The 57,081-nt window shown below is 66.7% G+C and carries 51 protein-coding genes and 3 pseudogenes (2 of these 54 cut by a window edge); 9 read left to right on the top strand and 45 right to left on the bottom strand.

Going from position 1 to position 57,081, the window contains the following annotated elements:
- A protein-coding gene (locus tag QM779_RS15680) for a MarR family transcriptional regulator (RefSeq protein WP_428537007.1) crosses the window boundary here: on the bottom strand, positions 1–369 show its 5' portion. The gene continues 51 nt to the left of window position 1, outside the view; 369 of the gene's 420 nt are visible here — the first part of the coding sequence; the start codon lies at positions 367–369; its stop codon lies off the left edge, out of view.
- A gap of 138 nt (positions 370–507) precedes the next feature.
- On the opposite strand from QM779_RS15680, the gene QM779_RS15675 reads away from it, so the two are divergent.
- A complete protein-coding gene (locus QM779_RS15675) occupies positions 508–1,080 on the top strand; it encodes a pyridoxamine 5'-phosphate oxidase family protein (RefSeq protein ID WP_428537004.1) in 573 nt (190 codons plus the stop codon).
- A 103-nt stretch (positions 1,081–1,183) separates the two neighbouring features.
- Here QM779_RS15675 and QM779_RS15670 read toward each other — a convergent pair whose 3' ends face one another.
- From QM779_RS15670 to QM779_RS15620, 11 genes are all read right to left on the bottom strand, one after another.
- The gene (locus tag QM779_RS15670; protein ID WP_428537001.1) at positions 1,184–2,167 is read right to left on the bottom strand and encodes a S66 family peptidase; all 984 of its coding nucleotides are present in this window, start codon (positions 2,165–2,167) and stop codon (positions 1,184–1,186) included.
- Between the two features lie 71 nt (positions 2,168–2,238).
- Positions 2,239–2,802: a relaxase domain-containing protein gene (locus tag QM779_RS15665; protein ID WP_428538471.1), complete on the bottom strand. Its 564-nt coding sequence runs from the start codon at positions 2,800–2,802 to the stop codon at positions 2,239–2,241.
- Between the two features lie 5 nt (positions 2,803–2,807).
- Positions 2,808–3,518, bottom strand: coding sequence for a DUF2695 domain-containing protein (locus QM779_RS15660; protein ID WP_428536998.1), 711 nt, complete (start codon positions 3,516–3,518; stop codon positions 2,808–2,810).
- On the bottom strand, positions 3,499–3,678 hold the full coding sequence (locus tag QM779_RS15655; RefSeq protein ID WP_428536995.1) for a hypothetical protein: 180 nt from the start codon (positions 3,676–3,678) through the stop codon (positions 3,499–3,501). The genes QM779_RS15660 and QM779_RS15655 overlap by 20 nt, the downstream gene beginning before the upstream one ends.
- 311 nt (positions 3,679–3,989) lie before the next feature.
- Positions 3,990–4,244 carry a hypothetical protein gene (locus QM779_RS15650; RefSeq protein ID WP_428536992.1) on the bottom strand — a complete coding sequence of 85 codons (255 nt, stop codon included), beginning with the start codon at positions 4,242–4,244 and terminating at the stop codon, positions 3,990–3,992.
- Positions 4,245–4,457: 213 nt separating this feature from the next.
- The gene (locus QM779_RS15645; RefSeq protein WP_428536989.1) at positions 4,458–5,864 is read right to left on the bottom strand and encodes a glycoside hydrolase family 1 protein; all 1,407 of its coding nucleotides are present in this window, start codon (positions 5,862–5,864) and stop codon (positions 4,458–4,460) included.
- 90 nt (positions 5,865–5,954) lie between these two features.
- The gene (gene surE, locus QM779_RS15640) at positions 5,955–6,980 is read right to left on the bottom strand and encodes a 5'/3'-nucleotidase SurE (RefSeq protein ID WP_428536986.1); all 1,026 of its coding nucleotides are present in this window, start codon (positions 6,978–6,980) and stop codon (positions 5,955–5,957) included.
- A 193-nt stretch (positions 6,981–7,173) separates the two neighbouring features.
- Entirely contained in the window at positions 7,174–8,619 is a 1,446-nt protein-coding gene (locus QM779_RS15635) for a glycoside hydrolase family 1 protein (protein WP_428536983.1), read from the bottom strand.
- A complete protein-coding gene (locus QM779_RS15630; protein ID WP_428536980.1) occupies positions 8,616–8,966 on the bottom strand; it encodes a PTS lactose/cellobiose transporter subunit IIA in 351 nt (116 codons plus the stop codon). Before QM779_RS15630 ends, QM779_RS15635 begins: the two co-directional genes overlap by 4 nt.
- Before the next feature lie 17 nt (positions 8,967–8,983).
- Entirely contained in the window at positions 8,984–10,288 is a 1,305-nt protein-coding gene (locus tag QM779_RS15625) for a PTS sugar transporter subunit IIC (RefSeq protein WP_428536977.1), read from the bottom strand.
- A complete protein-coding gene (locus tag QM779_RS15620) occupies positions 10,285–10,608 on the bottom strand; it encodes a PTS sugar transporter subunit IIB (protein ID WP_428536974.1) in 324 nt (107 codons plus the stop codon). Before QM779_RS15620 ends, QM779_RS15625 begins: the two co-directional genes overlap by 4 nt.
- A gap of 467 nt (positions 10,609–11,075) precedes the next feature.
- Between QM779_RS15620 and QM779_RS15615 the strand changes: the two genes are divergently transcribed.
- Positions 11,076–12,713, top strand: a complete 1,638-nt coding sequence (locus QM779_RS15615) for a BglG family transcription antiterminator (protein WP_428536971.1) — start codon at positions 11,076–11,078, stop codon at positions 12,711–12,713.
- A 145-nt stretch (positions 12,714–12,858) separates the two neighbouring features.
- Here the strand turns inward: QM779_RS15615 and QM779_RS15610 are convergent, their stop codons facing one another.
- The 11 genes and pseudogenes from QM779_RS15610 to QM779_RS15560 all read right to left on the bottom strand — a co-directional run bounded on the left by QM779_RS15610 (position 12,859) and on the right by QM779_RS15560 (position 26,060).
- Positions 12,859–13,617 carry an SDR family NAD(P)-dependent oxidoreductase gene (locus QM779_RS15610; RefSeq protein WP_428536968.1) on the bottom strand — a complete coding sequence of 253 codons (759 nt, stop codon included), beginning with the start codon at positions 13,615–13,617 and terminating at the stop codon, positions 12,859–12,861.
- A 23-nt stretch (positions 13,618–13,640) separates the two neighbouring features.
- Positions 13,641–14,738, bottom strand: coding sequence for an ATP-NAD kinase family protein (locus QM779_RS15605; RefSeq protein WP_428536965.1), 1,098 nt, complete (start codon positions 14,736–14,738; stop codon positions 13,641–13,643).
- A gap of 17 nt (positions 14,739–14,755) precedes the next feature.
- Positions 14,756–16,330: an aminomethyl-transferring glycine dehydrogenase subunit GcvPB gene (gcvPB, locus tag QM779_RS15600; protein WP_428536962.1), complete on the bottom strand. Its 1,575-nt coding sequence runs from the start codon at positions 16,328–16,330 to the stop codon at positions 14,756–14,758.
- Entirely contained in the window at positions 16,327–17,715 is a 1,389-nt protein-coding gene (gene gcvPA / locus QM779_RS15595; protein ID WP_428536959.1) for an aminomethyl-transferring glycine dehydrogenase subunit GcvPA, read from the bottom strand. The genes gcvPB and gcvPA overlap by 4 nt, the downstream gene beginning before the upstream one ends.
- Positions 17,716–17,772: 57 nt before the next feature.
- Positions 17,773–19,401 (bottom strand): MGH1-like glycoside hydrolase domain-containing protein, encoded by a 1,629-nt coding sequence (locus QM779_RS15590; RefSeq protein WP_428536956.1) that lies wholly within the window; start codon positions 19,399–19,401, stop codon positions 17,773–17,775.
- Entirely contained in the window at positions 19,398–20,273 is an 876-nt protein-coding gene (locus QM779_RS15585; RefSeq protein WP_428538468.1) for a carbohydrate ABC transporter permease, read from the bottom strand. The genes QM779_RS15590 and QM779_RS15585 overlap by 4 nt, the downstream gene beginning before the upstream one ends.
- A 2-nt stretch (positions 20,274–20,275) precedes the next feature.
- A complete protein-coding gene (locus tag QM779_RS15580; protein WP_428536953.1) occupies positions 20,276–21,205 on the bottom strand; it encodes a carbohydrate ABC transporter permease in 930 nt (309 codons plus the stop codon).
- Complete coding sequence (locus QM779_RS15575) at positions 21,202–22,122, bottom strand: hypothetical protein (protein WP_428536950.1); 921 nt, start codon at positions 22,120–22,122, stop codon at positions 21,202–21,204. The genes QM779_RS15580 and QM779_RS15575 overlap by 4 nt, the downstream gene beginning before the upstream one ends.
- A gap of 13 nt (positions 22,123–22,135) precedes the next feature.
- Positions 22,136–22,525, bottom strand: a pseudogene (locus QM779_RS15570) (extracellular solute-binding protein); the annotation flags it as partial.
- A gap of 95 nt (positions 22,526–22,620) precedes the next feature.
- On the bottom strand, positions 22,621–23,049 hold the full coding sequence (locus QM779_RS15565; RefSeq protein WP_428536947.1) for a hypothetical protein: 429 nt from the start codon (positions 23,047–23,049) through the stop codon (positions 22,621–22,623).
- Positions 23,043–26,060, bottom strand: coding sequence for a glycoside hydrolase family 2 TIM barrel-domain containing protein (locus QM779_RS15560; protein ID WP_428536944.1), 3,018 nt, complete (start codon positions 26,058–26,060; stop codon positions 23,043–23,045). The genes QM779_RS15565 and QM779_RS15560 overlap by 7 nt, the downstream gene beginning before the upstream one ends.
- A 143-nt stretch (positions 26,061–26,203) precedes the next feature.
- On the opposite strand from QM779_RS15560, the gene QM779_RS15555 reads away from it, so the two are divergent.
- The 4 genes from QM779_RS15555 to QM779_RS15540 all read left to right on the top strand — a co-directional run bounded on the left by QM779_RS15555 (position 26,204) and on the right by QM779_RS15540 (position 30,003).
- Positions 26,204–26,860 carry a GntR family transcriptional regulator gene (locus QM779_RS15555; protein ID WP_428536941.1) on the top strand — a complete coding sequence of 219 codons (657 nt, stop codon included), beginning with the start codon at positions 26,204–26,206 and terminating at the stop codon, positions 26,858–26,860.
- A gap of 79 nt (positions 26,861–26,939) precedes the next feature.
- Positions 26,940–28,250, top strand: a complete 1,311-nt coding sequence (locus QM779_RS15550; RefSeq protein WP_428536938.1) for an ABC transporter substrate-binding protein — start codon at positions 26,940–26,942, stop codon at positions 28,248–28,250.
- Complete coding sequence (locus QM779_RS15545; protein ID WP_428536935.1) at positions 28,250–29,185, top strand: carbohydrate ABC transporter permease; 936 nt, start codon at positions 28,250–28,252, stop codon at positions 29,183–29,185. The genes QM779_RS15550 and QM779_RS15545 overlap by 1 nt, the downstream gene beginning before the upstream one ends.
- The gene (locus QM779_RS15540; RefSeq protein WP_428536932.1) at positions 29,182–30,003 is read left to right on the top strand and encodes a carbohydrate ABC transporter permease; all 822 of its coding nucleotides are present in this window, start codon (positions 29,182–29,184) and stop codon (positions 30,001–30,003) included. Before QM779_RS15545 ends, QM779_RS15540 begins: the two co-directional genes overlap by 4 nt.
- A 112-nt stretch (positions 30,004–30,115) precedes the next feature.
- Here QM779_RS15540 and QM779_RS15535 read toward each other — a convergent pair whose 3' ends face one another.
- The 7 genes and pseudogenes from QM779_RS15535 to QM779_RS15505 form a co-directional block, all read right to left on the bottom strand.
- Positions 30,116–31,237, bottom strand: a complete 1,122-nt coding sequence (locus QM779_RS15535; RefSeq protein ID WP_428538519.1) for a hypothetical protein — start codon at positions 31,235–31,237, stop codon at positions 30,116–30,118.
- A gap of 343 nt (positions 31,238–31,580) precedes the next feature.
- Positions 31,581–32,081: pseudogene (locus tag QM779_RS15530) on the bottom strand (BglG family transcription antiterminator); the annotation flags it as partial.
- 49 nt (positions 32,082–32,130) lie between these two features.
- Positions 32,131–32,931, bottom strand: a complete 801-nt coding sequence (locus QM779_RS15525) for a ChbG/HpnK family deacetylase (protein ID WP_428536929.1) — start codon at positions 32,929–32,931, stop codon at positions 32,131–32,133.
- Position 32,932: 1 nt separating this feature from the next.
- Positions 32,933–33,763, bottom strand: coding sequence for a PTS system mannose/fructose/sorbose family transporter subunit IID (locus QM779_RS15520; RefSeq protein ID WP_428536926.1), 831 nt, complete (start codon positions 33,761–33,763; stop codon positions 32,933–32,935).
- Positions 33,763–34,557 carry a PTS mannose/fructose/sorbose/N-acetylgalactosamine transporter subunit IIC gene (locus QM779_RS15515; protein ID WP_428536923.1) on the bottom strand — a complete coding sequence of 265 codons (795 nt, stop codon included), beginning with the start codon at positions 34,555–34,557 and terminating at the stop codon, positions 33,763–33,765. The genes QM779_RS15520 and QM779_RS15515 overlap by 1 nt, the downstream gene beginning before the upstream one ends.
- 18 nt (positions 34,558–34,575) lie before the next feature.
- The gene (locus QM779_RS15510; RefSeq protein WP_428536920.1) at positions 34,576–35,076 is read right to left on the bottom strand and encodes a PTS system mannose/fructose/N-acetylgalactosamine-transporter subunit IIB; all 501 of its coding nucleotides are present in this window, start codon (positions 35,074–35,076) and stop codon (positions 34,576–34,578) included.
- An 8-nt stretch (positions 35,077–35,084) separates the two neighbouring features.
- Complete coding sequence (locus tag QM779_RS15505) at positions 35,085–35,504, bottom strand: PTS sugar transporter subunit IIA (protein WP_428536917.1); 420 nt, start codon at positions 35,502–35,504, stop codon at positions 35,085–35,087.
- Between the two features lie 633 nt (positions 35,505–36,137).
- Between QM779_RS15505 and QM779_RS15500 the strand changes: the two genes are divergently transcribed.
- From QM779_RS15500 to QM779_RS15490, 3 genes are all read left to right on the top strand, one after another.
- Positions 36,138–37,496, top strand: a complete 1,359-nt coding sequence (locus QM779_RS15500; protein WP_428536914.1) for a tyrosine-type recombinase/integrase — start codon at positions 36,138–36,140, stop codon at positions 37,494–37,496.
- 515 nt (positions 37,497–38,011) lie between these two features.
- Positions 38,012–38,836 carry an abortive infection family protein gene (locus QM779_RS15495; RefSeq protein WP_428536911.1) on the top strand — a complete coding sequence of 275 codons (825 nt, stop codon included), beginning with the start codon at positions 38,012–38,014 and terminating at the stop codon, positions 38,834–38,836.
- 248 nt (positions 38,837–39,084) lie between these two features.
- Complete coding sequence (locus QM779_RS15490) at positions 39,085–40,428, top strand: hypothetical protein (RefSeq protein ID WP_428536908.1); 1,344 nt, start codon at positions 39,085–39,087, stop codon at positions 40,426–40,428.
- Here the strand turns inward: QM779_RS15490 and QM779_RS15485 are convergent.
- The 15 genes and pseudogenes from QM779_RS15485 to QM779_RS15415 all read right to left on the bottom strand — a co-directional run.
- The gene (locus QM779_RS15485) at positions 40,425–42,341 is read right to left on the bottom strand and encodes a hypothetical protein (protein WP_428536905.1); all 1,917 of its coding nucleotides are present in this window, start codon (positions 42,339–42,341) and stop codon (positions 40,425–40,427) included. The genes QM779_RS15490 and QM779_RS15485 overlap by 4 nt on opposite strands.
- Complete coding sequence (locus tag QM779_RS15480; protein ID WP_428536902.1) at positions 42,322–44,829, bottom strand: ATP-binding protein; 2,508 nt, start codon at positions 44,827–44,829, stop codon at positions 42,322–42,324. Before QM779_RS15480 ends, QM779_RS15485 begins: the two co-directional genes overlap by 20 nt.
- Positions 44,830–45,012: 183 nt before the next feature.
- The gene (locus tag QM779_RS15475) at positions 45,013–48,042 is read right to left on the bottom strand and encodes a type I restriction endonuclease subunit R (RefSeq protein ID WP_428536898.1); all 3,030 of its coding nucleotides are present in this window, start codon (positions 48,040–48,042) and stop codon (positions 45,013–45,015) included.
- 5 nt (positions 48,043–48,047) lie between these two features.
- Complete coding sequence (locus QM779_RS15470; protein ID WP_428536895.1) at positions 48,048–49,094, bottom strand: restriction endonuclease; 1,047 nt, start codon at positions 49,092–49,094, stop codon at positions 48,048–48,050.
- Positions 49,091–50,293: a restriction endonuclease subunit S gene (locus tag QM779_RS15465; protein ID WP_428536892.1), complete on the bottom strand. Its 1,203-nt coding sequence runs from the start codon at positions 50,291–50,293 to the stop codon at positions 49,091–49,093. Before QM779_RS15465 ends, QM779_RS15470 begins: the two co-directional genes overlap by 4 nt.
- Entirely contained in the window at positions 50,286–50,951 is a 666-nt protein-coding gene (locus QM779_RS15460) for an N-6 DNA methylase (protein WP_428538465.1), read from the bottom strand. Before QM779_RS15460 ends, QM779_RS15465 begins: the two co-directional genes overlap by 8 nt.
- A gap of 31 nt (positions 50,952–50,982) precedes the next feature.
- Positions 50,983–51,831 (bottom strand): annotated as a pseudogene (locus QM779_RS15455) (type I restriction-modification system subunit M); the annotation flags it as partial.
- Positions 51,832–51,945: 114 nt separating this feature from the next.
- Entirely contained in the window at positions 51,946–52,971 is a 1,026-nt protein-coding gene (locus tag QM779_RS15450; RefSeq protein ID WP_428536889.1) for a PDDEXK nuclease domain-containing protein, read from the bottom strand.
- 73 nt (positions 52,972–53,044) lie between these two features.
- Positions 53,045–54,031: a hypothetical protein gene (locus tag QM779_RS15445; protein ID WP_428536886.1), complete on the bottom strand. Its 987-nt coding sequence runs from the start codon at positions 54,029–54,031 to the stop codon at positions 53,045–53,047.
- A complete protein-coding gene (locus tag QM779_RS15440; RefSeq protein WP_428536883.1) occupies positions 54,015–54,308 on the bottom strand; it encodes a hypothetical protein in 294 nt (97 codons plus the stop codon). The genes QM779_RS15445 and QM779_RS15440 overlap by 17 nt, the downstream gene beginning before the upstream one ends.
- 3 nt (positions 54,309–54,311) lie before the next feature.
- Entirely contained in the window at positions 54,312–54,587 is a 276-nt protein-coding gene (locus QM779_RS15435) for a hypothetical protein (RefSeq protein WP_428536880.1), read from the bottom strand.
- Complete coding sequence (locus QM779_RS15430; RefSeq protein WP_428536877.1) at positions 54,584–55,657, bottom strand: ArdC family protein; 1,074 nt, start codon at positions 55,655–55,657, stop codon at positions 54,584–54,586. The genes QM779_RS15435 and QM779_RS15430 overlap by 4 nt, the downstream gene beginning before the upstream one ends.
- Positions 55,658–55,708: 51 nt before the next feature.
- The gene (locus QM779_RS15425) at positions 55,709–56,266 is read right to left on the bottom strand and encodes a hypothetical protein (RefSeq protein WP_428536874.1); all 558 of its coding nucleotides are present in this window, start codon (positions 56,264–56,266) and stop codon (positions 55,709–55,711) included.
- Positions 56,263–57,069, bottom strand: a complete 807-nt coding sequence (locus tag QM779_RS15420; RefSeq protein ID WP_428536871.1) for a hypothetical protein — start codon at positions 57,067–57,069, stop codon at positions 56,263–56,265. The genes QM779_RS15425 and QM779_RS15420 overlap by 4 nt, the downstream gene beginning before the upstream one ends.
- On the bottom strand, positions 57,066–57,081 hold the 3' end of the coding sequence (locus tag QM779_RS15415; RefSeq protein WP_428536868.1) for a hypothetical protein. Its footprint extends 317 nt past the window's final position; the window shows 16 of its 333 coding nt (coding positions 318–333); the start codon falls outside the window, past its right edge — the gene reads right to left on this strand; the stop codon is at positions 57,066–57,068. The genes QM779_RS15420 and QM779_RS15415 overlap by 4 nt, the downstream gene beginning before the upstream one ends.

The raw sequence follows: 57,081 nt of genomic DNA, 5'->3' as shown, positions 1-57,081 counted from the left end.
GCGTTCGTCGGGGGTGAGCTCGGCGACCCGACCGTTCAGCCAGTCGCGGCGGTGCCGCCGCGACGCGGTGACGGCGAGCCTGCCCTCGTCCGTCAGTGCGAACAGGACGCGTCGACGGTCCGCGGTGTCGCGAGCCTTGGCGACGTACTCCTGCTCCTCGAGACGGCGCGCCGTCTGGCTGATCGAGCCCAGCGTGACGTGCGCGGCCTCGGCGAGCGCGGTGAGGCTCATGCGGTCGTGCCTGTCGAGCGCCAGCAGGACGAGGAGTGCGGCATCGGGCACCTCGCCCTCGAGCCGCTCCGACCGGAACCGGCTGTAGAGCCGCGTCACGCCGAGCCGCAGCTGTGTCGCGACCTCCTCGACCTCCATCGGGCCGCTCCTTTCCGTCACCCGGAACTGGTCCAGATTATCTTAGTGATACTAAGCATCTACCACGAGGGCCCCCGATCGACCGGCGGTGGACAGTCGGGCGGCACCGCTGGCTCCAGCGGGACCGGTGGACGTGGGATGAGCGTGCCCCTGAGCCGTGTTGCGAGAGCTTCCGGTACGTTCGGCCCTTCCGACGTGAAGGATGATGGTCGGGTGTTGGATTCCGAGTCGATCAAGCTGCTCTCTGGTGCGGTCCTGTGCTGGCTCGCAACGGCCGACGTGAGCGGGAACCCTTCGGTGTCACCGAAGGAGATCTTCTTTGTCAGATCACCGGATGAGATCCTCATCGCGGACATCGCTTCGCCCCGATCGACGCGCAACGTCATTCAGAACGCACAGGCCTGCGTCGCCGTGATCGATGTCTTCGAGCAGCGCGGCCTTCAGGTATACGGCGTGGCCGACGTGATCCGAGCCGGAGAACCCGAGTGGGACGTGCTGTCGGCTCCCCTCATCGAACTCGCAGGCGACGCCTTCCCCGTCCGCTCGGTGATTCGGCTGTCCGTGGAGCGAGTGAGATCGTCGCCCCGAGTATCTGGATGTATCCCGACCGGGACTCGACGGAGCGGCGGGCTGCGGTCCTCCAGCGCTATGGCGTGCGCGATCTGTGACCTTGGCCAGTGCATTGTGGCGGCGAGGCAGCGACCGGCGTGACAGTTCCGGGTGAGCCTGACCGAGCGGGTCGCGATCCCACCGGGCTTGTTCCGTCGATCCGGGACTCACCGAACAGCCCATCGGAAGCGTTCAGCAACACGCCCTAATGCGTGATCGTCAGGGTGGTGGGACCTCCCACCGCGAGCCGGGCCCGGCCCCCGATCGGGAAGGTGATCTGGGGGTTGGTGTGCCCGAAGTCGGCATTGGCCAGCACGGGCTTGCCGTGCAGCGCGGGCACGGCGGCGACCAGGTCGGCGAGGTCCTCGCGGGTGACGTTGCTGGCGCGCTGGAAGCGTCCGATCACCAGGCCGGTCACGCCGGGCGCGTCCGGGAGTTGCAGGAGCGAGAACAGGTCGCGGCGGAACTCGACCGGGTCGGTCAGCTCGTCGTCCTCGACGAACAGCAGCGCGCCGTCGAGCGAGGGCATGAACGGCGTGCCCTGGAGCAGGTTCAGCGTGCACAGGTTGCCGCCGACGATGCGTCCCTCGGCGACGCCCGGCTGGAGCTCCCACCAGCCGCCGGTCGGGTAGCGGGTGCGATCGTCCTGGTCGAGGAACCAGAGGTCGTCGGTGAACCAGTCGGACGCGCGCAGCTCGATCGGTGCCGAGTCCATGACGGCGGCCGTGAACCGGGCCAGGGTGTCGTCGAAGAAGTCACGCATGCCGAACGATGACCAGTGCGGTCCCGAGTAGCTCACCAGGCCAGAGCGGGCGAGCAGGGCGTTCTGCAGCGCGGTGATGTCGGAGTAGCCGCACAGCACCTTCGGGTTCGCCGCGATCAGGTCGTAGTCGATCCCGGGCAGGAGTTCGTTGCTGTTGAAGCCACCGATCACGGTCAGCACGCCGTCCACGTCGGGGTCGGCGAAAGCGGCATGCAGATCGGCGAGGCGGGACGCGACGGACGAGGAGTCGTGACGGTCGCGCTCGTCGACGTGCGCGCCATAGGACACCGTGAACCCGAGGTCACCGAGCCTGCGCTCGATCAGGGCGGAGTGGTCGTGCTCGAGCACCATCGCGCGGGAGCGGGCGGGCGCGATCACCCGGATGTGCGAGCCGGGATGGAGCCGGGGCGGAAGAGTCGGGTCCATGCGGAAACCATAGGCCGGGCCCGGGTACTGTTGGGGCCGTCGACGGCGGCGTCCGGCCCCGCCGATTCTCGCTAGTGTGCCGCCGGACCCATCGTGCGCTGCTCAATTCCTCGGTGGCATCGCGCGGGCAGCCACATCCCCCGCAGCCTTTCGTCGGTACCGACGACGTCCCTTTCACCTCCCCGATCCTCGAAGTCCACCGAAAGGCTCTCGCGCGCGTTCGCCTCCAGCACCGTGAGATAGGTCGAATGAGCAGCCTCCCAGGCATCGTCGAGCAGACGCAGATCGACCGGAACGAGCCGGCCATCGAGAGCCTCCACGAGTGAGAAAACGAACACGTGGCTGTGGAGATACGGGTGCCCTTCCACGCCTGCGATGTGCCACTCGGCGGCGGTGCGGAGTCCGCGCGAGTCCATGTATCTCGGCCCCACGTGCGCGAACGAAGCCTCGGAGTCGAGCAGCGCAAGCGCGCGGCCCACAGCTTCGCCATGGCACGCGATCACCCGTTGCATCACCTTCTCGTCCGCAACGGCCATCAGGACCGACAGTCCGAAATGCGCGCCGAAAGTGAGATCCCTGACCCAGCACTCGGTCGGTCCCGGTGGATCCGGGAGCCGGGCTGCCCCCGTCATCATGATGCTCACCACCTTCGCTGCTGACGCCACCAGAGGGAGCAGGGCTGCGTGGACCCCGCACGGACGCCGGCACAGTCCGGCAGAGGGTCCGGCCAGGTGAAGTCCGACTCCTCGTCCTCGTCGAGCTCGGCTCCAGCCACAGGCACCCAGTACTGCGGGCGGGGTTCGTAACCGTTCAGGAAGATCTCGCAGTCGCAGTAGCCGCCCACCCGGCCCAGACGCCGTTCCAGACCGGTGGCGCGTGGCGCGCGCACGTCACGGTAGTGCGTGGCGAATCTCAACCGGCAGTCGCAGCCGAACTCCGTGATCATGCGGTGGACGTAGCAGAGCACGCACTCAGCGACCCGAGGGCCGAGAAGGGCGGACGAGATCTGGGCGACGAGACCCTCCGCCTCCTCGAGGATCGAGTTCGACGCCGCGAGACTGAGGACGGGCGGGAGCGCCGGATCGGTACCCGACAACTGCCCGTAGAGGCTCGCCCAGCCGTGTGGTGTGACGGCGTACACCTCGCTCTCGAACGCGGAGGTGAGGTGATTGCTGTAGCGCCACCCCCAGTGGAACTGGACCTCGGTCGCCGTGATCGCGGCCTCGCCCTCGCGGCACACGACGGTGACCAGGTCACCCGTGATCGGGCTCCATCGGTTCCCGCTCCAGGCCCGGGCGGGGGCGCACGACTGGGCGATCGCGCACAACGCGTCACTCGTCCAGCGTGGCATCGGGGGTGACGAGGCTTCGCACCGACAGCACCTCGAGCGTGGTGCGATCGACGTAGCCGACGAGGGTGGTACCGGAGGTGGCTCCGCCCTGCCGGAGGATCTCAGTGAGGACGCGCGCGCGGTCCTCGTCCGTGTGGAACGGCTCAATGGATGTCGTCATGCCAACCAGAATGAGGACCGGCGCTGACAGTTCCCTCTGCCGCAGAAGAATCTGTGGATAACTTCGTGCCTGTGCACAGCCTTCGACGGGCGCCCGATTCCTCGGCCAGGGACGGAGCAGGCAGGAGACGACCGCGGGCGACGCTGGCGAGGGCGGAACCGAGGCGAGAGGTCCGTGATCCGGGTGACCTCGACCTCAGTGCGGCGGGCGTCGAATCAAGCGGCTACCGCCTTCTACCTTCCGGATGGTGACGGGCCGGCGTCGGACTCGACCCTCCGTACAACCGAGGCCAGCGAGGACAGCCAGGTCGATCACTGCTGGCAGTCGCCTCGCCACGAGCGAGCGACCCGAAACGGATCACTGGAGCCAGCCCCCGCAGCCACGTCACGCAACGCGGCCAGCGGATCCAGCAGAACCCTCAGCCGCCCGATCGCGAAGGGCTTCTCGTTGATCGTGTACAGGTCGCCCCACCGACCGGCTGCTCTCGACAGCCCGAGCGCGGCTAATTCGGCCAGCACCTGCTGAACCGACCACAGACTGTGATCGTCCCGAACCAGGCCATTCACCTTGCCCCGGTCAGCGGAGCTCCGGTCCGCAACAGGACCGTCAGCACGGCGCTACCTGCTCCAGTGAACTACCCGCCGAAGGGCTCACCAGACACCACGTGACGAGGATGCCAGCGGATCGGCTGGTATTCCGGTCATGCGACTGGCCAGCCAGTCACTTGGGTTGTCCCGGTGCCGTCCTGTGCGAGTTCAGGCCGCGACGGGCCCCAAAGCTCAGGCGAGATCTCCGCCGTTGCTGGCGATGAGCCGTTGGTACCAGTAGAACGAGTCCTTTCGGTGGCGGGTGAGGTCCTTGAGGTCGAACTCGTCGCGGTCGACGTAGACGAACCCGTAGCGCTTGGCGACGCCCTGGTGGGTGGAGACCAGGTCGATGGCCGACCACGGGCAGTAGCCGAGGGCGTCGACACCGTCACCGATCGCAAGCCGGATCTGCGCGACGTGGTCGCGCAGATAGTCGATGCGGTACTGGTCGTGGACGTGGCCGTCCTCGAGCCGGTCGAACGCGCCGAGCCCGTTCTCCGTGACCAGCAGCGGAAGCCGGTAGCGGTTCCAGAGCGCACGAAAGCTCGCCCGGAGCCCGATCGGGTCCACCTCCCAGCCGAACTCGGTCTTGGCCAGGTACGGATTGTCGGCACTGTCATAGACACCGGCCTCTCCCGGCGACATCTGCTGGTCGGCCACCTTCGACTGCCGCTGCGTGTCGTCCTCGCTGGGGCGGGCGACTGTCTGGGTGTTGTAGTAGTTGAAGCCGAGGAAGTCCGGACGACCAGCGGAGAGGGTCTCCAGGTCGCCGGGGAGGATGTCGGGAGTCGCGCCCTTCTCCTCAAGGTAGGACCAGGCGATCGAGTTGTACACGCCGTCCACTGCCAGGTCGAAGTAGAGCCAGTGCCGGATCACGTTCAGGTCGTCGGCGGCCAGAACGTCCAGGGGGTGGCAGGTCTCGGGGTAGACCAGTGCGAAGTTCGGTGCCGGGCCGATCTTCCCTCCGGGGACCAGCGCGTGGCACAGCTGGAACGCCCGGGCCTGGGCGAGTGCCAGGTGGTGGTTGGTCTGATAGAGCTCCCGCTTGGAGGTGCCGGGCTTGGAGGTGCCGATCACGTCCCCGTACAGGATCATGTTGTTCTGCTCGTTGATTGTGAGCCAGTACTTGACCTTTTCCCCGTACTCGCGGAACAGGATCTCCGCGTACTTCGCGAACGCCTCGATGGTCGCCCGGTTGCTCCAGGCGCCCTGCTGGTCGAGGGCGAGGGGCAGGTCGAAGTGGTACATCGTGACGATAGGCTCGATCCCGTGTTCGACCAGCGCATCGATCAGGCGGTGGTAGAACGCGATCCCAGCCGGGTTCACCTCGCCCGTGCCGTCGGGGATGATCCGGGGCCAGGAGATCGAGAACCTGTAGGCCTTCAGGCCGAGTTCGGCCAGCAGAGCCACATCCTCGCCGTAGCGGTGGTAGTGATCGGACGCGACCGTGAAGTCGGAGGTGCCTTCTGGCGGCGTCCACGTGTCGATGATGGACGGCCCCTTGCCGTCAGCATCCCAGGCGCCCTCGATCTGGTAGGCCGCAGTGGCGGCGCTCCACAGGAAGCCCTCGGGGAAAGGCTTGGGTTCTCGGTACTGCATTCCTTCGCTCCTTGTCGTGGTCAGGCTCTCGGTAGGCGATGGTGACGCTGTTCCGGCACGCGCCAATGGCCCGTGCCGGAACAGCGATCACTAGGCGGTGGCTTTGTAGTGCTCGACGAAGGACTTCACACGCTGGTACGTCCGCCCGCCCTCGGTGACCCCGTAGGTGCGGTCCCAGCTCAGCGGCACGACCGTGATGTGGCCCTTGTTGAGGAGCAGCCAGTCGGAGTCCTTGCGGTGTTCGGTGCAGATCTTCATGCCGGTGCACAGCTCGAACTCGATCGCGTAGCTGCCGTCGGACTGCGGGACGTAGGTGTGGGCCCACGCCGTGGAATCGCCGACCCTGGCCCACTTCGCCCGGCGCGCAGGGGCACCCGCGGACACGTCCGGGTAGTTGACGTTGAGGACGAACTTGTTCTGGAGCAGCAGGCCCTTGTTGTTCAGCGCGGCGAGGAAGTCCGCGCCCCACTTGGCGGTCGCCTGGTAGTTCGCGACAGGCATCGACCAGTCGCTGGCGTTGGACGAGCTGAACGCGACGGCCGGGATCCGCACAGTATTCGCGGTGATTGCCGCGCCCACCGTCCCGGAATCGTTCACCGAGTTGGCGTAGTTGGACCCCGCGTTGGTTCCGGACACGATCAGGTCAGGGCTGCTCCAGCCCACAGTGGCGGCGAGGCCGCCACGAGTGGCGAACATCACGGTGTCGGCCGGTGTTGCGCTCCCACTGGTGGAGGAGCACGCGTCCGTGCCGGTGCACACGCCGTACACCGCGCCCTTCGCAGGGGCAGAGGCGCAGTCGGACTCGTAGCCCGCAGGCAGAGCCGTCTGGCCGAGCCGGAAGCTGCCGCTGTTGGTGACCGCCGACCCCTTTCCGCTCTGGACCGACCACGGGGCAATCACAACCACATCGGCGCCCCGCGCACACAACTGCTTGCGGAGCTCGTAGAGACCCAGGCCGTCGCTGTTGCTCGCTTTCGCCGCCTGCATGGAGTCGTCGTTGGTGAGCAGGATCCTCAGGCCACTGATGCCCGGCGCGACCTTCGCCGCCTGCGCCGGAGCGGTCGCGCCGACAAGGCCGAGGGTGAGCGCTGCAGTCAGCGCGGCAGCCGCAGCCATCGCCCATCTGGCTCGGCTCCGCGGCGGAGTGTGAGTTCGTTCCATGGTGATTCCTCTCTGAATCTGACGATGCGGCGGAGCCCGCCGCCAAGGGGATGGGGTGTTCGCCGGCCCAGCTCAGGAGCGCGCCGGGTCGGCCGGCCGGCGGCGAAACGCCGTCGACCGGTCTGGGGGCCAGCCAGAACGGCTGGGGCTAGGACATGCGCCCGTTCGATGTGGCGACCTGGCGGAAGTAGTCGTAGCTGTCCTTGGGGATACGGCGGGCGGTGCCGTTGCCCTGGTCGTCCAGGTCGACGTAGACGAAGCCGTAGCGTTTTGTGCGTTCGTTGGAGGATGCGCTCACGATGTCGATGCCTGACCAGACGAGGTAGCCGGCGACGTTGACGCCCTGCGCCACTGCGCGGCGCATCGCGGCCACGTGGTCCCGGATGTATTCGGTGCGGTAGTCGTCGTGAATCCTGCCGTCGGCGTCGAGGACGTCGATGTTGCCCAGGCCGTTCTCGGCGATCAGGATCGGCACTCCGGGGTAGCGGTCCGCGAGTTTGAGCAGGGCGAGTTCGAACCCGGTGGGGTCGATCTGCCAGCCCCAGCGGGTGCTGGGCAGGTGCGGGTTCGGCAGGTCCCCGAGTACGTTCCAGCCGGTGCTGTCGAGGATGGAAGCGCGGTTGGCGCCGATGACCCGGGTCACGTAGTAGCTGATCGCCAGGTAGTCGGAGACGTTCTCGGCCAGGAGTGCGGCGTCGGCATCGCTGATCTGTAGTTCGATGCCGTGCTCGGCGCAGTACGGCGCGAACCAGCCGGGGTACTCGCCGCGCACCAGGACGTCGGCGGCGTAAAACACCTCCTGGTCCGCCTTCTGTACGGCGAGGACGTCCTCGGGACGGGTGGAGGCCGGGTAGGCGGTCATGTCCAGGATCATCGAACCGGCCCTGGCTTGAGGATCGACCCGGTGTACGGTCGCCACGAGGTGGGCGTTGGCGAGCAGCTGATGGTGGGTCGCCTGCAGCTTCGCCTGCGTGATGCTCCCGACCTCGTCCTCCAGGAGGCCGAGCGCCAGATAGGGATCCATCAGTCCGGTGTTGATCTGGTTGAAGCCCATCCAGTACGCCACTTTGCCGGAGTACCGGTCGACCACGAGATCGGCGTAGCGGTTGAAGAAGTCCAGCACCTGGCGGTTGGCCCAGCCGCCGTACTCGGTGATCAGGGCGAGCGGCATCTCGTAGTGGGAAAGGGTGATCACTGGCTTGAGCCCCACGGCGTTGAGCTTGTCGATCAGCGCGTCGTAGAACGCGAGTCCTTCCGGGTTGGGCTCGGGCTCGTCGCCGCGGGGGAAGATCCGGGCCCAGTTGATGGAGGTGCGGAAAGCGTTTGCGCCCATGCCGGCCAGCAGGTCGAGGTCGGCCGGGTAGGTGTGGAAGAAGTCGATCCCGTCCCTCTTGGGGTAGACCCCTTCAGTGTCAGCGAGTGCCGCCTCGAGCTGCTCCCTTGAGGTGATCATGGCGATGTCATGGGGGTCGACGGACGGGTCCCACTTCATCACGTCGGCCTGGCAGGGCCCCTTGCCGCCGGCTTGCCAGGCTCCTTCGGCCTGGTTCGCCGCGATGGCGAAACCCCACAGGAATCCGTCCGGGAAGCTCACGCCGTCGCCCCCGCCGCTTCCAGTGCTGCCAGTCGCCGCTCGAACGCCCCGAAGACCGCGAACAGGTTGTTGGCCGTGATGACCTCGCTGTTGATGGTCATCAGGGTGTCCTGCGCGTGGCTGAACAGCAGGGTCAGGGCACGCCCGGCCCCGGCGGCCTCGGCCTGGATGACCTCGGTCTGGGCCTGGTGAGCCTGCTTGATCTCGTCGCGGGCGACCGCGAGAGCCGCGGTGGCGGCCTCCTGGTCGCCGGCGGCGAGCGCCTCGTAGGCCTTGCGGACGGACGAGCGCGCGTCGCCCGCGTGCAGGATGATCGTCATCGCTGTGGTGGTCAGGTCGTCGTCCATGATGACTCCTTCGGTGGTCATGCCGCCGCGCCCGCCGTGTCAGCCGCGTTGAGTTCTTCGGCTTCCTCGGCCTCGTCCTCGGCCACAGCCTGCCGGTCGTAGGCCCGGAAGAAGGGCAACCAGGTGAGCGTGACCAGTGCGGTGATCACAGCCAGGAGCACCATGCTCGCCAGACCGGGAGAGACGATCCAGGTGGCGAACGGGAAGGGCGTGTACCACATCTGGAACAGCTGGGACGGGATCGGCACCAGGCCCGAGGAGAGCGCCCAATAGGTGAGGACCGGCGGAACGATGGAGTTGATCCAGAACGGGACCATCAGGATCGGGTTGAACGCGATCGGTGCGCCGAAGACGATCGGCTCGTTGATGTTGAAGATGCTCGGAGCCAGGGACGCGCGTCCGATTGCCTTCAATCTCGCCGAGCGGGCCCAGAAGGCCATCATGATCACCAGCGGCAGGGTGGCGCCGATCCCACCGATTCCGACCCATCCGGAGTACAGGACTTCGTAGGTGTTGATGTTGGTCGCGGGATGCCCGGCGGCGACGGCGGCCATGTTGTCCTGGATGCCCTGCAGCTGAAGTGGGTAGACGATCGGGAACAGGATCCAGGCACTCATCCCGAACGAGTACAGGAACGCGCCGATGAAGTAGAGGATCACGAAGCCCCAGAAGCTCTGGACGATCGCGGTGAGCGGGGAGAAGATCGCGAGCAGCCCGGCGTAGATGTCCAGGTGCGCGACGTCCACCAGCAGCCACGTGACGAGCAGGCTGAGCAGGATCGGCAGCATCGAGTCGAACCAGACGATGATGAAGTCGGGCAGGGCGGTGGAGTTCTTGAACATCTTGAGCTTCGCGAACAGGTTGAAAACCGCCGCAACGGCGAGGCCGGCGAGGATGCTGGTGAACATGCCGGTCGCGCCGAACCGCTCGAACGTGAAGGTGATCGACCCACCGTCCTCGCTGAAGGTCGGCCCGATCAGCATCAGGAAGACCGCGACGCCGGCCATGCCTGCAACGAGCCTGCGATCGCGGAAGTCCTTGTGCTGCATGACGTGGTAGGGGATCAGGAAGGCCACGAACAGGCCCATCAGTCCGAACGAGAACTGGTTGATCGGGGTCAGGTTCGGCATCCAGGAGAAGAAGTTGTTCAGGATGGAGACCAGGGTGATCAGGGAGCCGACCAGGATCATCGGCACGACCGCCATGATCGCTTCCTGGAGGGCCTTGACCCACAGGTTGCCGGTCACCTTGTTCGCCCGGGGCGCGAACTCGTCGGTCATCCAGTCGGTGAGGGATTCCATCCAAGTGCCCAGCTTCTTCATGCCTGGGCCTCCTGCCCGACCAGGTCCTGCACCAGCTTGAACGCGCCCGCACCGTCGAGGCGGCCGTAGATCTTGTGCGGCAGCATCGCCACCTTGATCCCGTGGGGCTCCGCCTTCGCGCGCAGCTTGTCCTCCATGTAGGCCAAGTGGGGGCCGATCAGCAGCACCTCGATGCGGTCGACGTACTCGTCGATCTCGGTCTCGCTGCGGGCGTCCACAACGATCTCTGTGGCGGCCTGCTTGGCGGCCTTGCGGATGCTCTGGGCGAGAAAGCCGCTGGAGGCTCCTCCTCCACAGACCACGAGCACTCGTGTCGTCATCGTCACATCTCCTAGTCTCGGCGTCCCGTCGGCGAACAGCCCGGAACGAGTGTGTCCCCAGACTGCAGCCGGACGCTGCACCCCGACCAGTAGGCGGCTTTCCGGAGAGCGGAAAGGCTGCTGGTCGATCCGGGACATGGAGGGGCCGAGAATGATCGTGGTGGAGAACGACGAGGAGGTCGCAGATGGCGGACGATCCGCAACGGCGGCTCGTGGCATGGCTGTCCGCGCACCCGGGGGCGTGGAGCTCCGCCGAGCTCGCTACCGCGCTGGGAGTGACCGATCGCAGCATTCGCAACTATGTGCAGCGAGTCAACGGCGGGCCTGGAGGTGAGTTGGTCGAGCGCACCACGAAGGGCTACCGACTCGCGCGCAGTCCGGCCAACGCCACAGCCCAACCCCCATCGGGCCGATCGTCCACCCGAACCCACGCGATGCTCCGAACGATCCTGACCTCAGCCATCCCCATGAGCGTGTACGACCTCGCGAACAGTCTCGACGTCAGCGAGTCCACGATCGAGAACGACCTTCGCCACCTTTCCCGGCTGGCAGCACCTCACCAGGTCAAGATCACCCGCACCGGCACTGTCATCGAGGTTCGAGGGCGTGAGGAGGACCAGCGCCAGCTCATGCGCCGATCGATCATGGACGCCGAGAACCCCGCCACCATCCTCGCGACCGATCAGCTCGAGGCGGCCTATCCCTCCTACGACGTCCGCGACATCAAACGCCACGTCGTCCAGGCACTCACCGCCAACGGGCTGAACTGCAACGACTACACCCTCAATCCGCTCATCCTGGATCTGGTCATCGCGACGGACCGGATCACCGACGACCACGTCCTCGACCCGCCGGCGACCGACCACGCCGCACAACAAGATCCCCGGCTCCGGCGAGCCGCGCGCGCCGTGACGGCCTACCTCGCACGCGCGTACGGGGTCAGCTTCGGCCCGGCCGAGACCGATGCCGTGGCCCTCCTCCTCGCCAGCAAGACAACCCTCCTGCGGGGAGCCACCGACCACGACGTGGTCGCCGACCACGTCGGCCCGGAACTGGTGAACCTCGTTCGGGAGGTCCTGTCGCGACTCGATGACACCTACCTCGTCGACCTCACCGACGACGCGTTCGTGACCAGCCTCGCGCTCCACGTCCACAACATGCTCCTGCGAGCACGGGCCGGGCGTCCACAGCCCAACCCCCTTGCCGCGGTGATCCGGAGCAGCCACCCGCTGGTTCACGAACTCGCCGTGTTCTTCACCAGTGAACTCGAGCGCGAGACAGGCACGCAGATCCATCCCGACGAAACCGGGTTCATCGCTTTCCACCTGGGATCGGCACTGGACCGCCGCCGGCGCAGCGGCAGTGCTGTCAGCATCAGCGTGGTCTCGCCCGGTTACCACGACCTCGCTCAGCTCGTGGCCGACCGAATCACCACTCAGGTCGGCGAACGGGCCACGGTGCAGCAGGTTGTAGAGACCGTCGAACCTCGCGCGGCGACGCTCACCGGGGAACTTGTGATCACCCCGATACCGATCCCCGACCTCCACCCCGCGCGACAAGTGCTGATCAGTCCGCTGCTCAGCCAGGCCGACCTCGACCTGATCGACGCCCAGGTGCGCGCCCAGCAACGACGGAACAGCTGGATGCGCCTGACCGGACAGCTGCACGAACTGTTCCACGACGGCCTCTTCTTCACCTCACCCAACGCGGCGAACCGCGATCAGGTGCTCGAACTCCTCTGCCAGGCGCTCGAGAGCCACGGCGCCGTGCCACCCGGGTTCCTCGCCCAAGTCCAGCAGCGTGAAGAACTCTCGGGTACCGCCTTCAACGACATCGTCGCGATACCCCACACCCTCGGCATGCCCGCCGAACGGACCAGCATCGCGGTGGCCACCTTCCACGCGCCCGTCGACTGGGGCGGCAGTCCCGTCCGCCTCGTTCTGCTCGTCGCGTTCAGCGCCCGGGACAGAAACCTCTTCCGCGACACGTTCGACCAACTCGTGATCGCCCTCACCGAACCCGGCAACGTCCGGCGCCTCATCGAGCGCGGCCACCGACTGTCGGAGTTCCTCACCGAGCTCAGCCAACTCATGCAAGCAGAGTGAGAGCGCCGCCGATGGCCCGCCCGCTCCGGGCTGGCGTGCCTCTCGTCACCACCACAAGGGAAGATCTGGACAGGGCACCTGGAGTCATCCTCCGGCGTCCGCCGCGAGCGTGCGAGTGCCCAGCTCCCCCGCCACTCCCCGAACCCTAGGCGTTTCCTCCGCCGTCGACGCTGAGCGCAGAGCCCGTGACGTAGCTGGCCTCATTGCTGGCCAGCCATACGACCGCAGCAGCGATCTCGGACGCCTCGCCCATCCGCCCGAGCGGTCGATCGGCGGCCTCGGCGAGGAAGCTCTGGGCGTCCTGGTGCAGCTGGCTGGCCTCGTTGCGGAGCATGTCGGTGTTCACGTCGCCGGGATTGACCGAGTTCACCCGAATGCCCTGCGGGCCGTGATCGATCGCCAGGGCCCTGGTCAGGTTCACCACCGCCCCCTTGGACGCGCAGTACGACACGGCCCGTCCACCGCCCTTGAGTCCCCAACCCGAACCGGTGTTGATGATCGAACCACCGCCGGCCGCGGCCATGATCGGCACCACCTCGCGGCACATCAGGTAGATCGAACGGACGTTCACCGCGAACACCCGGTCCCACTCGTCCACGGAGATGTCTTCGACAGTGGTGCGGCGGATAATGCCGGCGTTGTTGAACACGACGTTGACCGTCCCCCAACTGTCCACCACCAGAGCCACCACCGCCTTGATGTCCGCCTCGCTCGAGACGTCCGCCGGCGCGGCCAGCGCGGTGCCACCGGCCGCCTCGATCCGAGCGACGGTCTCGGCTGCAGCCGCCGGGTTGATGTCCACCACCGCGACCTTCGCACCCTCCGCGGCGAAGGCGAGTGCGGTCGCCCGTCCAATGCCGCCGCCCCCGCCGGTGACGATGGCGACCCTGCCGTCCAGTCTCATCTCTTCTCCTGTATCTCGACTTCTCATTCTGGCGAAGCAATCGGGTAGACGGCCACGGTGCCGGGACCAGTGACGACCCGCACATGACCGGACAACGCGGCATCCAGCCCACGGTCGCCGGTGTCCACCAGCAGCGGCCGTCCGGCGAGTTCGATGAGCTTCTGCTCCGTGGCGACCACCAGCAGCGGGTCGGTCCCCAGCGCACCGATCACACGCGGCGAGAGCTGCTGGTTTCCTCGGCCGAGCACGAACCCCTGCCCACCGATCACCGTCACGAGCGCGCGGGCGGGACCTGCAGCGACCTGCGCGAACAGTTCGGCCTCGGACGCGTCGCGAACCACCAGCCGGCCGTCCAGGACGACATCCACGCCCAGCGGCGACAGGTCGAGTCCGAGCTGGCGACCGAGTTCGGCGATGGTGCCCCCGGGTCCGAGCAGGTAACGGACGCCCGGCTCGAGCCGGCGCGCCATGCCCCGCGCCGCCGCGGCCACCGCCGCGGCCTCGGATCCGGGGGTCGCCGCCTTACGGGCCTGCGTGCGTCCGGGCACTTCCGGAATCTCGACCAAGGCGTGCAGCCGGGGTTGCACCACGCCCTCGCGCAGGGCGTCCTCGTCCACGTCGAGCACCTCGGCCGTCCGCACCGGGAGCTCACCGGCCAGCCAGCGGGCAGCGATCGCCCCCGCCGTCTCGGGGCCGGTGGCGAAGCAGGACGAGTACATCTTCACCCCGGCGGGAACTCCGAGTATCGGCACGCCCCGGGGTAGGTCGGCCGCCACGTCCCGTGCCGTCCCGTCCCCGCCGACGAAGAGCACCAGGCCGGCGCCGGCGTCGACCAGGTCGACCACCGCCGACCTCGTGTCGCGAGCATCGGTGTGCGGCGGCGGGTCGAACGTGACCACTGCCCGCAGTTCGGCAGCCGACACGGCCGTCGCGCCCATCGGGCCGCCCGCGGTCACGATCGCGGCGTCCGGGACGGCGGCCGCCACCACCTGCAGCATCCGTTCGGCCCGTTCCTGGGCGCGCGACCGCGACCCCCGTTGCAGGGCCAGCGCCTGGATCGCCGCACCGTCGCTCCCCTTCAGCCCGGCCGGGCCGCCAAGGCCGGCGACGGGATTCACCACGAGCCCGAGCCTGCGACTCACTGCCCCTCGGCGAAGTACTTGCGTCGATAGGCGCGCCAGCTCGTCACCCAGCGTTCCGGGTCGTCCAGGTCGTCGTGGTGGGTGTGGTGGACGGTCTGGCGGTGCGGCGCCGTGCGCACCACGTCCGGCTCCTCCCTCGCCTGGCGGGCGACCTCTGCCAGAACGGCGACGTACTCGTCGAGTTCGGCCATCGAGTACGACTCTGTCGGCTCCAGCGTGAACGGCTGGGGCACGACGTACGGGTGGTGGCTCGTCCAGTAGTGCATTCCGTAGTCGGACGCCCGAACGCCGATCTCCTCCGAACTGATCCCGGTTTGCTCGGACAACTCCTGCCATGAGTAGCGCACCTGCTCGATCCGGCGCCGCCCGGTGGCGTACGGCGCGGACGCGCCAGGGATCTGCAGCACACGGTGGAGGAGGTAGTTGTTGTTCAGTACGGCTGTCTCGGCGACCGCGCGCAGGCCGTCCGCCCCGAGCGCACGGATCCAGGCGTAGGCGCGGGCGATGTTCGGCACCACGCCGTAGAAGGGGGCCACCTTGCCGATCGACAGCGGCCGGTCGTCGTCGAGCCGGAAGCTGCCGTCCTCCCTCTGCACGACGATCGGCCGCGGCAGGAACGGCACCAGGTGCTCGGCCACCCCGTTCGCGCCCGCGCCGGGCCCACCACAGCCGTGCGGCGTGCCGAAGGTCTTGTGCAGGTTGAAGTGGCAGACATCGAAGCCGGCGTCGCGAGCGCGAGTGATCCCCAGGATGCCGTTGGCATTGGCCTGGTCGTAGGACGCCAGCGCCCCCACCGAGTGCGCCAGGTCGACCCATTCGGCGATCCGTGGGTTGTAGATGCCGGTGTCCTCGGGATTGGTAACCATGATCGCCGCCGTGCGTGGAGACAGCGCCCGCCGCAGCGCCTCGATGTCGGGGTAGCCGTCCGGGTCCGGGTAGATCGTGATCACGTCGTAGCCGGCCGCCTTCGCCGCCGCCGCATTGGACGGGTGGCTGAAGATGGTCGTGATCACCTCGGTGCGCTGCGCGGCCTCCCCGCGGTGCTCGAAGTACGCGCGGATCATCGCGATGTTCGCCCAGATCGCCGCCGAGCCACCCTGCGTGTGCAGGCCGACCTCGGCCATGCCCGAGATCTCGGCCAGCATCCGCTGGGTGCGCCAGAAGATCTCCAGCACGCCCTGGGCGTCGGCCGGATCCTGCAGCGGGTGCAACTCGGTGAGGCCGAGGTGGGCCGCGAGCCGGTCGTTCACCTTGGGCGAGTACTTCATCGTGCAGGTGCCCTGGCCGATGTCGACGTTCAGGTCGGCACCGAGGTTCTCCTGCGAGAGCCGCAGGTAGTGTTTGAGCACCCGCATCTGGCCGATCTCGGGCAGGCCCGGCGCCTCGGCTCGGCGCAGCCCGTCCGGAAGCCCCGTGAGCACGTCCCCGACCACGGCGCGCACTTCGGGCTCAACCTGACCGGGCACCACCCCCCGCTCGCCGGAGGCGTGGAGTTCGAAAACGATCGGTTCGTCCCAGCGGGCCTGGTGGAACCGTCGCAGGGGCGGCTTCGGGGTAACCGGAAGGCTCATCGCCGCTCCTCCTCGATAACGTCGGTGATCGCCGCGGCCAGTGCGTCGATGTCGGCGGCGGTGTTCAGTTCGGTGACGCACACCAGCAGTCGGTCGGCATCCAGCGGGACGCCAGGGGCGAAGCCGAGCGGACGCAACCGCTCGACCACCGCGGACGGCTGGATTGCGGTGTCCGACAGGTCGATCGTGAACTCACGGAAGTGGACGGCGTCGTCGCCCAGCCGGACACCCGGTACCGCCTGCAACCGCTGCTGCGCGTAGCGCGTCCTGGCCAGGATCGTCTCGCCCAGTTCCGCCATGCCTCGGGGGCCGTGCAGGGCGAGGAAGACACCCGCGGCGATGCCCCACAGGGCGGCTGCGGTGCCCACCCACTCCTTGCCCTCCTCGCGCTGGGCGAAAGAGGTGCGCTCGTAGGCGACGTCGCCGAAGCCGTACTCGCCGGGCACGTCCGTGGTCGCCAACCCGAACAGCCGCGACGGCAGCTCCATCACGAAGCGGGGGTCGTCGTGCACGGCCAGGAAGCCGGCGTGGGTGCCGCCGTAGTACGGGTGCAGACCGAGCGACTGGAGGTCGCCGCACACGATGTCGGCACCCTGGGCGGACGGCGGGGTGAGCACCCCGTAGCAGAGCGGCTCGGTGCCCACCACCAGGATGGCGCCCACGGCGTGCGCGGCCTCGGCGAGCGCGGCCAGTCCGGTCTCGATCGCTCCGGTGAGGCCGGGTGTCTCGACCCAGACCGCGGCCACCGACGCGTCGAGTCGGGTCGACACCGCGGCGAGGTCGGCGACCGCGTCCCGGGTCGGCACGTCGACGAGGTCGAGGTGCGGACGGACGAAGTCGTGCACCCGCGACCGACGGTCCGGCAGGACGTCGCTGGCCACCAGGACGGTGCGTCGGCCGGTGATCCGCCCCGCCATCGCCAGAGCGGTCGAGGCGGCCTGGAAACTGTCGTACGTGGGCACCGTGACCACGTCCATCGCCAGCAGTTCGGCCATCAGCGACTCGTACTCGAACAGGGCCTGGAAACGTCCGTGGTCCTCGTACGGCTCACCGGCGTAGGCGGTGAGGAACTCGCTGCGTCCGATCACCTCGTCGACGACGGCGGGCACGTGGTGGTGGTACGTCCCTGCGCCGAGGAAGCTGCGGCCCGGTGCGAGCGGACGGTTGCGGTCGAGCAGCCCGGTGACGTGACGGGTCAGGTCCTGCTCGGCCACCAGCGCGGGCGGCAGGTCGAGCGGACGGTGCAGGCGGAGCGCGTCCGGCACGTCGGCGTAGAACTCCTCGACGGACTCCGCGCCGACCGCGGCCAGCATCGCCGCCCTCGCCTCGGGCGCCGTGTTCGGGATGTAGGGGTGGGTGTACGGGGAGCCCATCGGCTTCACCATCCCTTCCAGCTGCGCGGGTTGTATGTTGTATTCAGAATACTGTGGATCTCATCCGGGTCAAGAGGGTGCGAACCGTACGGCGAGGTCGAGGAACAGTGCCGCCGTCCACGCGAAGGCCGGGGCCGCCGCGGGAGCCGGGCGTCCGGTGCGAGGGTCGTAGTACTCGAACGCACCCCCGGCGTCGACCACCAACGCCAGGGTGAGGTTGGCCAGGCAGGCCGCCCGCTCCGGCTCGCCGCTGCGCAGCAGGCCCTCGATGAGCAGCCAGTTCGTGTTCACCCAGGTCGGCCCTCGCCACATCCGCCGGGCCGAGAACGCGGGTTCGTTCATCGCCACCGTGGGGACGGGGTGAGGCGCGGCGAAGGATGCCGGGTCCGCGAGGTCCGCGACCAGGGCACGGACGACCTCCGCAGGCAGGGTTCCCGTCAGCAGGGGGAGCAGGTCGAGCACCGTGTGCGACCGCAGCGGACCAGAGCCGCCACGGGGACCGAACCTCTGCTCCTCCGTACGCCACAGCCGCAGGAGCCGCTCCGCGCTCGCCCGCGCCCGGGCGCGGTGGCGTGCCGCCGCCTCGGTGCGCCGGAGTGCGTCCAGGAGGTCGGCCAGCAACAGGTCCTGGAGTTCCAGGTAGGCGGCGAGATCGGGAGTTGCCACCGGCAGATCGGTGTCGAAGACGGGGCTGTCGTCCAGCCCCGACGAGTACGGGTGCGCGTACTCGGGCAGGCCGTCCGAGGCGAGGCAGGACTCGAGCCACCAACGCTGGGACGCGACCACCGGGGCCAGCAGGGCCTCGACCTGCGGCCGGTCGAGCCCGGAGTCGGCCAGGAGCGCCAGCGCGAGCGCGGCGAGCGGCGGCTTGGTCAGCGGCACCGGCACCGTCGGGTCGGCGGCCGGCGAACCGAGCTCGCGCAGCCGGGCGAGGTCGGCCGGGGGCAGGTCGTCGCTGCTCGACAGGACGCCGGTGTCATGCACCACGTCGGGCAGTTGGCCGTCGAGGGTGGCGAAGCGGAGGGCGAGTTCCAGCTGCTCGGCGGCCAGCACGAGATCGCCGTGGCGCAGCCCGATCGCGATGAAATAGGCGTCCCACTGCCACAGCGCGACGTACCCGAGTTTCGAGGGCACCACGGCGCGGGAACCGGGAACGAGACCCAGTTCCACCTGGTTGGCGCCGAGCACCCACCAGCAGTGGGCGGCAGTGGCTGCCAAGTCGGGACGAACGTCCGGGCACCGTGCGAACCAGTCCAGCCACAACTCTTGCGTGCCCGCGAGGCGGCGGGCGTGGCCATGGTCCCGCTGCGCGTCAACCCGCCGGTCGTCACCGACGACGAGCAGCACGTCCGACTCGCTGAGGTCGTACAGCGGCGACCCGTCGCCGAGGTCGACCATCGAGGAGCCGCCGAGACTGAGTTCCATCGGCCCGCCGAAGGTGAGCGTTGCCGCCCCGTCGCCGAAGCCGATCCGGTCGACCTGCACCGACGTCACCGGCAGCGGGCTGCCGTCCGGATCCCGAAGAGTCAGGGACGCCACCACGATCGCGTCGTCGGCGTCCACCTCGTACTCGGCGCGGCTCACCGAGAGCCCTTCGTCCGCGCGGCGAACAAGGAGCCTCGAGCCGGGCAGGGTGAACGGCACCCGACGCAGGTCGAGGAAGGTGCCCGCCTCGGCGAATCGCTCGGCGGCGGTCACTGTCCGCCCAGCCCCGAGGACGCCAGCGAACTGATGATCCGGCGCTGGCCGAGCACGAACGCGATCAGCATGGGCACGGTGGCGATCGCGCTGGCCGCCATCACCAACCCGTAGTTGATCGTCCCGAACTGGCCACGGAAGCTGGTCAGCAGCAGCGGCACCGTGAACAGGTCGGGCGTGTTCAGCAGTACCAGCGGGAACAGGAAGCTGTTCCACACGTCCAGCGCCACGATGATCGCCAGCGCGGCCAGGCCCGGGCGCAGGTTGGGCAGGACGATCCGCCAGAACATCCGCCAGCGCCCGCAGCCGTCCACCCGCGCGGCCTCCTCCAGTTCCTTGGGCAGGGTGAGCACGAACTGGCGCATCAGGAACACGGCGAAAGGGTTGACCAGCATAGCCGGCACGATCAGGGAAAGGTGCGAGTCGACCCAGCCGAACTTCGTCATGAGCAGGTAGAACGGGATCAGCGTGACCTGCTTGGGGATCATCTGGGTGGCCAGGAAGATCCAGAACAGCGCCTTCGACCCACGGAACTCGATCCGGGCGAACGCGTAGCCTGCCATGGACGCGGTGAGCAGCGTGCCGGCGACCGAGAGCAGACAGATGTAGATGCTGTTCAGGTAGGCCTGGCCGAACGGCACCGCCGTCCACGCCTGCACGTAGTTGGCGATCGTCCAGGGATCGGGAAGGAGGCTGAGCGGGTCGTCGAGCAGCTGCGGCAGCGTCTTGAACGAGGTCAGAAGCATCCACACGAACGGGAACACCATGGCGAGACCCCCGGCCAGGAGCACCAGATGGAGCAGGACCTGGCGCGCGCTGCGCGCTGCGCGCCCCTGCGAAGCGGCGGGGGCGGTGGTGTCGAGGGTGGCCATATTCACTCGCTCTCGTAGTGCACGAAGCGCTTCTGGGCTCCGAACTGCAGAGCGGTGATCACCAGCGTCAGGAACAGCAGGATCACTGACGCCGCGCTGGACGGGCCGAACTCGAAGCGGCCGAAGCCGAGGTCATAGATGTGGTAAACGATCGTGCGGGTCGCGTTGTCCGGGCCCGCGTCAGAGGTGAGCACGAAGACGGTGTCGAACGTCTGCAGCGAGGAGATGAACGCCACGATCGTGGAGAAGAAAATGATCGGGGAAATCAGCGGCATCCGGATCCTCGTGAGCAGCGACCACGCGCCGGCCCCGTCGATCCGCGCCGCTTCGATCACCGAGGGGGAGATGCCCTGGAGCCCCGCGAGGAAGATCACCGAGTTCAGGCCGACGGAACTCCAGATGGTGACGATGCACACAGAGATCAGCGCCAGGTGGGGGTCGCCCAGCCAGTCCGGGGGATCGACGTGGAAGGTGGACGCGATGAAGCTGCTCAGCACACCGTCGGAGCGGAACAGCTGCTGCCAGATCATCGCCACGGCCACCGTACTCGTGACCACGGGCGCGAAGAACAGGACCAGGTAGAGGGATCGGGTCCGGAGATTCTGCAGGGCCACGGCGATCAGCAGCGCCAGCGCCAGACCGACCGGCACCGTGATCACCGCAATCAGCAGGGTGTTCACGATGGACTTCAGCAGGAGTTCGTCGCCGAGTTGGTCGATGAAGTTCTGCCACCCCACCCACTTCAGTTCTGTGAGGCCGTCCCAGGAAGCGAAGGCGAGCACGAGACTGGCTGCGAACGGCCCCAGGATGAACAGCAGCATCCCGATCAGCTGTGGCCCGACGAAGACCCAGCCCCAACGCCGGTCGCGTCGGCGCCATGCCGCGGTGCGGCGGGGGGCCGGGGCGGCCGGCGCGGGGCTGGGCGCGCTCACTTGCCGATCTTCTCCGTAGCGAGAGCGGCCACGGCGTCGAGGGTGCCCTGTGCGTCCGCCTTGCCCTCGTAGAGCTTCAGGAACAGGTCACTGATGTCGGAGGACAGTCCCGGGACCTTGGCCTCGGCCGCGTAGTTCACGAAGCCGATGTCCCGTGCATCGAGGATGGACTGCGCGTGGGCCGGGTAGCCCTCGAGCACCACGGAGTCGGCACCCTTCACCGAGGGGACCGCGTTGCCGCCACCCTGCAGCCGGAACTTCTGTCCTTCGGCGTTCAGGAACTCGCTCCAGAACAGGTAGGCCGCGTCCGCGTTCTTCGTGTTCTTGTTGATCGCGAGGTAGGAGGCCGCGACACCGGTCGAGGCCGCCTTGCCGTCCACGGTGGGCCACCGGACCACGTCGTAGTCGTCCTGCACTCCGGCGGACTTGAGCGTGCCGATCGTGTACCGGCCCTGGACGAAGAAGCCGGCCTTGTGGCGCACGAACAGGCTGTCGGCACCGGCGCCCTCGGGCAGGCTGTCCGCGACGACGAACGTCTTGCTCTGGAAGTACTGGCCGAGCGTGGTCACGGCAGACACGGTCGTGGCATCGGTGGCGCCGACGAAGCTGTCGCCGTCGTAGGCCTTGCCACCCTGCGCGGAGATCCAGCTGTAGTGGGTGGCCCAGTAGTTCCAGAACATCGCTCCGGTGAGGCCCGCGGCCTTGAGCTTGTCGCACATCTGGAGGAACGTCGCAGTGGTCCACTGGTCGCTCGCGGCAAGGGTGGCCGGGTCCTCGGTGATGCCAGCAGCGGCCAGCGCCTTCTTGTCGTACCAGAACATGTCGGGATTGACGTCGTTGGGGGCGGCGTAGGTCTCTCCGCCGCTCTCCGCGGCGCCGAACAGGCCGGGGTAGAAGTCGTCCTTCGAGAATCTCACTGCCGGCCGCGGCCATGCGGTCGTTCAGCGGCATCAGCACGTTGGCGCTGACGAACTGCCCGAGCTTGTCGTCGCCGATGTAGAAGACGTCGGGAGCGGTGTTGCTGGTCAGCTGGGCCAGCAGCTTGGAGTGGTAGTCGGAGTAGGACGCGACCGGGTTCAGCGTGACCTTGATCTGCGGGTACTTCTTCATGAACTGGGTGTCGAAGTCCTTGTACCGGGTCAGTTCCTCGGGCGTGCCCCAGGTCGACCACACCACCGTGCCGGAAGGGGTGCCGGCAGCACCGCTCGCCCCGGACGCAGGAGCGGACGCCGCACCGCCGCCGCCGCTGCAGCCGGCCAGCCCGAGGGCCAGGGTCGCCGCGGCGAAGCCGGCGAGAAGTTTCAGGGTTCGTGAGCGCATCGTGATGGGCCTCTCTACTGGACGACGCTCGATATCTGTATTTTGCATACAGTGTTCTGCCTCGTCAATGGGTTCGGCGGTTCCTTACCGGATCGTTACCTGCACTCGACGGTGACCCGGAGGACGACCATCCTCCCCTCGACCAGAACGTCCCGGATCGCTTCCTCCGCTGCCACGACGAGAACTTCGTCTGCACCGAGTTCCCACTGCGCTCCACGGCCGGTGAAGTGCTGCCGGTCGCTCAGGTCGTCGTAGTCGTCGCTCGACGAGAGGTCCTCAAGCGGCGCGACCTCGAAGACCGCGCGCCCGTCCACCACGGCCCGCACCTCCAGATAGCGGCGATGGCCGGTGAGGACGGGACAGTCCGGGCGCGTGGTCGACCGGTACGTCAGCGAGTCGCCCAGGGAGAAGGTCACCTCGGGCAGGACGAGGTCGGAGCGTTGGATCGCCTCCACCACGCGGCGCCCTTTCACGCCACCGCCGAACGCGTCCGCGACAGCCTCGACGCCGGAGAGCTTCAGCATGACCCGCTCCCCTCGCCGAGCCCGCGCCACAGGTCTCCCGGATCCACCCCGCCGACCAACGGTGCCAGCAGGAACGAGTACCGGAACGGCTCCAGGCGTACCCGGTGCGCCTCGAGCACCTCCTGGCCCCACGAGTTCGAGCCGAGCCCGAGGACCGCGTGGTCGACGTTGAGCGTGATGCTGCGCGGGTCCTCCACGAGATCGGGGCGGTGCCGGGCGTGGTCGAGGACGGACGCCGGCCACGGCCAGGCGCTCACGTTCACCGGGGAGGCCGCGCTCACCACGAGACCGCGCCCCTGCCGGTCGCGCAGCGCGAACCAGCGCACGTCACCGCGGTTCCCGGTGTCCTGCGGCATCACGTACGGGACGTTCAGGTCGGCCACGTCGGCCTCCCAGCGTCCCAGCAGGGCCGCCTGGCGGGAGTCGGGGTAGTTCTCCCCCGGCCCACGGCCGTACCAAATGGCCCGCGCGAAGCGGCGGTTGACCCCCAATTCGGCACCGATCACCGCGACGAGGTCGGAGTAGCCGTTCGGCTCTCCCGCAACGTCCAGCTGCACCGAGCCGTCGGGTCGGGCCGTGTACCGGGTGGTCAGGGCGAGGCTCCAGTCTCCCGCGGGTGGCGCGAACCGCGCGGTCGCCACCGCCACCACCGCCCCGTCCTCGCGGTGCCACTCGAAGCCCAGGCAACGCTCGACCGCCCGGCCGAGCGCCCGCGGCTCCCAGAGCCGCTCGTACAGCGTGCGATGGTTGTCGATCAGGGGTTTGGTCAGGTGGAAACGCAGGGGCGCGGTGACCAGGTCGCGCCCGGCGACGGTCCAGCCAGCCAGGTGGCCACGCGCCCGGTCCCACCGGATCACGCCATCACCGGCGCGTGCCTCCAGCAAGCCATCGCGCAGCGCTGTTGTCCACCGGACGCCACGGCGGACGAGCGGAGGTCTTGGACGCGTGCCCAGCTCGAACTGGAAGGCACCCAGCTCGTGGCCGGCGTCCGCCCACGGCGTCGCCGCACGGTGCAGGACGCGGACGGTGAGCAGCGCCTCGCCGGCCCATCCGATCTCTCGGGACGGGACCGGCAGGCGGGTGCTCCCGCCCGGCTCGATCGGGGGCACCGCGATCGCCGCCGCGCTGGCCTGCTCTCCGTCCACCAGCCAGGACAGCGCGAGATCGAGGTCGTCCGGGGCGGTGCACTGGAACCGGCTTGAGAGCACCAATTGGTCGCCGTCGAGCGCGACCCGAACCGGGCACAGCACCTGCTTGTACTCGGCCAGGCCCGGGCTGGGGGTGCCGTCCGGAAGGACGAGACCGTCGATGCAGAAGTTGCCGTTGTTCGGCTCGTCGCCGAAGTCTCCGCCGTAGGCGTGGAAGGGCACACCGTCGTCGGTGTGGGTGAGGATGCCGTGGTCACACCACTCCCAGACGAAGTGCCCCTGGATGCCCGGCCAGCGGTCGATCACCTGCTGGTACTCCCACAGGCCGCCGGGCCCGTTGCCCATCGCGTGCGAGTACTCACAGATGATCCTCGGCTTGGGGTGGCGGTGTTCACCGAAGTCGTTCAGCTGGGGGATCCGGGAGTACATCGTGGACACCACGTCGACCACGTCGGCGTCCCTGTCCTCCTCGTAGTGCACGGGTCGGGTCGGGTCGAGTTCGCGGCAGCGCGCGTACATCGCCGGAATGTTCACGCCGTAACCGGACTCGTTGCCGAGCGACCACATCACGACCGACGCGTGGTTGCGTTGGGCGAGCACGTGCCGCTCGATCCGGTCGACGTAGGCGTCCTGCCAGGTGGGGTCATCGGTGATCCGGGAGATGTCGCCGACGCACGCGAAGCCGTGGCACTCCAGGTCGGTCTCAGCGAGGACAAAAAGCCCATACCGATCGCAGAGCTCGTAGAAGCGCGGGTCGTTCGGGTAGTGGGAGGTGCGCACCGCGTTGATGTTGTGCCGCTTCATGGTGAGGATGTCGCGCTCGAGGCGGGCCAGACCGACCGCGCGTCCGTCGTGGTCGTCGTGGTCGTGCCGGTTCACCCCGTGCAGCACGAGGTGGCGACCGTTCAGCAGCAGCTCGCCGTCGACGATCTCCACCTGGCGGACGCCGAGTCGGTGCGGCACCACCTCCGCCACCGCGCCGTGCGTATCGCGCGCCGTGATCAGCAGGGTGTACAGGTACGGGTCCTCCGCGGACCACAGGTGGGCATCGCGTAGTTCAATGTCGCACCTCAGGTGCGCACCCGCGGACGATCCTGACGCCACGACGCGTCCCCCTGCGTCCGCCAGTTGCCACTCGACGCTCCCGGTGGCGCCGGAACAGAAGGCCTCGAGAGCGACCGCGGCGTCCACGCCGTTGGCCGCGACCGTCGTGCGGACGCAGAAGTCGTCCAGGTGCGCGGCAGGACGCAGCAGCAGCGACACCGGACGGATGACGCCCCCCGCCCACCACATGTCCTGGTCCTCCAGGTAGCTGCCGTCGCAGAACTGGAGGACCCGCAGCGAGAGCAGGTTCTCACCGTCGCGGACGAAAGGCGTCACATCGAACTCGGCAGCGAGCCGGCTGCCCTTCGAGAAGCCCACCTGGTGGCCGTTCACCGCCACCTCGACGAAGCTCTCCACGCCGTCGAGGCGCAGGACCGCCTGCCGCTGCAGGTCCTCGGGTCGCAGCCAGAACGTGCGCTGGTAGGCCCCCGTCGGGTTGTCGGCCGGCGGATTCGGTGGGTCGACCGGGAAGGGGAAGAGTTCGTCGGTGTACTGCAGTCGCCCGTGGCCCTGCGTCTGCCACCACCCCGGCACGTCGATCCCCGGCCAGTCCTGCGATTCGCGCCAGATCTCCCCCGGCACGTCTTCGGGCCGGTCGAACAGCCGGAACCGCCACACGCCGTCCAGGCTCAGCCACTGGTCGCTCAGCCCCCGATCGAAGGTCAGCGCAGACGCGGCGTCCGGGTAGCCGACGAAGTAGGCACGAGCAGGGAGCCGCCCACTGTGCAGCGCGGACTGATCGGCCCACGGGTGCGTCATCGTCCCTCCTCCGTCTTGCAGACATCGAATGCAACGGCCACACTAAGAATACTGAATACAGAACCGCAACCCCAAGGGCCCTCTCTGCACCACGGGGCGACAGCGCAGGCCGTATGCTGCGCACAACCCCGCAGGAGGAGACCATGCCCATCGAGCGGCGCGCACTGCGCGAGCAGGTCCGCGACGAACTCCTCAGCCGCATGCGTACAGGGGCGGTCAAGCCGGGTGAGGGCATCAACGAGGTGCAACTGGCCGCCGAGATCGGGGTCAGCCGGACCCCCCTCCGCGAGGCACTGATCGCGCTGGAGACCGAGGGCCAGATCGAGAGCGAGAGCGGCAAGGGGTTCCGTTTCGTCGCGATGAGCGCGCGGGAGTTCGAGGAACTCGCGCCGGTGATCTCGGCGCTGGAAGGCCTGGCCATCGAACTCAGCCCGGGGCCGAAGATGCAGAAGCTGGGCCAGCGGCTCGCGAGGCTCGCCGCCGACTTCGACACCGAGTCCGCCGCGCACTCGATGATCATGACCCGCGACGACGAGTGGCACGGGGTGATGCTGAGCGCCTGCCCGAACGAGCGACTGCTCGCCCTGATCGCGACGGTCCGGCTGTCGTTCCATCGGTACGAGTCCCTGCTGGTTCCCAACGAGGCCGTGGTCGAACGGGTCGCCGCCGAGCACGCCGCGATCGCCGCGTGTCTGATCGAGGGCGACGTCCCCGGCGCCCAGGCCGCGCTGAAGGCCAACTGGGTGAACGGCGCCAAGCGCATCCTGCTCCAGGCGAGCAGTCGCTACCTCAGCGCGTGACCCAACTGTGACCGCCGACCCCTGTACGAGTCTTCGTATTCTGAATACAGTATGAAGAACTCAACGAGGAGGTCGCCTGATGAAGTCCCGTATCGCCGTCGCCCTCGCGGCCGCGACAGCCCTTTCGCTCACCGGCTGCGCGATGGGCGGCACCGCCCCCGCGGCCAGTTCTGCGCCCGCCGTCACCGCGTCCGCCGCCCCCACCGGTGAGATCACCGTCTGGTCGTGGGACGTCGCGGCCACCGCATTGAAGCGGCTGGGGACGGAGTACCAGTCCAGCCATCCCGGCACCACCATCAACGTCGTCGACATCGGCTACGACAATGCCTACGACAAGATCTCCGTCGGCCTGCAGGCCGGCAGCGGCCTGCCCGACCTGCTCACCATCGAGACCGACCACGCGTCCGGTTACCTCGGCGAGTTCCCGCAGGGCTTCGTGAAGCTCGACTCGGTGATCGGGGACAAGAAGGCCGTCTTCGATCCGTCCAAGTGGGCCGCGGCGACCGGCACGGACGGCGGCATCTACATGGTGCCGTGGGACTCGGGGACGGTCGCGCTATACTACCGCTCCGACTACCTGAAGGCCGCCGGGGTGGACCCGAACTCCCTGACGACCTGGGACGCGCTGATCGCCGCGGGCGAGAAGATCAAGGCCGCCACCGGACACACCCTGATGTCGATCGACGTCTCCTCGGGCGCCACGTTCGGCATGCTGATGCAGCAGCAGGGCGCCTGGATCTTCGACGCGAACGGCAACGTCGCGGTGAACAGCGACCAGGCCGTGGCCGCGCTGACCGTCCTGAAGACCATCCAGGACAAGGGGCTGCTGAAGAACGTGAAGGGCTGGGACGGCCGGGTCAGCTCGACCAAGGCCGGCGACTCCGCCGTCCATCCCGAGGCGGTCTGGTGGATCGGCACCCTGGAGAGCGAGATGAAGGAACTCTCCGGCAAGTTCGGGGTGGTGCCGCTGCCCGCCTTCGGCGACAGCGCCCGGACCGCGGCCAACGGCGGCTCCAACCTCGCCGTGCCTGCGCAGGCGAAGAACCCCGTCCTGGCCGCCGACTTCGCTGCCTGGGTGCTCGCGGACGCGAAGAACCAGGCGTCGATGATGGAGAACGAGGGCCTCTTCCCGTCCTACCTGCCCGCGCTGAAGGAGTCGATCTTCACCGAACCGTCGGCCTACTTCGGCGGCCAGAAGGTTTACGAGCTGTTCGCCGACCAGACCGCCAAGATCCCGCCGGTGAACTACACCAGCGACTACGCCAAGGCGTCCGACATCGTCGGCAACGCGGTGGTCGCCGCCGTGCTGAACGGAAAGGACCCGAAGGCGGTGCTGGACGACGCGGCGAAACAGATCGCGACCGCGACGGGCCGGCAGATCGCCGGCTGATGGCCGCGACGTCGGCGCCCGCCGGCCGGCCGAGGCGGAGCCCCTCCCGCCTCGGCCGCCGGCTCGCGCGCCCCGGCCTGTGGTTCTCCCTGCCCGCCTTCGCGCTGTTCTGCCTCTTCTTCGCCTACCCGCTGGTCGCCTCGCTCCTGCAGAGCTTCTTCACGACGAAGGGCGGGGTGTCCCGACCGGTCGGCCTGGCCAACTACCTGCGGCTGACCCAGGACCCGCTGGTGGCGCAGAGCCTCGCCAACGCGGGCATCATCCTGGTGGTGCAGGTGCCGCTGATGATCGTGCTCGCCCTGGGGATCGCGTACGTGCTGAACCAGTCGTGGCTGAAGCTGCGGACCGGCTTCCGGCTGGCGTACTTCCTGCCTGCGGTGACCACGCTCGTGGCCTACTCCATGGTTTTTCGGGTCATGCTCGCCACAGACGGCGGGCTGGTCAATCAGCTGCTGGGCGTGGTCGGCATCCCTGCGGTGGACTGGCTGAACAACGAGCTGTGGGCCAAGGTCGCCCTGATCGCGTCCATCACCTGGCGCTGGACGGGCTACAACATGGTGATCATCCTCGCCGGCCTGCAGGCGATCCCCGGCGAGCAGTACGAGGCTGCGAAGGTGGACGGGGCGGGCTGGTGGGCCACCTTCAGCAAGGTGGTCGTGCCACAGTTGAAGGCGGTCCTGGTGTTCACCACGGTCACCTCCACGATCGGTGCCCTGCAGCTGTTCGACGAGAACTACATCCTCACTGCCGGCGGCCCGAACAACGCGACGCTGACGCCTGTGCTCTACCTCTACAAGGTCGCCTTCCGGCAGTTCGACTTCGGGTACGCGTCCGCGATCGCGTGGCTGCTGGTCGTGATCATCACGCTGGCGTCCGCGCTGCAGTTCTGGTTCATGCGCGAACGTGAACCCCGCGCGCGGGGCGGTGCGCGATGAGGCGCACAGTGGGCCTCACCGTCCTCTACGTCGCGCTCGGGCTGGGCGCCGTGGTGAGCCTGTTGCCGTTCTGGTGGATGGCGATCGCCTCGACCCACACGACGTCCGAGCTGTTCGCCACACCCCTGCCGTGGCTGCCCGGCGCCGAGCTCCTGGCGAACCTGGCCAGGCTGCAGCAGAGCACCGGCTTCGCGCGGGTGATGCTCAACTCGCTGGGCGTCGCCGTCGTCTACACCGCCTTCAGCACTCTGGTGTCGGCCATGGCGGGCTACGGGTTGGCCAAGTTCCGCTTCCGCGGACGCGGCCTTCTGCTCGGCCTGGTGCTGCTCACGATGATGATCCCGATGCAGGTGCTGCTCGTCCCGCTGTTCCAGATGATGTCGAGCGTCGGCTGGATCGACAGCTACCAGGCGGTGATCCTGCCTTTCCTGGCCAACGCGTTCGGCATCTTCCTGATGCGGCAGGCGTTCCTGGACTTCCCCGACTCGCTGGTGGAGGCCGCCCGCATCGACGGAGCCGGCGAACTCCGGACGTTCTACCGCGTCGTCCTGCCGGTCGCGCTGCCGCAACTGGCAGCCCTGGTGATCTATACATTCATGAGTCAGTGGAACGCCTTCATCTGGCCCCTGCTGATGTTGAACACGGAGTCGAACTACACCGTCCCGCTCGCGCTCAACCGGATGATCGGTCTCACCCGCGTCGACTACTCCGGGCTGATGCTCGGCTCGCTGCTCGCGACGATCCCGCTCCTGCTGGTGTTCCTCTTCTTCCAGAAGCAGTTCATCGCCGGGCTGCTCGGGGGCGCGGTCAAAGGCTGAACCAGGGGAGGGGATCCCGGTCCTGGCCGACTTCCTGTGCAGCGGATGGGGGATCGCGAACCACTTGTGGGATGCGGGCCATGCGGGGCTTCACGAGCCCCGTTCTCGCGGCCTATCGTGCCCGCGCCGCCACCCGCGACAGGATCGGATCGAAGCTCCCCGCGCTCAGGAGAGTCTCGATCGAGTCCTGATCGTGGATCACCTGCGTGAGAACGTCGTCGAGAAGACGCAACAGCTGATTGTCCCCCTGCATGTCGACCACACAGAGCAGCACGTGATGCACCTCGATACCTCCCCCTGCCACGGGGTTGGCGAGCTCGTAGAGCTCGAAGTGGTTCGTCGCGCCGGGATGCTGCGGAAGGACGAGGACGCAGGCACGTGAGTAGATGCTGGTCTCGAAGGAACGAAGAATATCCGCCTCAAGGTGTTCCGCAGCCTCGGGGTCTGCGGCGAGGCGGAACCCCACGGTTGCCGCGAGCGTGTCGAGAGACGACACCCTCAGGTTGCGGAAGACCACCAGATCGTCCAACCCCAGCCGCTCAGCGGCCGCTCGGTATCCGAATCCGGGAGCGATGACCACGTCGTGGAAGCGCTGGAGCCCGGCGCCGTCGACAGGCCTCCCCAGCTGGACGACCGGCCAGTCGTAGCGGTAGGCGACGAACGCGCCGTCGTACGCCACGGCGTCGTACTGTGCCACCGGCACGCCTCTGAGCTCGTAGAGTTCGTAGGCATCGAGCGCCGCGAAGTAGCGGTCAACCGGGTACCGATCCAGGACTTCCGCCCTGAGTTGCTCGGCGCCGACGAGGCCGTGGCCGCTGCAGACGGCGAGCCGGCGAGGCTGGAAATTCCTCTTGACGGAGTCGACCACCACCGCGATCCGGTTGGCGAGGTCGATCACGGCATCTGTGGCGAGGGGCGCCATCGGTGACAGGACAACGGCGGCACGACGCGCGAGCGCGAGTGCAACCGGCGAGGCGACCTCGTCCATGGATGACTGCGTTCCGGTCTGGAACTGCGCAGACCCCAGACCCGCACTGAGTCGGGCGAGGATGGGCACCACTCCCGCCACGAGTGCAGCTCGTGCGGCAGGGATCTCGAAGATGCGGACGCCGAACGCGCGAGCGAGGTCCTCGTGGACGACCGTCACGAGGCCGTCTGCCCGGCGGGCAGCGGCCCGGCTGCAGGGTGTGTTCGTTGCTTCGACAACGGCATCCGTCCACATCAGCAGCAGCACGGCGAAGGCTGAGAATCTCCGCGCTGCGCGGTGGGTCGGCGTCTCCTCCGGGGACCGCAGCCAGGACCCGGGCCGCGACATCGTGTTGTGGTGTGGCCTCGGCCAACTCCACCCAGGCCGCCTCCTCCTCGACACCGTGCCCTCCCCGCAGTCTCATGGCTGTGATCGCGAGGTACTGGGCGAGCCGCTGGGTGCGGGTGTCGGCGATCCGCACCGTCGAGTTCCGCAGCTCCGTCAGGAGCCGTTGCCGCAGCATCGTGAACTCGTCGAGGTCGAGTGGCGAGACGCCGTGCGCGAGCGTTGGGCGCGACCTGTGGAACGCGAGCTCGAGAAGGTGGGTGAGGCACAACCGTCGAGCGAACTCCGTGCCTGACACCCGAATGCCGGCGCTCGGCCGCGACTCCAGCTGGAGCCCGAACCCGGCGAGAAACTCCCGAACTCCGCGGAGGTCGGGTCGCAAAGCACTGCGAGAGACGAACATACTTTCGGCGAGTTCGTCGATGGTGGTCCAGCCCTCAGCGAGAAGGAGCCGAGCGAGGACCTCCCGCGTGCGAGCCCGTGATGCGGCGCCACCGAAACCCCGGAACGCCGCCCTGATGTCGAGCTGTTCGACACCTTCGGCGAAGCGGGCGCTGTCGGAGACCTCCAGCCAGTACCCGCGCCCCTTCCGTGCTCGCAGGTCGGCTCCAAGGTCTCGTGCCTGGGCGCGAAGCGCCGACATGTCCGTCTTGATCGTCCGCTCCGACACCGAGAGCCGGCGGGCAAGCTGGCGGGCCGTGACCGGGGACTCCGCGTGTGCGAGAACGTGGAGGATCGCCGCGATCCGTGGGTTGCCGCTGGACATGGGGCGATTGTCTCAATCTGAGCGTGTCCAGCGGCAACCCGATCCGGCATCAACCCACGTCACGCCAGCTGACCAACTCGACGTCGTGCGACTCGACCCACTCACGCAACCTCGGTGAGCAGTACATGGCCAGATCCTTCATTCGGATCACCGTGTAGGTGGTGATCTGGAACAGTTCGTCATCCAGGAAGCCGGGGTGGGCGATCATGAGCGTGGTGTCGTGGTCAAGAACCTCCGGGATCACGGCCAGCACCTCCTCCTCGACATTGGTTCCGAGCTGCCGCTCGAGCGGAAACGGCTTCGGATTCCATGTGTTGGTGAGGAAGTGAGCGCCGATCTGGTCGGCGTGGTCCATGGCGAAGACGATTCCGTGTCGCTCGGCGAGTTCCGCGATCACTGCATGCGTGTTCGCGGTCACGAGCGAATGGGGATGGAGGTACTCCGGCTTTTTCCCGACCAAGTCCAGGAACCGTTCGTACTGGGCGTTCGCCTCCCGCATGACCTGGTCAATCGGGTACGGATCCTGTTCGAACTCCAGCATGATCCCGCCCTGCGACCCCACCACGGTCCCGGCTGCGACCACAGCCCCCGAAGTGCGGAACCGTCCTGACGAGTCGACCAGGTCCGGGACCTCCGCCGGGCTGCAGAGTGGTCGGCCCGTGACGAAGTTGAAGTCCTGGCCCAGACACACGTCGACGTCGAGATCGGCGACAGCGCTCACACTGGAGGGCATGTTCGTGAACAGCCCGGTATTTCGGATGAGCCCGTCCCGGATGCCCTTGCGGATGCCGGCAGAGACGGCATCGGTGATCCCGTAGTCGTCCGCTTGGCAGAGGAGCTTGTGGGACATGTCAGGCCGCCGTCCCGAAGATCCCGACAAGGGCTCCGAGCACACCGGTGGCCAGGATGATCACCACGAGCCAGGTGGGCCGTACGCCGCGTCGGATGAGTGCGACCAGACCAAAGACCAGAAGCACCGACAGCAGCCCCGGCATGATCGAGTTGATCACGTCCTGCACGACCAGCGACGCACCACCGATCTGGATGGTCCACTGCAGTGGCACGTTGACCATCTTCGCTGTCATCGCCCCCATCATGGTCAGGCCGAGGACGGCCGCAGCCTTGGTGAGTGCTGCCATCAGTCCCGACTTGAACACGGTGTCGATCATCGACGTGCCGAGGGTGTAACCCCAGTTGGTGAAGTAGTACTTCACCACGGACTGGCTCACGCCGTACAGCAGCACAAACAGGATCGGCCCCAGCACATTGCCCTGGGCTGCCAGCCCAATGGCGATGCCGGCGGCGATGATCCGCAGCGCGTTGAAGAACAGCGAGTCGAACATGCCCGCCGTCGGCCCCATCAGGGCAGCTTTGATCGAGGCGATCGTTGCCCCGTCCACCGCCTTCTTCTCCTTCAGGTCGCGCTCCATCGCGTACGAGACTCCGGCGATGAAGGAGAACGGCACGGCATGCGTGTTGAAGAACGACTGGTGGCGAAGGTAAGCCTCCTTGCGACCCTCCGGGTCATCCTTGTAGAGGGACTCGATGGCGGGCTGCATCGTCATCGTGAACCCGTTGGCTTCCATCTTCACCATGTTGAAGCCCTGGAACACCAGATGTGAGCGGAGGAACATCCGCCGCAGGACGGCGCGCTCCTCGGTCGTGAGTGAGCGATGGTCCATCAGAAGAACTCCTCGTCAGTGTCGGCCAACTGCGCGGTCTGCACCCTCGCCTTGGCCTCGATGATGTCCTTGTCAATGAAGAACAGGGTGAGCGCGGCGACTGCGCCGAGGATGGCGACCGGAAGCGTGTCCAGCTTCAGGTAGGCGACCAGGACGTAGCCAAGGAAGAAGAAGGCCCCTGCCGTCCGCGACCAGATCATCGAGATCAGGATCGCGAAGCCGATACCGACCATCATCGAGCCGGCGGCGGAGAGTCCCGCCATGACCCAGCTGGGCAGTGCAGCCAGCAGGTTGTTCAGCCCGGTGACCCCGAAAGCCACGGCGAAGAAGAGAATCACTGTCGGCACCAGCGCCATCAGGATCGAAATCGCCATCACCTGGATGTTGAACTTTCTGGGGTTGCCGGACGCCGCCAGACGCTCCCAGTGCGGCGCGAATGCTGCCCACACGGGCGTCATCAGGCTGTACACGACTGCAGCCATCGCGGTGCCGATCGGCAACGCGAGAGCGAGTCCAGCCTCCGTGTCGGCACCGGTGAGGATGGTGTAGGCGACGGCAATCACCGAAGCGGTCGTTGCGTCCGCGGGGATCTGGCCACCGATGGCCGAGATTCCCATGAAGATCGACTCCAGCGCAGCGCCCATGATGATGCCCTGGGCGGGATCGCCCAGGAGAAGTCCGGTCACTGGCGCGATCACGATCGGGCGGGTGAGGCACTGCCAACTGATGAAGTACGGGTCGATCGCGGTCAGCACGAAGTAGGCAATCGAGACAGCGATCGCCGCTTGGATCATCACAGCTGGATCTCCTTTCTATCGTCGAGTCGCCAGGACGCCGGCGAGATTGGTGGGGTTGTCCTCGGGTGTGGTCTGGACGACGACCGGAACACCGGTGTCCACGACCTTCTGCAGGCTCGCGGCCTCTTCGGGATACAGATAGAGGTTCGGGCCATAGCTCGGACGTGGAGCGTTGTCGACACGGTTGGCCGTCCGCCCGTAGTTGCCGACGTTGATCCTGGCGATGTCCGGGACGCGGGAGGCTACGGCCAGCAGGTCTTCCGGCGTCGCGACGACCACAAGGATGCTGAGCTTGCCGGCACGCGGATCAGACAGAAGCGTGATCGCGTCCTCCACGCTACGAATCGCGACCTTCGCCGTCGGCGGGGCGGCCATCAGTAACGATTGCTGAATCAGCTCGCTCCTCGCGGCATCGTCATTGGCCACCACGATCCGATCCACCGCCAGGTGCCGCGACCACTTGATCGCGACCTGGCCGTGGATCAGTCGCTCGTCGAGCCTGACCATCTTGATCATTCGTTCTCCTACTCGTCGAAGAAGTCCTGACCAGCGTCCACAGGCGCCTCATCGAGGAGGACGACGCGAAGCTGGTCTCGGGATTGCTCGACCAGCTCACGAATTCGCTGATCGGCAACCGGAGCGGGCTCGAGGGCGATCGCGAGCACGAACGCCAGGTTGACGCCCGACACAAGGGTGGTGTTTGGACGATCGAGGTAGGCGCAGAGCGCGGTGTTGACGCTTCCGCCGTACAGGTCGGACATGAGCACCACCTGGTCGGCCGCTTGCACCGTTGCGTAGAAGGCGTCGACCGCATCAGCGACCGTCGTGTCGTCCAGGTACGCGTCGTAGGTGGTAACTGCACGCTGCGAGCCGAGGAGGACCTCGACGGCTCCGAGAAGTCCAGAGGCGAATCGCCCGTGGGACCCGATGAACAGCCGCAGCACTTCCAGATTCCCTCTCCGTTGATGGGTTGCCTCGTGGGCGAGGACGAATCTACGACGTCCCCGGCTGCACTTGAACGTCATCGGATGCGGAGCCGAAAGTGCATTGCACCCGCCTGCACCATGTCAGGTGCAAGGGAGGATGTGTGGCAGTGCGCGGCGAATCCCGCAGGATTGCCGGCCGTGGTGGCGGAGTCGTTCGAGGCCGGATGCGGCCCTTCTTGACCAACGGCCCTGCAGGGCGCACGCAACGCACCTCGGTTGGGTCGGAGTCGTCCGCGGGTTCGCCAGGTCGGTCAGGCGCGACCCGATCCTGTCGATGCCCGGAAGTGGGTCCAGTTGAGACGTGAACTACGACTCAACTCTCGAACGCTCCTCCCGCGGACCTCGCGGTCGGAGCGTTTCCCGTAGTCAAGTGGCGGAGGATACGAGATTCGAACTCGACGGCGGGCTCGTTGCGATCCCCTAATCGGGGGCGTAAACTGGCCTCTGACTAGGTCTTTTACCCGTCGGTTGCGCGGGAGAGCCTAGCTCTTCATAGGTATGCAGACGGACTTTCGGGGCACTTTCGGGGCACGGAACGCTGGTCCTGAGCGCGCCGGAGGATACGAGATGCGCGAATCGCGGTGGTAACAGGTGGTTGAAAGCAGGCGAAACTGGGGCAAGGTCCGCAAGACGCGGTCCGGCCGCTTTCAGGCGTCCTACGTTCACGGAGGCGTCTGGGGTGTTACTGAGGGAACGCGCTTCACGGCCCTGTCGACGTTCGACACCAGTGGCGACGCGTGGGCTTGGCTGGGCCGGGAGCGCGAGCTGATCGACCGGGGCACCTGGACTCCCCCGTTCGAGCGATACCAGCAGCTGGAGCAGGAGCGCATCGAGGCCGAGCGGGCCAGGCGAGCCGCTGAGGCGCTGCCGACCATCGAAGTGTACGGCCGGCAGTATGTCGAACGCGACGACCTCTCCGCCGGCACCCGCGAGCGGTACCGGGGCCTCCTGAAGCACTACATCCTGGGAGAACCCGCCACCTCGAACCGCCGGGGGATGACCAAAGGCGCGTCCGTCGTGCAGCATGGCCTCGGCGACATCCGGGTCACCGAACTCACCCGTGGCCACGTCCGCGCTTGGTGGCAGAACATGCCGGTGAAGACCCGGGAGTCATCCTGCCGGCAGGCCTACGACCTACTGCGGGCGATCATGAACGCCGCCGTCGAGGAGGAACTCATTGACAACAACCCGGTGAAGGTGAAGGCCGCTGCCCAGGCCCAGGTGTCTCGCGAACGCGACTTGGCGCCCCTACCAATACCTGTGCTGTACCGGGTCGCCGATGCGATGCCCGAGCGTCTGCGGCTCGGCGTGCTCCTCGGCGGCGTGCTTGGCCTCCGCTCCGGCGAGGTCCGTGCCCTGCAACGGCGCGACTTCAGCCTCGGGGGCAACATACCGACCGTCACCGTGACACGCGCGGTGAAGGAGGCCGAGGGCAAGGTCGAGATTGGTGCGCTGAAGACCGCGCGCAACGGAATCGCCTCACGCACTCTCCCCATCCCCGCAGCACTCCTGGATGCCGTGAAGGTCCATCTGCGAGACCACACCCAGATCGGACGTTCTGGCTTGCTGTTCTGGCGCGCATCCGACGGTGATCCGATCCGCTCCGCGGCCTGGCTCAAGATCTTCAAGAAGGCGTGCGCCCAAGTTGCATCCGATCTCGAAGCCGAGGCGATCAAGCTGACCGCTGCGACTGGCGAACCCGAAAGCGACGAGTCCCAGCGCATCCGCGAACTCCTCACGGACCAGGGCGGCTACATCTTTCACGGCACCCGAGTCACCGGCCTCACCTGGAGCTACCGGCTTTCCGGCGGCAACCTCAAGGCCGTCCAGGCCATCGGAGGGCACACATCGTCCAAGACCGCGCTGCGCTACCAGCGGGCCGACGTCGACTACCTGGCGGCCATTGCGGCGAACGTCTCCAAAATGATCGAGAACACTGCTGAATCGTGATCTCCAACGAGACCGGCTGAAAGAAGTGAGCCCGCACAGTCAGCTTGAGACAGAGCGCATCTTCGTGGCTAGGGGAAACGCGTTGTCGGAACCCTCGCCGTTCCGCTCGACACGCTGGCCTAAGCGGGATCCTAGGGCGCACATCCTCTGCCGGCAGCAGCCACGTGATCCGGTTCAGGCGCGCCGTGTTGACTACCCGACGGTGACCCGGCCAGCCTCGCGCCAGATAACGAACGCCGGCACACCCTCAACGAACCGCGGCCACATCAGCACTGCGATGACCATGTCGCGGAGCGGGTAGCCCTTTCCGGTCGGGCTTCGCGGATGGCCCACCGCGTTGAGCGGTGCAGGGTGGAGCGGTTCGCCGCACTCTCCCGTCCTTCGAAAGGCACACACGGGCGGGATCATTGCATGTCCGGCGCGAAGGAGCTCCCGCTTGGACTAGCGTTCAGGCGAGTGGGGACTCGGGGCCTGTATCAAGGGGCCCGTGAGAGCAGATCGAAAGGAGGCGGTGCATGGCCGACCCAGCTAGCCAGGACATTGCCGCTGCGCTCGCCAGCTACTTCTTCGGAGGCAGCGGACCTTCTCACTCGAAGCTGACCACCATCTTCATGAGCGCCAGGCTTGGGGACGTGGCGCCAAACGCCGGCGGTTCCATGACGGACGGGCCGAACAAGGAAGCCCGCGTTCAGCGGACTGTCATGGCGGCCGTCCGCCACCCCGAGGCCGCGAGGCCGCTGGTAGACGGCCTCCTCTCGGCACTTCGCACGTCCGGTGCGTTCGATCGAGATTCTCCCGGCTACGACGGCGGCAAGCTTCGAACGCTTCGGAGAGCATTCGATCGACAGGGGTGGCTGTTGAGCGACGACGGCGATCTCTCGCCGATCGGCGAGATCAACGTGTCAACCGGCGGCCGGAGCGCCCTCGAGGAGCAGCTGAGCCGGCTTCGGCAGAACACCTCCGATGCGGGCGCGCTATTGGGGACCGCAAAGGACATGCTTGAAGCAACGGCGAAGTTGATCCTTCAGGAATTGGACGTTGAGTACACGGAGAAGATGAGTTTCGACGAGTTGTGGCACCACGCTCGCGAGAGGCTCGGAATCCTCCCGCAGCAGGTTGCTCAGGACGTCCCTGGTGCAGCATCCATAAAGACCATCGTGCAATCCGCTTGGACTATCGCGCACCAAGTCAACGTTCTACGCGGGCTCCAAGGCTCCGGCCATGGCAGAGCGCTCCCAACAGGCGTCTCGGCCACACAGGCGCTGTTCGTCGTACGCGAAGCTTGCAGCATGGCGGAGTTTGCTCTGGCGACCCTGGATTGGCAGATGGGCCGGACATAGCCAAGACTGCTCCGAGGGCATCACGAACCCACTCGCTAGAAGGTCCATCCAATGGGTGGAGGTCGGAGTCACCCGCTTGCACCTCGGCTGCGCCCCGCTTGTGGGCTTGGCTTGATCGGCGCGGGAGACCCGTCCGGAGCCGAGGATGTCGCGACGGTGCGAAGCGATACGCTTCGACTAGCAGAGCTCCGCTCTGTTGACCACAAAGCCGTCGAGGGCTGGCTTCAGCCAGCGAACATGAGGTGCACATGACGCCCGCCCTGGCCACCGAGCGTGACGCTTGCGCCGAAGTGCTCAGGCAACGACTGGAAGATCGGACGCGTCACGACCCGAGCTTCTGGGATTTCGAGGACTCACCTCGCCGCGGCGGCGGTCATGCCTTCTTCCAATATCCGGCGATGATGGTCCCCGAATTACAGGGCGCCCTCCTCGATGATCTCCTCGCAGTCCAACCTAACGTCAAGTCTGTTTTCGACCCGTTCATGGGCTCGGGCACGGTCCTGCTGGAGTCCATATACCGGGGACTTGATTTCTTCGGCGTCGACATCAATCCGATGGCGGTTCTGCTGAGCCACGTGAAGGCGGCACCGCCGTCCATCGAATCGGCAACGCGGGCCGTTGCAGCTACCGTAGATCGTGCCAAGAAGTCGGACGCGCCCGACTTCGACTTTCCAAATATCCAGAAGTGGTTCACGCCGTCCGTCCGTTCTGAGTTGTCCAGACTTCGCCAGGCCATTATGCGGGAGCCCGAGCTAGAGATTCGCCGATTCCTCTGGGTTTGCATGGCGGAAACAATCAGGCTGGTATCAAGTTCGCGCACGTCTACTGTAAAGCTACACGCCTACTCCGCCGAGCAATTGGCCGCTCGCAAGCCGGAGGCGATGTCGACTTTCGCATCTATCGGTATGGCGAACTCACATCGAGCAGGAGACCACTGGGAGCGCGTGTCAACGCGGAGTGGCAGCGAGGTTCGCTCGCCTGAGGTCACGCTTCAGCGCGCGTCAATCCTCAGCGACATAGTTGGCCCGTCAGTGGTGGATGCCATCATGTCGTCCCCCCCATACGGTGACAACCACACCACCGTTACCTACGGCCAACACAGCTACCTGCCGCTGCGTTGGATCAACGAGCGCGACTTGGTCGGGACTCTGGAGCCTTCACTACTGGCCTCCACGGGTCGCATCGATCACCTGAGTCTTGGCGGCTCTTTGCTTGGCGCGTTGGGGAGTCGGGCAGATCTCGAAGCGAAGTCGCCAACTCTCGCCACATTCTTGCCGAAGATTGAGGGCCGACCAGATCTCATCAAAAAGGTCCTTTCCTTCTCGCGGGACTACGACTTGGCGCTTTCGCGAGCCTCAGCACCTTTGAGGATTGGGGGTTTCAGCTTCTGGACGCTCGCCGAACGGAGAGTCGGAGGCGAGCAGGTTCCGCTGATCCTGATCACTGAAGAGCTACTCGCTCAGCACGGGCAGGAGAAGGTGCATCTGATCACTCGTCGCCTCCCATTGAAGCGCAAGCGGATGGCTGGAACGAACAGTATCGGTAGCACGATGAGCCGTGAGTACGTGCTGGTGACCGCGAAAGTCCGCTAGCTCGCCGGACGCTCGCGGCTGATTCCGTCGACCACGTCCGGTTCGAATGCAGGGCGGCCCTGGAAGGCCGTCGCCAAATCGGCAAGACGTGCCGCGTACTCGTTTCGGACGCGGCCGATTCGTCGGATGCCGTAGATGATGGCGCGCGGGCTCTCTGTATGGACAACGGCGGTGACGCCGGCACGCGCATCAGCGCTCGCGCCCGCCAGAGACGCACCGATGTGTCTCAACCAGTCCTCTCTTTGGTCCATCTCCGCCATGGCCACTTCAGCCGCCGCGTACTTCTCGATGACCTTGCCTGCGCGGACCGAAAGTTGTTCGAGTCGCGGCACCAACCCCGGTGCCAGCGGTCTCGGTTCACTGACCGTCGCCGGGATGACGGCTCTCCCGTCTGGATTGAAGACAGTGGCGTCCACCGCGTCGATCGGGACAGTGATGCGTTTCTTGAAGCGGACCGACCAGACATCAGTTCCGCCGGACTGCAGGTATCCCACCTCACGCTTGGGGTACAGAAACGCCTCCTCATCCTCGCCTGCCTGGGCACGCTCCGGCGTGATCTCGTGGAGCACGACAGACAGGATTTCGGGTTCCCGACGCCCAGACGACCGCACCGTCAGGTCGCATGCTTGGCCAAGTAGCACATAGTGGCGCGCGGCCGGCACCGATGCACCTTTGCCGGCGGGGTAGAGGGACTCAACGATGAAGATGTCGCCGATCTCAATCGGGAGCCCCAGGGAAGATACGAAGCCATCGGGCAAGAACCGGTCCTCACGCAGCGTCTCGCGTATCTGCTCTTCATCGCGCTGCGCGTTCTTGTACGCCTCAACCCCACCGGCCCGGATCGAGCTAAGGTGCTTGTCGGCGAAGCCCTGGCCCCTCACCTCGAGCGAAAGCGTCTCGGCATACGCACGTTGAGCGGCACGCAGCGGGTGCTCAAGTTCGAACAAGCCTTCCTTGCGGGCCGCCGCCATCGCTTCGATGAGTACGTAGTCGTTGAGCGCTTCGAAGCTCTCCCGCGCACGCGCTGAGGCACTGTCGAGGGCGCTCATCGCCAAGTCCCGATAGGCCGAGATCTCCCGGACTAGCAGTAGCGCTCGCAGGCCCGCTGGCAGAGTGGTCACCTTGGACGTGCGAAACTTCCCAATGGCGGCGATTCGCGTCGCTTGATCCCCAAACCGTCCGCGAAGCTGATTCGTTAGGTCGGTCTCCCCTTCCTCGTTTGTGGCTGATTGTGTGAGAAGACCTGCCCAGACGTTGTCGCCAGCGGCAGCCAGGATATCGCCGAGGAGGACCTCTCCAGAGGTCGCGTCACCGCCTTCGCGAGTGAAGGAGCGGTCTACAAGGACTAGGTACTTGTTCGATCGCTCCTTAAGGGTGGCCTCCTGCACACCCCTCCATTCTGCCATCGACAAGGGGCGATACTCCGCAACCCCATCGAAGAGGCGCCGAAGCACTTCACGCGACTGGAGATCATTCGCTATCGACTCGGCCGGCAGTTGGTCCTGCCGATCCTGCAGGAGGTTGTCGTAGAGTTGACCCAGCTTGGTCTGCAGCGGAGCAGCGAAGCCAGACCAACCGGCATTGATGAAGTCGGCCACACTCGATGGATCCTCAGAGTCAACGTCACCAAAGCCCTCGGCTCCCTGCCCATCGTGCAGGACCTGGATCACTGCCCTAGATAGTTCTTCCGAGCCGGCCATCGCCTCGGTGATCTGCTCGGCAGCGACTGCCTGACTGCCTGGTGCGTTGAGATCGTCGATAGAGATCACGATTGTCACGCCGATCGCGCTCAGCAGGTCGCCTATCCGCTTCTTGGTGGCGTCAATATCCTGCTGACTGATGGCCGGTTCCGCCGCAGTCCCCGGAAGATCCGACCCGTCGACAGAACACAACTCATCCATGACGATCCTCAAGCGTGTCTTCGGTTCGAACGGCTGTCAGATCCACCACAAAGGTGTTGGGGTGTCCTGCTTCGTTCAACGAGCTTCCCAGATGAATGCTGCAGCCCTCTGAGTCGAGAAGCTGACTCACGACAAACAGCCCGAGTCCGCGGCCGTCACTTCCGGGCTTGGTGGTTACGAAAGGCTCAAATAAGGTGTCGACCACTCGCGGCTCGACACCCGGGCCGTTGTCCGTGATCAAGATACGCGGCGCGTCGATCGTGATCGCGACCGAACCGGCGTGCAGCCGACCTACCTGAATCTCGCGGGTTAACCAATACTCGCTGTTTCTGACCAGATTGTCGATGATCTGCATGAACTTGCCCTCGTTCATCCTGATAGCGAAGTCTCCTCGAACATCCGTCCTCAGCTGGATTCCGGACCTCTCGAGCCGCGGTAGATGGTAGTCCACGGCGCTCACCACAAGAGCTGAGACCACATGTACCTTGCGTGTCTCACGACGGAACCGCAACGAGGGATTGAGACGACTCACTTGGCGTGACATCTCCGAAGCGGAGGCTCGAACGTGTTCGACAAAGCCGATGACGCGCGGGTCGCGCTCGGGTCTGCTGCGGAGATACTCAAGAATCTGGTGGCTCCGCCCCCGCAGGCGGTCAGCGATCTGGTCAACCTCGTGCGCCAGTACTTCAGCGCCCAAGCCCAGCGCGACGGATTCCCAAGCTCGCTCTATCTGCTCCTCGGCCACCGAGAGTTTCTCGCGAAGCAACTCCGCGGCGCCGACAAGGTCTTCGAAGGTAGCCACAACCTGCTCGACCTGTTCGAGGGCCGACTCAGTCTGTGCTTGGACTGAACTTATGTCCGCGACAGCCTTCTCTGTAGCTGCCACTAGAGCAGGATCAGTCCAAATCCCATCATTTGCGCGCTTATGCGATTCTTGTAGTTCCGTAACGACCCCCGCAAGCCGGGATACAGACTCACGAACCGTGCGCGCCCTTACCTTTACTTCCTGGGCGTGACCCGCGCGTGTCGCAATTAGCTCGGAGATTTCCGTTGGAGTCGCCGCGGGATCGATTTGAGTTGGAGTCAAACGCTCTCTCTGATAGACCAGCCAATTGCGGCGCACAAACTCTCGCGTGTCCGCCGCGAACCTGACTACCGCACGCATTAGATCGTAGAAACCGCGCCAAGCTAGTGTATCTGTGAATGCCTCCCGGCTCGATGTTTCCTCGAGAACCGCGTTGTCACGTGCCGAGAGGTTCACGTACCCGGCGGTGTTCTTGGGTCGGAGCCCGTAGAATGAACCTCCGTGAGTTTGTTGCGCCGAGAGTCCCAGCCAGTCATCGTCTAGGCGTATCCCAAATCCGTCTCGAAAGACTCGAATTCCCGAGAGTTGCTTGGCAAAGTCCCTCAGCTCACTCGCGCTATCCAGCGCGGAGTCCTCATCGCGATCGTAGCTGAACGCGCTGATCTGGCCTTGAAACGGCCCCGGATCGGCAACCGTGCGACCCTTCTCAGCGGCTCCGTGAAGAGTCACCGAGCGCGAGAACAGTAAGAAATACGTGTCGTCACCAAGTTGTGCGCCCACTCCCCTGGCCTGCGCCCTCCTTGCGCTCAACAACCACTCGGCAAACGCGAAACCGTTGTCTGGAGCGACTAGCTGCTCATAGACACGGCGCTCAGCAGCGTTTCGCCCGCGCAGTTCCGTGCTTCTCAACAGAGCGGTGATTGCAATGGCGCCACGCTCGTATGAGAAATTGAACAGATTTGGTGCGATCGCCAGTAAGCGGCGAGCCTCCTCACGTGTATCGACCTCGGCGTTGTTGATCTTCACGAAGACACGCAGACCGGCCGCGTTCTCGTAGGGAGAGAGGATCGAAGCAAGCTGCTTCTGAAGATCCAACTCGCCGCGACCCTCCCAGTAGTCGACATTGCGAAGGCCAAGGACGTCTACGGCAGTTCCGGCCTTGTTTGCGTTTCGGATCGGCTTCACGTCGAGAGGGACCGACGTGAGGGTCCTGGCGCCCTCGAAGCGATACCAGTCGACCGTAACCTCGTATGCTTCGAAGCCGTCGCGCTCACCAACCCTTGCAGTCTCTAGCCTCACTACTCGGCCAAGGCGCTGAACGCCCAGCCGCCCCAAGCCTTTGTCTCCGAGCGGGGTGCGCCCGCGCGAAGTGACTGCACCCGTGGCCTTGAAGTCGCGCTTCTCGCTGTTGGAGACAGTGAGCCAACCGTTCTTGATAGTTTCGATGCTCATCCCCACGCCGTCATCCTGAACGCGGAGCCGTCCTTGCACCGCACCCTCCGGTGCCGCGGAGCCCTTAGGGACTGGCTCGCCCGTGGCGATGTCGAACCATCCTTGGGTATCTATGTCGACTCGCACCGTGCTGGCGTCGGCGTCGTAGGCGTTCTTGATGAGTTCGACCAGCGCCTGCGCGTCATCGGTAATCAGGTCTTGGCCGAGCTTGAAGAGAACGGATGGATGGACGTCGAAGTGCATGACTCCCGTCGCAGTGTCCGCTGCCCCCTGCGCGCCCAACGGTTCAGGCACGGTCCACCTTTCTGATCCAGCTGATGGCTCGGCTCATCCTTCCATATCCGCTGACGGTGGACTGCGTTGCGCGCCCAGCTCGGGTGCGGCCTGTTAGGCGTGAAGGAGCCGGGCCGGTCTAGGCGCCCTAGCTCAATAGTGCTCGGCGATGTAGGCGTAGGCGCGCTCGAAGAGACCTGGGACTGTGTGCAGTCCGTAGGTGCGCAGGGTGTTGCGGACTTCGCGGCGGACGGCTCGGTCGCCCTTCTGCGTGGAGGCCCAGCCGCTGTTGCCGGCGGTGACTTCCTTGACGATGGCATCGACCTCGGCCACGACCCGCTCGATCAGCACGGGCGTGTCCGGCGGAGCGCACTCGCGGAGTATCTGCGTCAACGCGAACACGTTCGGGTCGGGCAGCAGGTCCAGCCCATCGACCCCAGCCTCGTCTTCTGCCTTCTCCGCGGCTCGCAGGTCCCGAGCGACGGAGAACGCATCCCGAAGCCAGTCGATCGACTGCTGCGCGTCGGCGATCGTCCGCGCTCGAAGGTCTTCCAGCCGCTCGGCCAGCGACCGGTAGATCGGGTGGTTCCCGTTCGGACCCTGAAGGCGCTTCTTCAACCGCGCATAGATCGTGTCCAGCACCTCGGCCGCCGTCTTGTGCTCCACGTCCTCGATGCCCGGCAGCAGCCCTTCTTCTTCCAGGCGGTGGATCGTGTCCGCGTCCGCCACCACGACCGCGTCGGTGTGGGTCACCTTGACGTCGGTCATGTGCTCGAACACGATGTCGAGCGTCTTCGTTCCGAGCCGTTGCCAGACCAGGTCCGCCCGCGGCCCGATCGGCGCGATGGACGCGTAGATCTTCGCCAGGAACCGGTACGCCGACTGGTGCGGCGCCAGCCGCAGGTGCGGCGCGCACGCCTCCCAGATGCCCTCCAGCATCAGGAAGCTCGTCACGAATGCCTCCCTGTCGGCGTCCTTCGCGATTCGCTGCTGCGCCTCCAGGAGTGTGGTCGAGCCGATTAGCGTGTGGTCGATCCCGGCGAACCAGCGCATCGTCGCCACCAGCTCGGCCTCGAACTGGTCGATCAGCCCGTCCACCTCGATGCTGCGCGGGTCCTGGTCGCCGTTCGCCGGCGCCATCGCCCGCGCGAACCCGGACCCCAGGCCCACGTAGTCGACGATCAGCCCGTACCGCTTCTCCTGCCCGGTGGACGGGTTGCGCCACGTCCGGTTCGTCCGCGTGATTGTCTGGAAGAGGGTGTGGTCCTTCATCGGCTTGTCCAGGTACAACGCCCCCTCGATCGGCGCATTGAACCCCGTGCCGAGCCGGGCGGTGACGACAAGGAACTTCAGCGGGTCGCCGTGCGTCCGGAACCGCCTCAGCAGCTCCGCCTCCTCCGACTCCGTCCGCCGATGGACGGACCACGCCTCGTCCTCGTCCTTGCCGCCCGTGACGCTCATCACCACCGCCGCCTCGTCCAGCGGCTTCCCCGCCGCGTGCCGCAACGAAAGCAGCTCAGCGAGCCGCGCCTTGTAGGCCACGCACGCCGCCCGGTCGTAGACGACGATCTGCGCCTTCTCGCCTAGCGGGTCGACCGTGGAGTAGAAGTGGTCGACGATGTCGGTGCACACCGCGTCGATGCGGGACGGGTTGGCGAAGATCACGTCCACCCGCGAACCACGCCGAGCCAGCACCTCCGCCTGGTCGTCATCCAGGTTCTCGGCGACCTTCAACTCCTCGAACGCCTCGTCCACGGCGGCCTTGTCGAGCTGGAACGTGACCAGCCGCGGGTCCACATGAATGGGCACGGTCATGCCGTCGGCGATCGACTGGTCGGACGTGTAGGCATGCAGCGTCCGCTTCGGGTCCTCGTCGTCGCCGAACGTGGCGAACGTGTTCCGGTCGAGCTCGGCGATCGGCGTCCCTGTGAACGCGAAGAACAACGCGTTCGGCAGCGCGGCCCGCATCGTCAGGCCAAGGTTGCCCTCCTGAGTGCGGTGCGCCTCATCGACCAGGACGACGACATTGCTGCGCGTGTTCAGGTCGGCGGCCGCGCCGGCGAACTTGTGGACGGTCGTGAACACCAGCCCGCGCCGATCCTGGTGTCCCAGCATCTCGTGCAACTGCCTCGCCGTGGACGGAGCCAGCAGCCGCGGCATGTTCGTCGTCCGGAACTGGTCCCAGGCGTTGCGCACCAGCTCGATCCGATCTGCGACAAAGACGATCGTCGGGTTGGCGAGCGCTGGATCCTGCAGCAGTTGGCCGGCTGCGAACACCATCGCCAGCGTCTTGCCCGACCCCTGCGTGTGGTAGATCAGACCTCGCCGCGACTGGCCGGCGTGCGCGCGGGCGATCATCAGCTCGACGGCGTCGAACTGCATGTAGCGGGCGATCAGCTTCCTCAACGAGGCCACCCCGGAGTTGTCGTCCGGCGTCTCGAACAACGTGTAGGACGACAACAGCTTCAACACCGACGCCGGGGCCAGCAGCCACCGCGCAGGCTCCAGCACGTCTGCGAGTAGCGGATGCTCCTTCGCCGGCCCGGCCGTCATCCAGTGCTCAACCGGCGCGCCGGTGGCCCCGTACATCAGCTCGCGGCCCTCGGTGGCGAAGCTGAACACGTTCGTGGTGAAGAACGGCGCGTACTTCGCCTCGTAGTGCTCGACCACCTCGTTCGCCGCGGTCAGCCAGGACACCTTCTGCCTGAACGCGGTCTTGGTCTCGCCGACCACCAGCGGCAGCCCGTTCACGAACAGGACGATGTCGAACCGCGCCTTCGCTCCCGGCGCGCCGTAGCCCACCTCGTCGGACACCATGAACCGGTTGTTCGACAGATCCTCGAAGTCGATCAGCCGGACGGGACGGAAGCTGTCCGTGCCCACGAACTTGTGGGCGTGCAGGCCGCGGAGCCACCCGGTGGCGTCCTTGTTGGTCTCCACCAGCCCGTCGTCGTCCACCGAGAACGTGAGGTTGCGCAGCTGCTTGACGATCTCGGACGCCCGGGACGGCTCGTCCGCAACATCAGGATTCAGCCGGGCCAGCGCGGCCGCGACCTCCGACTCGACGAAGACCTGTTCGTGCTCGCGGTCCAGCTCCTTGCCCGGGACGTAGGTCCAGCCCAGCCGCACCAGCTCCTCGACCAGCGGCTGCTGCACCGAGTTGTGCTCGTTCATCCCGGGCATCGACCTCAGCCCTCCGCCTCGTCGTCCAGCACCCACGCCTGCTTCAACGGCAACGTTGCCCGCGTTGCCTCCGATAAGCGGGGATAGGTCTCGAACAGCTTCTCCAGAAGCACCTCGGAGTCCCACACCTGGATCGTGCTGCGCAGGTCCAGCCACTCCTTGCGGGCGGGCGAATTCAGGCCACCCATGGCGACCAGCAGGCCCTGGGTCGCGCTCGTGCGGCCGATCGCACTGTGCAGGCCGCGGACCACGAACACGTCGACCGGACTCGGCTGGGACTTCACCTCGACGATGGTCAGGGTGTCCAGCCCGAGCGGACCACGGCCGGCGCGGATGTCGATGCCACCGTCCGGCCCGGGCGGGGACACCTCGCATCCATAGCCGAGCGCGGTGAGGATGTCGGCGACCAGCTGGGTAAGCTTGTGGCCGCCGAAGCTCTCCACGATCCGGGTTCGGATGCGATCGCGAATCGCGTCCAGCGTCGGGACGGCCGGCGGATCGCTGACGGCGTCGGCCTCGGAGGACGGGGACGGCGGCGGAAAGGACGCGCCGGTCAGGCCCGGGTCGGACCCTCGCGCCCAGACCTGCTCCAGCCGCGCGATTGCGCCGTTCCGGGACGGGGCGAAGACCGTCATCATCCCGTTCAGGGTCGCCAATAGATCATCCTTGAGAACGGTCTTCGACACCGGCTCGGGCTGCCACTCCACCGGCAGGAAGTGCCGCCGGTTCTGATCCGCGGATGCGTCGTAGCCGTAGCGGCCCCCACAGCGGCCCAGGGCCACGTAGCCCTGCCGGCTCTTCAGGGGCATCACCAGTAGGTCTCCGGGCTGGATCGAGTGCCGGAACGCCCACAACTGGCCCGTCTGCATGCCGCGACTCTGGGCCGAGTTGCCGGCGTACGCGCCGTCGACCAAGACCTGGACGTCACCTCGCGATGAACAACCAGCCAGGTCACCGATCGGCGCCCACCCGATCGTGGCCCGTCCGCGCTCCAGATTCCACTGCTCATGCTCGCCGCGGCTGCCGCCCCGGACCACCCACGCGCTCGTCATGACGCTTCCTCCATCAGCTCGTCGTAGGAATCGGGGATCTCATGCTCGCTGGACAGAAGCACAGCGAGGACGCGTGCGCGTAGATCCTTTAGCCTGGCTACCGCTTCGCATTGCAGGAACTGGAAAGTCCCGAGCTCTCGAAGCGGCCTGGTATACGCATCCTGCTGCGCTCGATCAGGCAAGGGCACTCGAAGCCGTGCGAACCCAGACTTGTTGATCTTCCGCATCGACTCGCTTGTACCGCTGGCGCTGGACGTGATTGCCGCCCGTAGTTGCGTCGACGAAAGAACCTGCTCGAGGTAGTCAGCACTCACGAGCTGCTCATCCGGCACCAGTCGCCAGACCAGATCGGGCAAGAACGTGTCGCTCGGAACGCCACGGGCCACGCACACATATCCGACGCGATCCGGCGTGTTGGACCGCGTGATCAGCAGGTCGCCCTCCCGAAGTCGAGCTCGCTCAGGGAGCTTCGCAGCGCCGACATCCTTAGTTTCGGTTGGGTAGAACCGAGCCGGCCGCACTGCGGCGAGGGACAAGAGACTCACTCGATCTCCGTGCCCGTCGACCGGCTTGGTGCTCACACCGGACTCGATCGCCCGCAACAGATCGCCCAACTCGATCTCGTCGCCGTCAGGAAGCGCGCGTCGCATCGCAACAGCCATCCCAGCAGCGCACTCGGCTTCCCGTTCGCCGGCCGCGATGGCGTCGTCGAGTGCGCCGATCAGGTCCACGATGCGCCTCTGCTCGGAGACCGGCGGCATGGCAATTGTGAACGCCCGGAACCGCTCTTCCTTCCAGCGCAGCCGGCTCTTGGTCGTCCCGGTGCATTGACGATTGACCTCCTGCCACACCGACTCCTGCTGGAAGTTCAGGTACAGGTACTCGGGTAGCAGTCGTCTCGCGTCGACGTCGAAGACCGGAAACTCGTTGGAGACCACAGCTTCAGCATCTTCCGGGCCGATCAGCGCGAATGAGCCCTCGGTCGCGAACAGCCGGTTGTAGACGAACTGACCAGGTCGGACTCGAAACAGACGACTTGCTTTGATGTCACGCCCGGGCTTCGCGTCTCGCAGGAACGTTCCGGCCGCGTACCACTTCACGCCGAGATTTCGGTACTGAACATCTGGCTGCAGGTCGATCGACTCGATCGCCTGTTGCGTGACAGTCCCAAGAGGGGTGAGCGTCCACCCCTCACGCATCGAAGCCTGCGGCTCTCAGTTTGGCGTCCAGTGTGCGCTCGGCGGCGCGGAGGGCTTCACGGGCGTCCCGGTAGGCCACGAGGGCTGCTTCGACGTCGACCTCGGCGGTGTGGGCCGACTGCAGGTAGCGGCCGATCTTGAGGTCGTAGTCGTTGCCGGCGATCTCGTCCAGGTTCACCAAGCGGACGGCGACGCCCCCGTCTCCGTCCGTGTCCTCGCCGCGGGCGTAGGCAGCATGGATAGCCGCGATGTCTGCGTCGTCCATCGTGTTCTGGTTCTTGCCGGGCTTGAGCCGCTTGGAGGCGTCGATGAACAGCACCTTGCCCTGTCGCTCTGCGCTCTTGGTGTGGCGCCAGATGAGCAGGCAGACCGGGATGGAGGTGGAGTAGAACAGGTTGGGCGGCAGCCCGACGGCGGCTTCGAGGAGGTCCTTCTCGAGCAGGCAGCGGCGGATCTCGCCCTCCTTGCCGCCGCGGAACAGGACGCCGTGCGGCATGACCACGCCGACCCGTCCGGTGTCCTCCTTCATGGAGGCGACCATGTGCTGGATCCAGGCGAAGTCGCCGTTCTTCGCCGGCGGCACCGCGCACAGGACGCGTCCGTAGGGGTCTTTCTCCCGAAATTCCGGCGCCCCAGTTCTGCAGGCTGAACGGCGGATTGGCGATGACGACGTCGAACTTCTTCAGCCGGCCGCGTTCGGTGAACTTGGGTTCGCGGAAGGTGTCGCCGCGGCGGATCTCAAAGTCCTCAAGGCCGTGCAGGTAAAGGTTCATCTTGGCGATGGCCGAGGTGGTCAGGTTGATCTCCTGGCCGCGCAGCCGGAGCGAGTCGGGGTTGCCGCCGGCCTCGCGGACGGCGTTGACGGTCTCGACGAGCATGCCGCCGGAGCCGCAGGCCGGGTCGACGACCTCCTCGCCCGGCTGCGGGTCGAGGATCCTCACCAGCAGGTGCACGACGTGGCGCGGGGTGAAGAACTCGCCGGCCTTCTTGCCCGAGGCTTCGGCGAACTCCCGCAGCAGGTACTCGTAGGCATTGCCGAGGATGTCGCCGGAAACGTGGTCGGGGTCGAGCCGCAGCGGATGGAAGGTGTCCAGCAGGGCGGTCAGCGCGGATTCCGGCAGCCGGTCGGTGTTCCCCCACTGCACATCCCCAAAGACACCGGCCAGGTCGCGGTTGGCCTCCTGTATCCGGTCGAGGGCCTCACCGAGCTTCGCGCCGACGTTGACCGCGGTGTCGTGGACGTCGGCCCAGTGACAGGCGTTCGGCACGGTGAACGGCTGGTAGTCGGCGTACTCGATTTGCGGGGTGAGTTCGTCGCCCCACTCGGCGAGCGCCTGGGCGTGGCGGTAGTCCCAGTTGTCGCTGATCCACTTGAAGAACATCACCGGGAACACGTACGCCTTGTAGTCGCCGGCGTCGACCGGGCCACGGAGGGCGTTCGCGGCCGCCCAGAGCGCGCGCTCAAGGTCCGCCTGAGTGAGCCGACCATCGGTGCGACTGGCAACGCTCAACTCAAGGTCCTCTCCGACGGGGTTCACCTCACCGTATCCGGTGTTCCCGCCGGCAAGGTCGAAAGACGTAGCTGTGGTGCGAGAACTTGTCCAGCAGGCTGCTGGACAAAGTCCGTCATCAGGTCCCAGCGACGGGACGAGCTACTCGTCGACCTCATCGAACTCGATGGCGACGGCTCGCGTGATCGCGTCCTCTGAGGGGAGCGCCGCTTGCACGGAGGGCGATAGCTCGTACCGGGAGATTGCGATCGGTTGGGAGGTGCCTGCCAGCGCATACCTGACGACGGAGTCGTTCTTGTCAGCGACCAGCAGCATGCCCACGGTCGATTGATGCTGGGGACGACGCAGTCGATCCTCGACAAGGGCCACGTAGAAGCTGAGCTGGCCGGCATCGCGTGGGTCGAACTTCTTGGCCTTCAGTTCGATCACCACGTAGCGCAACTGTTCGACGTGAAAGAACAGCAGGTCGATGAAGTAGTCGTCTCCGTCCACCTCGAAGTGAACCTGCCGACCGACGAATGCGAATCCCGGGCCGAATTCGCGAAGCGTGTCGATGATGCGCTCCACCAGCCGCTTCTCGAGCTCCACCTCGCTGATGTCGTTGTCGACGGCCAGGAACCCGAGAGCGTAGGGGTCCTTGGTGATCTCCTGGGCAAGCTCTGAACCTGTCTGCCCGAGAGCGGCGACGTAGTTGGTGGGTGCGGCGCCTTGCCGGTCGTGCAGGTTGGTTGCGATCTGGTGCCCAAGCACGGCACGGGACCACCCGTGCGAGGCGGACTTGCCGGCGTACCAATCGCGCAGCGCGGGGTCGTCGACCTTGTCCAGGATGAGCGTCAGGTGGGTCCACGGGATTTGTCCAGCAGCCTGCTGGACAAATCGGTTGACATCCGGCCAGGCCTCCGCGACTCGCCTCATGTAGAACAGGTTCGCCCTGGAGAAGCCCTTCATCGTGGGGAACTCGGCCCTCAGATCGTCCGCGAGCTGGCCGACGATGTTGGCGCCCCAGGCTGCGTCGCGCTGGCGCTCGTTGAGCGTGTCCCCGATCTGCCAGTACAGCCGCAGCAGTTCAGTGTTCACTCTGCGCTGGGCCGTGTACCGGGACTGGTGGACCAAGCCCTTGATGCGGTCAAGGGTGGCGTCGTAGTTCGACGGGAGCACGATGGTCATGATCGCACGGTCGACCTTTCCTTCGAGCCCGGGACGAGGCAGAGCACCATCACCTGCCGCCGCGGGTCGCTGATCAACGTTCCACTCCTCGCCGAACCAAGTTCGCACCTGCATCGCGGCGCTGGACGGCACGAACGTCCGCAGCTCGGGTGGGCGGCCATCCCAGCGGCAAACGCCCCTGATCGGCACGATGAGCGGTGGCGTTGAGTGCCTTGACTGCCCGGTTCAGGGCTTCGTGGCCAGATTGTGCGGCCCTGGCGAGCGGCTCTCCTACGGTGATCCAGGCGGGGACGCGCTGCCATTTCCGGGCGTAGTCGACGGTTCCGGGGATGTGGCCGTGGATCCAGAGTTCGCGGCCGGCGACGAGCTTCGTCATGGTGGTGGTGTGGAGGAGGCCGACGGGCTGGATCAGGCCGAGGAGGTGGCGCATTGTGGCCAGGTCGGGTTTGGGTCCAGCGTCGATGGTCTCGCGGAGGTCGCGGGTCAGCCGTCTGAAGTCCTCGGTGCTTCCACCGAGCCGCAAGTTCGGTGGCCAGGTCGCTGCCGCCCGCCAAGCCTGCACCGCTTGGGCGAGCGTGTCGATCAGACCGTCGATCGCGTCGCGAGGCATCCCGGTGGCTCGGCCCTCGCGCACCACGGCGTCTCCGGCGAGGAGGGTGAGTAGGGCGAGGGTGCCGGCGGTGGCTTGCATGGTCCAGCCGGTGGCGCGGTGGCGGTCGTGGAGGATCTGCCAGGCTTCGTCGGCCCAGGTCACCACGGCACCTTCGATTCCTGGCGCGGCGGGGTTGGGAAGCCGGACGTGTTCGAAGGCGCTGGCTCTGTTCGCGGGAGGGATCATCGCCCATGGCTCGGTGAGGATGACGAGGTCGTTGAGTGATGTCATCAGCGAGTGCCTGGTGGAGGCGAGGGTCTGCTCGTTCAGGGTGCTTCTCGACCAGCGTGCGGTGAGGTGGAGGGAGGCGAGCAGGCTGGCCTCGAAGCGGACGGCCTCAGTGCCGACCAGCCCGAGGCTGAAGTAGTTGATGCCGGTGTCGGCCAGGACGTCACCGATGGCTCCCACCGTGCGTGAGATCTTCCACGAGATGTGGCGCGGGTGCGAGGTCGCCGGGTAGTTCCTTGCGCGGGCCGGTGGCTAGCGGTTTGAGGACTGCTTCGAGGCTGGCGTTGATCTTGTCCTTGCGTCCGCCGACCGGTAGAGCTGTGATCGCGCGCAGGGTTGGCCGGGCGAGGAGGAGCCAGCCGGCGACGTGGGACTGGACGGTGTCGTCGGGGCCCCGTCCGCGGAGCGTCCGCGCCTGATCGTCGAGGCGGCGGCTGAGTTCGCCGATGGTGGCCATCGCTCAGCCCATCTTCGCGGTCAGGGACGTCAGGACGGCCCACGCGGCGGGCGCGACCTGGTCGGGGATCTGCTCCAGCACCGAGCGGGCCGCGGCCAGTGACTGGGCCGGTGTGGCTTCGCAGGGCACAACGCCTGGCTCGGTGTCGGCGGGGTTGAGGATGGCTTCGAGGTCGAGGCATTCCAGGCCGAGGGTCAGTCCGTCGGGTTGGTTGTTCCCCATCAGTTGCCAGACGGCGTTGCGGACGTGGCCCAGGGCGAGTGCGAGGGGCTCGGTCATCGCCGGATCGCCACCCCACGGCTGCGGTCGCGTCCCCACGTCTGCGCGGCTCGCTCGTGCTCCACTCCAGATGTCGCCGGCGGAGTGTTCGGGTTCCAGCGGGGCGCGGCCAACGTCCGTCCGACCTCGACTTCGTAGGCGTCGAGTGCCTGCTCGGCCGGCGACGGTTGGGGTTGGGTGTGGGCGAGGATCTTGTCGACGGTCTCGATGACACGTTGTCCGGTGGCACGCACAACCTGCTCGGGGGTGAGGTCGCCGGCGGCTTGGCTGGCCCAGCCGGTGACGTAGCGGAAGGTGTACTGGGATGCGTCCAGGCCGTGCGCGCCGACGACCATGAACGACACACTCTCGGCTTCGACCTCCCGGACACCTCGGCAGTCGACAAGACCCTGAGCGGTGGTGGGATCAGCCATGAGGACGTGCCCCAGCTCATGGGCGAGTACCCGGACACTCATCGCCTCGTCGACGTCGTCGCGGACGCGGACGGTCCGGTCGCTGTAGCTGGTGATGCCGTTGGCTTCGCCGCAGTCACCTCGTTCGAGGCGGTAGCCCTGCTGGTCGACCAACTCGGACAGCCGCTCCCACAGCCCCGGTGGCGCCTGCCCGGTGAGCAGGATCGGCTTGGGTGCCTCCGGGACGGGTGGGCCGTCGCATTGGCTGATGTCGAAAGTCGACACCGGCTTCACGCCGATGATCTGGCGAGTCTCCCGCGGTCGTCCTTCCGCGTCCAGCACCGGGTGTCCGGCGGAGTCGAGCAGGGTGGCGCGGCGGGTGACCGGGCCGAGCACGCGGATCGCCTTCTCGCCCCTGCGGACATGGTAGCCCTTGGCCTGCCAAGCGCGGTACCCGGCCACCGCGGTCGCGTCCGGACGCTGGCACATGATGGCCAAGCGGTTCAGGAACGAGTAGTTGGTGAACCCGCGGGCGAAGCGTAGGTAGGCCTCCCATTCGGCCTCGTTGTCCAGCGACCCTACGCGTTCGGCGAGCAGTTCGTGCAGCTCCTCGACCTGCTGCCTGCGGGCGGCCTCGGCCGCCTCGCGTTGCTCCGCGGTGTAGGTGCGGCCGGCCATCACAGTTCCCGGCCGGTGACCTGCTGGTAGTGCCAGGACAGGTCGGCGAGTTCAGAGGGCCGGGCTCCGTCGCGTCGCCGCTGCTCGATCTCGGTCAGGAGTTCCTCGCGGATGATCGGCAGGTCCGGCAGCGGCTCGGGCGCGGGGTGGGTTGGCTGGTCGGTCATCGTGGTCTCCTTGCTGGTTGTCGGGCCAGGGATGCAGGGACGGCAGCCGTCCGCCGAGTACGGCGACACCGCGGTCGTGGTCGATGCGGATGTCGGCGTGTTCGTGGCTGCCGTTGGCGTGGGCCATCGCAGCCAGCACCAGTCCCATCAGGTCGCGGTCCAGGCCGGGCAGGTCGGCGTACAGGTTGACCGGCTGACCGCCTGCCAGAGAGGCGACGATCCGCAGGATGCGCTGTTCCCCGCCGGACAGCGCGACGAGGTTGTCGTCGGTGATCGCCTCGTGGTCCAGCCACCACCAGCCGGGCTGGTCGCACGGCTGGATCCACGGGTAGCCCGGGCTGGCGAATCGGCCGTCCGCCGTCCGCACCAGCAACTCGACCGCCGCCTCCAGCGGATACAGACCCTTCGCCCACGACCGCAGGCCAGCGTGCGTGATGCTCATCGGCCGGCTCCTCGAGTATCGGCGGGACGACCAGCACGGACGCGGCGCGGTGTCGTCGCGCCTGACCGGGACTGTGACGCCGGCGTGGTCGGGTGGTCAGACTCGAAGGCGTCCACCATGACGATCTGACGGCCGGCCCAGCTGCGGTTCCAGCGGGGTGTGGTGACGGTTGCGATCGCGGCGAGCAGCAGCATCACCAGGCCGGGCCAGTGCGCCTGACGGTAGAGGTCGGCTGCGGCGAGCGCCACGAACAGCCACCGCCCATGCCAGGCCAGCGTCGGCAGTCGCAGCGAAGCCAGCGGACGCGAGACCGCCCGACCCACACTGGCGAGGATCGACCAGGGAAGGCAGAACACCTCGACTGCGGCGCCCAGCCGGGAGCGATGGACATCGGCCGTCGCGAGCGCGCGGACGACGAGCCGGCGCAGATCCTGGTCAGGCACGGAATGCTGCGAGACCTGCCCGATCAGTCGTTCACTCATTACGAGCTGCCGGGCGTCAGCGGCGACGACCTCGGCGTGGCTGCGGCTGCTGCTCCACAGCTGCGGCTGGTTGCGTCCGCGCAGCCATTCGAACGGAACCAGCGCACGCCAGACAACTTCGGCGTCAGCCGGCCCGACACGACGGACACCGAATCGCCACCACAGCAGCAGGCGCGCCCGCCACCCGGCAACCAACGCCGCACCGAGCAGCACGAACGCCGCCACGACATCGGGCACCAGCGGCAGCAGCGCGATCCAGATCAACGCACTCGCGACAATCGCAGTCAGCCGCGACCGGAGCCACACCCACCGCCACGTCATGACCGGCTAGCT

It is taken from the genome of Propionicimonas sp. (assembly GCF_049840635.1).
Classification (GTDB): Bacteria; Actinomycetota; Actinomycetes; order Propionibacteriales; family Propionibacteriaceae; genus Propionicimonas.
This window is presented reverse-complemented; position numbering and strand designations above follow the sequence as displayed.

What these genes read in the sequence shown, in the direction of transcription:
- QM779_RS15425 (WP_428536874.1), bottom strand. Translation starts at nt 56,266, where the DNA reads ATGAGCATCACGCACGCTGGCCTGCGGTCGTGGGCGAAGGGTCTGTAT.
- QM779_RS15675 (WP_428537004.1), top strand. Translation starts at nt 508, where the DNA reads ATGAGCGTGCCCCTGAGCCGTGTTGCGAGAGCTTCCGGTACGTTCGGC.
- QM779_RS15665 (WP_428538471.1), bottom strand. Translation starts at nt 2,802, where the DNA reads ATGATGACGGGGGCAGCCCGGCTCCCGGATCCACCGGGACCGACCGAG.
- QM779_RS15660 (WP_428536998.1), bottom strand. Translation starts at nt 3,518, where the DNA reads ATGCCACGCTGGACGAGTGACGCGTTGTGCGCGATCGCCCAGTCGTGC.
- QM779_RS15490 (WP_428536908.1), top strand. Translation starts at nt 39,085, where the DNA reads ATGACGCCCGCCCTGGCCACCGAGCGTGACGCTTGCGCCGAAGTGCTC.
- surE (WP_428536986.1), bottom strand. Translation starts at nt 6,980, where the DNA reads ATGGCTGCGGCTGCCGCGCTGACTGCAGCGCTCACCCTCGGCCTTGTC.
- QM779_RS15630 (WP_428536980.1), bottom strand. Translation starts at nt 8,966, where the DNA reads ATGGACGACGACCTGACCACCACAGCGATGACGATCATCCTGCACGCG.
- QM779_RS15540 (WP_428536932.1), top strand. Translation starts at nt 29,182, where the DNA reads ATGAGGCGCACAGTGGGCCTCACCGTCCTCTACGTCGCGCTCGGGCTG.
- QM779_RS15435 (WP_428536880.1), bottom strand. Translation starts at nt 54,587, where the DNA reads ATGACCGAGCCCCTCGCACTCGCCCTGGGCCACGTCCGCAACGCCGTC.
- QM779_RS15495 (WP_428536911.1), top strand. Translation starts at nt 38,012, where the DNA reads ATGGCCGACCCAGCTAGCCAGGACATTGCCGCTGCGCTCGCCAGCTAC.
- QM779_RS15615 (WP_428536971.1), top strand. Translation starts at nt 11,076, where the DNA reads ATGAGCGTGTACGACCTCGCGAACAGTCTCGACGTCAGCGAGTCCACG.
- QM779_RS15610 (WP_428536968.1), bottom strand. Translation starts at nt 13,617, where the DNA reads ATGAGACTGGACGGCAGGGTCGCCATCGTCACCGGCGGGGGCGGCGGC.
- QM779_RS15670 (WP_428537001.1), bottom strand. Translation starts at nt 2,167, where the DNA reads ATGGACCCGACTCTTCCGCCCCGGCTCCATCCCGGCTCGCACATCCGG.
- QM779_RS15625 (WP_428536977.1), bottom strand. Translation starts at nt 10,288, where the DNA reads ATGAAGAAGCTGGGCACTTGGATGGAATCCCTCACCGACTGGATGACC.
- QM779_RS15555 (WP_428536941.1), top strand. Translation starts at nt 26,204, where the DNA reads ATGCCCATCGAGCGGCGCGCACTGCGCGAGCAGGTCCGCGACGAACTC.
- QM779_RS15645 (WP_428536989.1), bottom strand. Translation starts at nt 5,864, where the DNA reads ATGCAGTACCGAGAACCCAAGCCTTTCCCCGAGGGCTTCCTGTGGAGC.
- QM779_RS15465 (WP_428536892.1), bottom strand. Translation starts at nt 50,293, where the DNA reads ATGCGTGAGGGGTGGACGCTCACCCCTCTTGGGACTGTCACGCAACAG.
- QM779_RS15525 (WP_428536929.1), bottom strand. Translation starts at nt 32,931, where the DNA reads ATGTCCCACAAGCTCCTCTGCCAAGCGGACGACTACGGGATCACCGAT.
- QM779_RS15440 (WP_428536883.1), bottom strand. Translation starts at nt 54,308, where the DNA reads ATGGCCACCATCGGCGAACTCAGCCGCCGCCTCGACGATCAGGCGCGG.
- QM779_RS15420 (WP_428536871.1), bottom strand. Translation starts at nt 57,069, where the DNA reads ATGACGTGGCGGTGGGTGTGGCTCCGGTCGCGGCTGACTGCGATTGTC.
- QM779_RS15430 (WP_428536877.1), bottom strand. Translation starts at nt 55,657, where the DNA reads ATGGCCGGCCGCACCTACACCGCGGAGCAACGCGAGGCGGCCGAGGCC.
- QM779_RS15550 (WP_428536938.1), top strand. Translation starts at nt 26,940, where the DNA reads ATGAAGTCCCGTATCGCCGTCGCCCTCGCGGCCGCGACAGCCCTTTCG.
- QM779_RS15565 (WP_428536947.1), bottom strand. Translation starts at nt 23,049, where the DNA reads ATGCTGAAGCTCTCCGGCGTCGAGGCTGTCGCGGACGCGTTCGGCGGT.
- QM779_RS15620 (WP_428536974.1), bottom strand. Translation starts at nt 10,608, where the DNA reads ATGACGACACGAGTGCTCGTGGTCTGTGGAGGAGGAGCCTCCAGCGGC.
- gcvPA (WP_428536959.1), bottom strand. Translation starts at nt 17,715, where the DNA reads ATGGTGAAGCCGATGGGCTCCCCGTACACCCACCCCTACATCCCGAAC.
- QM779_RS15480 (WP_428536902.1), bottom strand. Translation starts at nt 44,829, where the DNA reads ATGCACTTCGACGTCCATCCATCCGTTCTCTTCAAGCTCGGCCAAGAC.
- QM779_RS15515 (WP_428536923.1), bottom strand. Translation starts at nt 34,557, where the DNA reads ATGATCCAAGCGGCGATCGCTGTCTCGATTGCCTACTTCGTGCTGACC.
- QM779_RS15655 (WP_428536995.1), bottom strand. Translation starts at nt 3,678, where the DNA reads ATGACGACATCCATTGAGCCGTTCCACACGGACGAGGACCGCGCGCGC.
- QM779_RS15545 (WP_428536935.1), top strand. Translation starts at nt 28,250, where the DNA reads ATGGCCGCGACGTCGGCGCCCGCCGGCCGGCCGAGGCGGAGCCCCTCC.
- QM779_RS15560 (WP_428536944.1), bottom strand. Translation starts at nt 26,060, where the DNA reads ATGACGCACCCGTGGGCCGATCAGTCCGCGCTGCACAGTGGGCGGCTC.
- QM779_RS15510 (WP_428536920.1), bottom strand. Translation starts at nt 35,076, where the DNA reads ATGATCAAGATGGTCAGGCTCGACGAGCGACTGATCCACGGCCAGGTC.
- gcvPB (WP_428536962.1), bottom strand. Translation starts at nt 16,330, where the DNA reads ATGAGCCTTCCGGTTACCCCGAAGCCGCCCCTGCGACGGTTCCACCAG.
- QM779_RS15585 (WP_428538468.1), bottom strand. Translation starts at nt 20,273, where the DNA reads ATGGCCACCCTCGACACCACCGCCCCCGCCGCTTCGCAGGGGCGCGCA.
- QM779_RS15475 (WP_428536898.1), bottom strand. Translation starts at nt 48,042, where the DNA reads ATGCCCGGGATGAACGAGCACAACTCGGTGCAGCAGCCGCTGGTCGAG.
- QM779_RS15470 (WP_428536895.1), bottom strand. Translation starts at nt 49,094, where the DNA reads ATGACGAGCGCGTGGGTGGTCCGGGGCGGCAGCCGCGGCGAGCATGAG.
- QM779_RS15520 (WP_428536926.1), bottom strand. Translation starts at nt 33,763, where the DNA reads ATGGACCATCGCTCACTCACGACCGAGGAGCGCGCCGTCCTGCGGCGG.
- QM779_RS15450 (WP_428536889.1), bottom strand. Translation starts at nt 52,971, where the DNA reads ATGACCATCGTGCTCCCGTCGAACTACGACGCCACCCTTGACCGCATC.